The following is a 57,671-nucleotide window of genomic DNA, read 5'->3' on the forward strand; positions in this document are numbered from 1 at the left end:
TGATTTGGGCGCAGCAAGCGGCGCCCCTACATGAACGATCGCCTCCCCTCTCCGACTCCGGACCCTGATTACTCCCTCGGCCACCTGTCCCGCTATGACATCAATCTCCGGTCTTTCGAGAAGCTTATTGAGCAGGCGGTCTTTTCTGTTTTCGATTTCATCCCACAGCATCCGCCCCTTCCAACCGTCAGTTCCTTTAAGATAGAGATGGGACATCCCGTTGCCAGAGACCATACTGGCCGCCTTGAACCGATAACGGAAGACCACCTTTGGGTAGTAAAAGGTCGAAATTCCCAATCCTTCGAGAAACTGGTTTAAGCCAAGATGGGTCTTGGTTTCCGAGAGTCCATGATCGCTGACAATAAAAATGGCCGCCTCTTCCCACTGGTTCAGGCTTTTGAGTTTCTTATGGAGGGTGCCGATCGCTTCATCAATCAGCTCGTACGATTTCAGGGCGTCTGGATGAAAGGGGCTGGCAAGGTGTGAATGTTCATCGATGCCGGGAAAAACGACGAAAAGGAATTCAGGACTTTTCTCCATTTCATGGACCATTTTTCTTGCGGCGACCCGGTCCACGAGCGACCAGTGATCGGTCAGATGGGCATAGTACCAGTACCAGATTCGTGAGAACCAGGTTCGGTTAAACCGGCGTTTGACCCCCCGTGAGACGGAGTTAAAAATATTAAAGGAACGAGGGATTAATTCAAACAGGGTATCGACCTCGTGTGACATGTCTCGCGGAATAAAAAAAGTCTCGGCCCCCACATAACTCCGGAATTTGTGAGTGGCGAACGGACGGCGGGAATAGGCCTCTTTGTCAAACCAGCGGATGCCAGGAACATTGCAGGTTCCCGGGAAACAGCCGGTGAGATACGGCATATAAGCCGGCCCGGTCGTGGAGGGAAAGGCGGAGACCCCTGTCCGAAAATGCGGGAGGTGCTCCGCGATATTTGGAAGGCGGCCTTTTTTCAAGAGGTCCTGAAAGACGTCAGCACGCGCTCCATCCGCCAGGATCATGAGGCAACGACGGAAGCTCATTTTTCTAAAGTGCATCCTCCCTTTTTCTCAGGCTTTGCCGGTTTGGGGGGAGGAGGAGAGGTTTCAGTGACCAGGCCTGGAGGTCCCCCTTCCTTCTGCTCCAGTTCCCTGAGTTTGGACTCCATGCGGTGGACAAGATCGTCATACCCGTGTTGACTGATGATGCGATCGAACTGATACCGATAGTTGTCGACCAGACTGGCGTCATCAACGATGACATCAAAAATTCGCCATGAAGAATCTGCGCGGGTCAATTTATAATGAACGGTGATTGTTAACTGTTCGGAGGGGATCTGGATAGCCGTCCGAACGCGGGCGATCGATTTTGGTTCGTTAAGAAATAACTCTCCTTCGTAAGAGACGCTGTAAGGGGCCTTGGAGGAGCCCTTGCCGTTGGCATGTTCCTTTGAAAAGATAGCTTTTTTCTCGAGGAGGCGTGTCATTAAATCGATAAACTTATCCCTCTCCTTCCGATTTAAGTCGTCCCAGTGCTGGCTTAAGGCGAGCTGACAGAGATGGGCGATGTCGAAGGTTCCGTGGAGGATTTTTTTCTTCATTTCAGCATTGAACTTTTTCTCCTCTTCATCCTTTGGATGAAGGATGTAGGCATCGAGCATGTTGTCCAGCTCCTGGATGGCACGGGTGGGGGTTCCTTCCGGGGCCTGTTGGGAAGGAGGAACAGCCGTATGAACCAACGGGGCGGCAAAAACTCCGATCCAGAGGAGAAGAGAGCTGAGCCTAAAAACTGATTTTTCCCTCATGAGGCATCCTTTCCGGTTTTTTGAGAGAGACGGGCTACGGCGACGTTGTAATTAAAAACTGCCTCGAAATACTTCCCCCGGGTCTCCAGAAAAGACTGGATCGCATCGACAAAATCTTTTGGTTCTGCGAGGCCGATGTCATAGTTGCTCTGGGTCAGAAAGAGCAGTTGACGTGAAAGCTTTCCCGCCTCCTCGGTCCGTTCGATCTCCTGCGAGGCGTTCCGAACATTCAGGTAGGCCTCTTTCAGTTCGAGAACGATTCCATCTCGGGCCAGATCTCTTTGAATTTCTGTTTTTTTCAGTTCGCTCTTTGCCTGGCGGATTTTCGCGGCGGTTCCGTGAAAGTCAAACTGTCCTGAGAGACGGAGGCCGACGCCGGCGCGGGTGAAGTTGAGGGGATCACTGAAGTCATCCGTTGTTGTGATCCCGGTGACATTGGGAGTCCTCCCCATCTCAAAAAAGGCACCAAGACCCAGGTTGGGAGTGGTGAGTCTTCTTTCGAGGAACAGTTTTTTTTCACGTGCCTGATAGGCGATATCCAGTTGTTGCAGGTCATCGCGTTGATCCAGCGCCTCCCCCTGATATTTTTCAAAAGAGGCGAGCGTTGCCTCCGTCCTATAAAGGCGGTCGCTTCTGATGTCGAAACCGATGGTTGGATCGACATCGACGAGGATTCGAAGTGCCTCCTTCGCCATGATCTCCTTTTTGTCCACCTCCTCAAGCCGTCGCTCCAGTTCTGCATGGAACAGTTTTAGTTTGAGCAGGGCGGAAGGGTCTCCTCCTCCCTTCTCCTCCCGCTTCTCGATCTCTTTGCCCAACTCCCTGGCGGCCGTATCAAGGAGACGCCGGATCTCACGGGCTAGAAGGATTCCGTTATAGAGCTCATGGACGCGGAGGGCGATCTCTTTTTTCTTCGCCTCCTTTTTTTCCTTCTCCACCCGTATTCCCAGGTCTGCCAACTGTTTTCCAGTCCCCACCTTGCCGAAGGTTTGAAGCGGGATGCCAAGCCCCACCTTTAATTTATTGAAGACGGTCAGATCACCTGAAAAAAAGCTGTCAATCGCGTGGGAGACATCCTTCGGGGCCGGCCCGACGTTGTATTCGTATTCCAGGACAGGAAATCCGATCTTTCGTACCTCATTCTCCTTCTCCTCCGCGGTCTTGATGTCGTAATCGGCAACCTCCAGTTGGCGGTTCAGGGTTGTTGCCCTTCCAAGGCACTCCTTGAGACTTAAAGAGACGGTCTTGTGATGGCCGTTCCCCCAGAGCCTCTCCGCCTTCTCGCGGGCTGTCTCTTTCCTCTCCTCCTTGCTGAATGCTGGCGTGGCAAGGAAAAGTATCAGAAGCAATGCAACGATCCTTGGTGAAGTTGAATGCATGAGAGGGTGGAAACTAGACTAGGGAGAGTCCCTTAGGCAAGCCTAAACAGCTTTAAAAACCTCTTGCCCTGGTGAGCAACCGGTCTTTTTCTATCTGTTCTCTCGCCAGAAGGTCTTTGAGGATATAGGCGACTTGCGTGCCTCCAGCCTGTTGCAGTTGGTACCACCCGAGGCTTGAATTGAGAGGGTCCTGAAGCAGCCTGGCCGTCCGATTCGCCTCTCTTTGCCAGTCTTTTTGATGTTTTGATTCTTCTGTTTGTCGCCTTTTTAGGAGGGCCGCTTCAGCAATCTTTAGACTTCTTTCAAACTGCTCTACTTTTTGTTCCAGCGGGACGAATCGTGGATTTTTTCTAAAGAGATGTTCGACGAGATCGGAGGGGCCAACGGGAAAATTGGGGTACCGTCTCCGGGACTTTTCAAATTCTTTCCGGGCCTCCTCCAGTTCATCCAACGCCTCCTGATGTTTGCGGAGCGCCTCCATGTAATGCTTCCCCTCGATATCCGGATGATCACCGGCGACCAACTCCATGGTCAACGACCGATCCTCGATCTTTCGGGCAAACGTCTTGTAGCGATCCTGAAGCATTTTCTGCTGCTCATCAGAAACCTCTTCACCCGCCTCCAGTCGATCTTCGATCGCTTCGTACATCTGTCTGTATTCCAGGTAATCCTTTGAAACCCACTCCACCAGATCCGACTTTGTCTGGGAGTAGGCCCCAAGCCGGGAGCGTCTTCCAAACCACTCCATTCCGGTCAGGAGAGCGGTCGTGGCGGTAAAGCGGGTCAAATAGGTGAGTCCCCTCAAACCCCTTTGCCAGCGGATCCCCTGGGCGATATTTCCGGCCTCAAACGCGCAAAGGGCCCGGTATCCCATCTTTTGAATGATCAATGGTTCGATCAGGAATCGTCCCAATGCCAGATGAAACCCTGAAAAAAGGGTGCCGACTATGAGGTTTGAGAAAGGGGTCCATTCCCGGTCGTGATACCATTGAACGACCGACATCGAACACCAGGGGGTGAAAATGTTTTGGATCACTCCCCGAAGATAGGGAGATTTTCCAAAGAGGCTACTGCAAAGACCGCCTGCAAGACCGAAGAGGGTAAAAATCAGAACCTCCGGAATCGTTTCACCCCAGTCCACTTTTTCTCCAACCAGGGTTTTGGAAAGGAACACGGCGCCTCCTATCTCGAGGGCTGAAAAGCTGCCCCGCAGCCCAACCTGTTTGGCGCGTTGGCCGACGGTTTCTGGTGGAGGTCCGTTCAGATGGGCATCAATCATGATCCTTCTTGCGGTGATAAACTGGGGTTCCGTTTTCTGGGTGTGAAATTTAACCGATGGTGTTTCAAGCGGGATGTAATCCCCATCATTCGGAGCGGTTTCAGGGAGGCCTTGTGGTTCAGCAAGACGAACGACGCTTGCCTCTCCTTGGCCTCGAGGTGAGGCAGCCATTGTTGCAACGGCGTCGGTCAGCAGTCGACATTGATTGACTCCTGTCTGCCCGGCCAATTCCATCTGGATCTCGGCTCCCGATGTGGCGGTGGTGAGGTTTCTTGCGCCCGGTGGGAGATGAAGATGCATCCCCTTGCCTCTCATGGCAGGACCGGCAACCATCTCGACCGCTCGTGCCTTGTCATCGATATGACCGATTTGCTCCATCGCTTCGGCCACGAGCGGTTTGCCGCCAAGTCGTGCATAAGGGGCCCCTTTGTTGGTGTCATATCCTGGGGTGAGGGTCTCTTGCTTGGTGACGGCAAAATCATCGGCAGTCATCCGGGTTGGATCTCGCCGGTATTGGTCGAATGCATTTTGAATTGCGCGGATCTGATCCTGAAACGTGAAAATGTTCGGGGCCTGACGGACGATCCCCTCCAGATGCTGGATCGCCTCCCTGGGGTCGCGAGGCAGTGGCTCTTCCGGCTCAATTCCGAGAAAGGCCTTTGCAAAGGCCGGGGATTCATACGCGATCGCGGCGACCCGATGATCATACCCTAAGGTATAAAGAACAACTGATTTGCCCGAGCCCTCTGCCAAGCCTAACAGGTAAGCCTGTGCCCCCAGGTAAAAGTGCGTATGGATCGGGAATGAGGCGGCATCGGGACGGACCCGCAGGAGGGGGATATGCGCCTCTGTTAAAAGATAATCGAGACCTCCCGGCACATGCCGTCTGATAAGCTGACCGAGACGAATCGGTTCTGACCAGCGGGCGATCGTGTCATCAAGGTCGTGAGAGGGGGAGCCGTAGGTTCGTCCTGCTTTGTGTGCCCTGTTATAGATTTCCTGATCATAAGGATTTGGTTCGATCCCAAAGCGTCTTAGATGGCCATCCAGGGAGGGGGGGTCCGCCATAGGTCATTTAGTTCTTTATATTCCTTCTTGTGATGAGGAGACGGATTCCCATTTCATCGACATGAGTGCCAGGCAGGAGTCCACAGGAGTCCCCTGTACAGAACGGGATATCGGCCGATCTAAACGACTCCCCCTCACTCAGGCAGGGGATATTGGGGACGACCCCCGTAAACGCCTCACTTCTCTTGGCGATTGGTCGTCCATCGGAAAAATCAGGGATTGAAACGGCAACCTCTTCACCTGTCTCTTGATCCGTCGCGGTTCTTTCTCTCCCCGCCGTCGGTTTGCAGTCATTGGTGGCATCAAACATCTCAGCCCAGAAACCTTCGGAAAGCGTTCCGTCATCCCCTCGATTTATCTCCCGATCGTTAGTCGACCAGAAGGTCAGGGTGAGATTTGCAGTGAGCGGCTGATCCGGATTGGTGCGATCGTAGGGGTTGTCAGAAAATTCCCAGTCGGTTTGAACAAACATCCCTGAGCCCATGAGCAGGGCGGTCTCTCTCGGCAGGAGCGGTTCCGTCTCTCCCGTAACCGTGAGGAGTCCCAGAATGTTTCCCCAACAGCCTTGATGGAAGCATTGGGCAAACAGGTCTTCGTGCATCTGGCGCGCGACTGTATTGCGGAGCGCCGTTTGACACTCCTCCAGCTGTTCGTCGCTGACCGCCCCTTCCTCGCGACAGAGCTGACGGTGATAATCAAGAAATTTGGGGAGACTATTCCATTGGGCAAACTTATAGTCCGTGGCATGGATGGCGTCCATAAAGCTGGAGGCAACGTCGACGCGATCGATCTGGTAATCAACACAGACCTGACTGAGCGGTTCGTATGGAGTTGTCGCGTTATTAACCCACGGGTGCTCGTAGCGGAGCCCCTTCGCATAGAAGGTTACTACGATGTCATAATTAGCCGGCTCGCAGGCCTCGTCAGCCTGATCGGTTCCGGTCGGTCTTGTTTCGGGAGGGAGGGTGGGATTATCATCCCCTCCACAGGCCTCAAGCAGAATGGCCCCTCCTACCAGTAGGGCTAGCGGCGATGCCCTATTAATCGGCAAATGGATCATTGTTTAAATCCCCTTTTTAGTCCGAGGGTATTATCGGCAGCCATTTTAAGATGTTTCTTCATTATTCCACACATCTCCCGTTTGTATCTTTCAAACAGATCCCGAGTCCCATCAGAAGATGCCGCGGTGCACCATGGGCCGTGCCGAAGCTCTCCTCCGGTGTTGACTTGAATTGCAGACTCCCGGCCAGTGCCAGGTTCAAACGGTCGAGCAGAAATCCCCGGATACCAAAATCAATGAGTGGACGTTCGGAGAAGTTCTCACATTCATCACGATGCTGGATCCGATAGACCTTCTCGGCGCAGGGGCAGAGGTCGGGGATCGCATATTCAGTACAAAAATCCTCCAGAGGAGCGATCGCCGCCATCTCTTTTTTAATGGAACGGGTACTGGTGGCCAAATAATTGGAGAGCAGGGCGTTAATGCGTGTCTGGAAGACGGTCCCGATGCCGACCTGTTCACCGTCCGGATCGTCGGTGTCGCGCGTTAGCGTGTTGTTCTCGATCACCGTGTAGTTAATGAACGTCTTGTCGGTATCCAAAACAGCGGTCGGTTCCTGACCATAGGTGCCGTTTTCATAATCGATCTCAACCGGTGCATCCATTTTGGTGGCAAGCCCCGCATCAATCGCAATGAGGCCTTCCTCGGCCAGGAGAAGTGTGAGACGGAGTGTCAGTTTGCCGCTTGTCTTGAATCGCGCAAGCGGGACCGGTTGGACACCGCAGTTGGGGTGGGTAACGAGCTGGTGCCCTGAACGGCTCGACGGGAGATCGCAGATATCTTTGAGCACAATCTCTGGATCGTAGGAGGGATGTCCCGCGGTGATCGCCTCTCCTTTATAGAGACTCATGACAGCATCTCTCAGCCCCAATTCGAGATCGACATTGATAAGGGGTGAATCGGTTGTTTCGTCTCCTTCACGGATGGCCCCGCCTGAGATATTAAGGATGCGTGCGGTAATCGCCGTATGGGGATCGAGGGAGGTGCGAATAATAACAGGGGCATTGGGGGGTACGCCCGGCAGAAAGGTTGCTCCGCCCATCGCTGTCTGAACATCGAGCGAGAAGGGGAAACATTCCCAGTCATTCAACGGTGAATCGGTCGGTTCTTTTTGATTGGTTTCGCCGTTCCGTACCTTCGGTCCGCGTTCATCCACCTCAATGTTTTCACCATCCTTGTTAAAACATTCCGTACGAATACCACCAATATTCGGTGAGGCGAGCCCCATCTCACGCAATCGGGAGATGCTCATATCGAGGAGATCCGCCTTCTCCTGTGCGAGGTGGTAAAGCAGCATGTTGGAGGTGTGAAGGAGTGAATTCAGAAACTCTTCGGAGAGGCCAAGATTGATCTCATTCCCCATGAAGAGGGCGGCATCGGCCGGATCGACAGGCTCACCCGCCTCCTTTTCGCGAATGGGGCCAAAGCTGTTGGCAATGGTGGCCCCATCGACCCCTTCCGGTATCGTTTCTTCAAGAAGACGTGTGACAAAGTGGTCTGCCTCCGGATCGTTTGTACCGACGTCGGCCGCCGGTGCCATCAATCCGGGAACGCTCAGAAAGATCCCCAAACGGCTCACCTCGATGGAGGCGTGGTTGATGTCGGCGTAAAGATCGATACCGACTGGCAGATCGAGGAGATCGAATTCAAGACGTTCCAGAGGTGTCTCTTCGTACTTTTTTAAAGCAGTTTCGATCTGGTGCGGAATGGCGTGACGGAGTGTCTGTTCCAGGGTGACCTTGAGCTGTCCGTCCAGGTTCTGGTTGTAGCAGTCGGGATCGACGTCGGTAAGGGGCCCCAAGGCAAGATCCTGGCCTCTCAGGAATTGGCACATTGCCATATCCTCGTCGGTATCATCGGTATCCGAGAGGCCTGCTTGAGGGGCGACGAACTCGCCCGGCGATCCATTGAAATGGGTCCGTGCCTCTGTCCGTTCATCGGTGCAGTCAATCACCACACCCCGTTTGACCCCATGCTCGAACTCCATTCCTCCGACCCAGGTCAGCAGACTTTCATTGGGAACCCTTTTGATCTCGAGTTTCAGTTTTCCATTTTCTTCCTTGACCCGGAGTTCCACGGCAATCTTGATCGAGGCGAAATTCATCTTGAACGGGAGGATGTGGGTGCCTAAGACCGGTTCCGTCCGCAACTCCCCAGGGAAATCGACTGTATCCAGGTGGCCGTCCCCGTCATCATCCAAGTCTTCATCCTCGTCATCTTTGTCAGGAGAGGGACAGTTGTTGGTCGGATTCCAACGGGTTGGATCGGTGTCATGGCAGTCATCGTCCTTGTCCTCAATATCCATGATCCCGTCGTCATCCGAGTCGATGTAATTTACGACAAAGAATTCAACATCACTCTGTAAGTCCTTGATCTCGAGTGTGAGACGGGCCTTGTTTCCATCCATGAGATCGAGACGGGGGATGTCAACTTCCCGTACGGTGGTGTCGTACAGCTTGAAGACACGGGTATAATCCTCGGAGAAGACCGAGTCACATCCCATCTTGTCCTGAAAGTGTCTTAAGACGGATGAGGGGAGCGGGGTTGGAATAAACAGATCGGGCAGCATCTCCTGTTTGAATTTGGCTGAGTTCAGGATTTTGAGAAGCGTTGCCTTGAGCTCTCCCTGGATAGTGTCGGCGGGCAGATAGGCGGAGATTGCCTCCGGAACCATCCCGCGGATCGGATCAAATTTTCCCGTTGAATCAACGACCGGCCGAACCTTTCCAAAGGAGAAGGAGTGGGAGTCGATCGTTTCGTTGCCATTCAGGTCCTTGGCCTTGATGGTATAGGTATTGATCGGGAACTGAAGTGGGGAGACGGCAGCGACAAAATGATCTCTTCCGTTTACGACCCTCTTTGACATTTCGTCGAAGACCGACTGGCCCGCGGCATCGGTCTCATGCTGTGCCTGAACGAGGAGGGGCTCTTGCAACGGCTCCTGCCCTCCATCGATCTCACAGCTAGTAACGTCAACGAAGACCTGCGAGAGCGAATTTCTTTGATCGGCGATAAGGACTCGTCCATCGACCCCCGGGATTTCAGACCCCAGATTTTGATCGCGGTAATATTTTACGCAGAGTTTCGGGCCCCGCATATCATTCCGAAAAGGTTCCAGGGCGATCCGTTGGCCGACAGTCCCTTCCGTCGTGACGTTGTTTACCTCGACCTCAAGGCGATTGAGGCCATGACCGAGGGGGAAGGTCACAATATGTCCGTGGCAAAAATCAGAATCAGAAGAGACGACCTCGGTTGGTTGCAAGGTGGTTCGCGTGACCTTGGTGACACCGTTTGTATCGTCGGTTACTTCATCAACGGCTGAAAAGAGAAGAGCGTTCCCTTCTACCGGAGATAGGCCGGGCGTGGTGGCGATACACAGGTCGATTTTACTCGCACTGATCTCTTCCTCCTCAAGACGGGATTCTCGTGTGGCGATAGGATCGAGTTCGGTCCCTGATTCCGTGACCCTCACGTCCAAGATACCATCGTTATCATCATCGGGATCGTCGGCATTGAGGATTCCATCTCCATCCACATCGGGATCGATGCTATTGGGGATCCCGTCATCGTCCCGGTCATCATTTTGAGAGACGGTATAAGGGGATTGGGAGGCAGCTCCTGATTCCCGTGCTGCGAGGATGCTCATATCCGGTCGTCCGACCCGGAAGAGTTGACGTGTCTCCGAAACACGTTGGATCTGACTTTCACTAATGAAGTCAGCATGAACGATCGCCTGAAACTCTCCTTGTGTTAATCCTTCTCCCGGCAGTCCAACGGTCAAGGCAAAGCTGCCGTCCTCGGTCTGGATCTCCCCCATCGCCGGAACACGGACAACGTCATTCACATTATTGATGTCTGATGGGTAGGAGATCGCGAAGATCAAGTCGACGACATCTTTGTAGTCTTCATAGGTCATGAACTTGCCTCGGAAACAGATCGAGTCCTGATTCGTGTTGAGGCCATCCTGTGGATCAAGAAGACAGATTCGGTTTCCCATATAGAGGGCCGAGCAGGCATCTTCGAGGCTGATAAAGCCTTCTTCACAGGCGAGCAGCGGACGAGCCAATAGGCCGATCAACAGGAAGGCAGCTAAAGAGATTGTTTTTGTCAGTTTCTTCATCGAATCTCCGCCTTAATGATGACATACATCGTGACACCTGCGGCACTGTCAAACGAGCTCGATAACTTCCCAAGCCCGACCAGATCAAAATTGAAGGGCCCGGGCGCCGAACCGGTGCCATAATCAAAACTGTTGGGACCGGCAGGTTCGGGAGCTGCGATACGTCGTCCGTGGAGCTCGTTGGCCGCCTCGCAACCGTCCCCCGTGAAGAGTGAGTCGATCAGGTTCCGGTTCTCCGGATCCATCAAACTTTCCGGGATATCCTGGTCAAACAGTTGGTCCTGGAGGACGGTATTGGGGACAAGACGCACACCGAGATTATCTTCATCAGGGATCAAGGCGGGCGTGATGCACTCCGTAGAGAAGGCGATCCTCATGTGGGAGTCGATATCGCTGCTCAAGACGGGGACATCTGGCGCGAACAATCGGACTGCCAGATCATAAAAATTTAATTCGCCAGTAGCCGGATCATAGGAGCCCGGGATCCGGAAACGGTAATTTCCTTCATCCGTTCGCTGTCTTAGAAATTCCTCAAGGCATCCCCTCTCAAAGGCATCGGTTGGAACGAGGACATTCGTGAGGCTACCGGTATTCACGTCGGCGGAGGGTGAAGACTGGATCGCTGGGTGGCCACCACAATCCGCCTCAACATCAATGGCTGAGGAATCGGCGAGGAACAGATAGAAGTACGAGCATTGGTTTGTTCCTATCTCCTCGCATTGGACACGGTGTTCTGTCAGATAGGACTGCCCCGTAATAGAACCAAGACCATTATATAGTCGAAGCCCTGCCATTTCTGATGCGGGACGGAGGTTTCCTGATGGATCAATCGGTGTTACGATTGGATTGATGTAAGCCTGACCGGTGACGGGGTTAAGTTCAATACCGTCGGTTAATGTAAAGACCTCGACATAGTCGTTGATTTGGGAGGCTGTCAGGGTGCGTGTTCGATACCGCTCCAGAAGACCGCGGGTTGTTGTGCTCAAGAGACGGGATTGCTGTGAAGAGGGATTGATCATCGGGTTGGTGCCGGCCATCAACCGGTGGATGACGAGGTCCCTTGTATCTGTCGGTGCGGCGTGGGTCCCCTTGAGGGCAAAATGGATCTCCGTTGATGTGTTTTCAAAATTTTCGTTTGCACCAAGTCGTGGTGGGTTATTGTCGACGTTGCCGGAGGTCGCTTTGATTACGAGATCGGCGGTATGAATTTCAAACGATCCGCTTGATTCGGCATTGAAGGTGATCCGACCGAGCCGGACCTCCTGATTGGAGGTCAGTGTGATCGGATAGTCCGGTACGACCACCGGCTCTTCTCCGGGCGTACAGAGGCCATCTCCCACCACTCCATCGACAACGAGCGTGAACTGGTCCTGACTGGGACCGCTGAGGCAGGGAGGTTGCAGGATGCGGAGTGGTTCGAGCCCCCCACGATTTTTGATGAAGATTTCGCGGGTCGCACCATCCTGACGGAAGCTGTAGACAAGGGCCTTATCCGGTTCATAGGCGTCATAGGTGGAGGTCTCTCCGGCACCTTCGACGGTAAAGGTATTACAATGGGATTCCTCGCGACAACTCCCCTCGCGTGTTCGTCGGTTGTCATCCTGGATATAGGCGGAAAGGGTCGCCCGTCGGTCATTTTTGGCACGCCCTTGAAGCGTGATTGTCTCTTCTGTTTCCAGGTCGGGACGGACGCTTCTACCGTGCAGATATAAACTTCCTTGATCTTCCCGGATTAGTGTCTCTGTACTGGGATCGACCGTGTTGACCGCCTCGGTGGCGAATGGCCCATAGTTTAAGAAAAAGAAGAGATTCTGAGGTGTCTCTTCACTGCTGGGCGGAATCGTCCAGGAGGATTGATCGGATCTCCAGGCCCGATTTTCGAAGTCAGGTCCTTGATAAACGGAGCCGAGACGGAAATTTTTGTGTCCGTCCTGGGCTTGTAAGGCATCGATCGTAATGGCACGCACCCCATCGTTTTTTAGACGGAACAGTTTATGATCGGTTCCGACGTTTACGATCTTTTCGGCAAACTGGACCGGCGTGGAGGAATCAACAGAAGAGCCGGTTTCAAAAGTGCCGATACGAACCTCTTCCAGTTTGAGCAGAGGAGCTGGTTTTCGGGCCGTTCCATGGAGGAAGAGTTTGATCTCCGGATTCTCCGAGATCGTCTTCGTTTCGTTACAGAGGATCAGTTCTCCACTGTTTGTACAGGAGGCGAGACCGGACAACTGGGGCGTGAAGGTGATCGGGAGCGAGATGTCGGTCTCCTGATCCGCCAGGATGTTGATCCCTTCCAGGAGTTCATCGAGTAAATCGCTTCCGATCTGGAACGCCCCGCCGGCGGGGGGCAGATCGAACTGGATCCCTCCATCCCCACCCTGAAGCGTCAGTGTAACTGTTCCGTTCTGTGCAAATTGATCGGTCGTTGAGGGGTAGAGGGGGTCACCTTCCGCCTTGGCATACGGGAGCTCTCCTTGCGATACCGGGACACAATCTCCATCGTCGTTGTGCAGACCCGGGAGGCAGAGATCAATCTCAAAACCGGTTTCGACATCCCCCTCCACCGTTAGTGTCTCTTGCTGAAGGGGGGCTGAATCGTCGGTTTGAAAACGGAGGCGTGCCGAGAGGGAGAGGGCATTATTTTCTCCATCGCCACCACCACCGGTTGGTTGTCCGCAATTATCGCGCAGATGTTGAAGACCACGGATGGTTCCATCGGATGCGTTGGGATTGGTAACAACTCCGCCGATCCGCGCGGTCAGAAGGGCATTGCCCAACTCCGCTTGTAACTGACCCGTACCGGCATTGAGGTCCGGGTTTCCATCATTCGGGACAAAGACAGCGGTGACAAATTCAACACGGCTCTTGTTTTCGCTCTCGACAAACCGGAGAGGTCCCCCATTGATCGAAACGGTGCTGACTCCATTGATAGAGGGGTCCGGTGGGCTCATGCTGGCGGTGCCGGTCGTGAGTGTTAGGGGGGGATTGGCAAGTCCCGGCAGGGCCTGGATAACACGATCGATCGGCGGCTGGTCGGCGGAGATATCGGTAGACCAGTACTCGCTGAACGGTTCGGGTCCCGGATAGCCGGTTGTTCCTGGGGCACAACTTGTGGAGACGCCGAGTTGGCAGCGCGTGAAGTTGTCGTACAGCGTGACCAGGAACTGCATCGTGATTCCTTCAATCTGGATACCGCCTCCTGGCAATTCCCGGCAGGTTCCGCGGCCGACGTGGGCCGCCATGCTTGGGGCGGCGGCAAGATTGGCACCCGAGTCGATCGCAAGCGATCCCGGCAACGCCGAATGTTCGAGGAGGTAGCGCGGGAAATCGGTTGCCCGGAGGAAGACGTTGCAGTGATCGTCGCCAATATCAAAAAGCAACTTCATCGGCCGATTTCCACCCCACTGGGTGATTGAGAAGGTGTTGGGGAGGTCGCACATCTGACTGTTACCAAACAGCGGTTCCGGACTCGGGCTACTCCTATTGGCTTCTGTACAACAGAAGAGGTCGGTGTGCGGCGGGTTCGGATAAAAGGCGGAGGGGCAGGGGTTGGGGATGTCGTTTCGATCACGCACGGCATCGATACGGAGCTCCAGATAAGAATCGACACGCACCTCACAAACTGTCTCCGGATTGATCGCAAATTCGCATTGGGGTACTGCAAGGGTAGTGTTGCAGGTCTCTCCTTCGGAGCAATCGGCGTCTGCCCGGCAGCCTATGATGCATTCCTCCTCATTGCAGATCCTCTTCTTCCCATTTTCGGCGGCACTGCACTCCGAATCAGCAGTACATCGTTGTTCCGTGACGAGCGTACAGGTAGCGTCGATACAGACCTTTCCGTCATCGCATTCGTCATCAGCGGCACATTCCTCAATGCCACACTGGCCGTTCAGACATTTTTCCCCCGGGGCGCAATCGGTATCTCCCACGCAGCTGACGGGAGAGGGAGAAGGGGAAGGGGAGGGGGAGGGAGGGGGCGGAGTGGTTGAACCACCGCCCGAGACACCACTGTCACGTGGGAAGACATACGGCTCATCGGCGCCACCGCCACCACAGGCGGAAAGAAGTCCGATGCTAACAAGCAGGAGCAGAAGGAACCAATTTTTCAAAAACGGTTTCGTCATAATGTTATGGCCCAAAGGTAAACATGAAGAGCCCCATGCTGGCATGGGCGACGGCGCCACCCATCATCCCGAGTCCCCATGGGGATTGGGAGTCGTCCTTCACGAGAATCGCCCCGCCTGCCAGTGCCATGAGGGTGGCCGCTGCAAGGCTCAGCCTCAGACGGAGATCATTTCCCTTCGCTCGCCGCGGGTCTTCCGGTGAGGCGAGAAGGCTTTCCAAAGAAAGGAGGAGGGAGGTGTCGAGCATCAGGCCGCTGTGGAACATCCCCGGTTTCTTGCCGACGGCACCGTAGATCATCGCGGCTGATCCTAGCGCCCCACCAACGACGGAGTAACCAACGGCGATTGGTTTTGGGGCATCCTCATTAACCGCCTGAACGGCCCGGATCAACATCATGTCATTCCATGTCTGAATTCCTAAGGTGAGTTGATTGACCTTCGCCTTCAGACCCGGTGTTGCGGCCGTCGGATCGGCGGCCTCATAAAGACGGAGATTGGTCAGTCCGAGGATGGGGGTATTTGACATCTGATAATAAGCCATCGCCTCACGGCGGTGCCTTTCTGCTGTAACCAGTTCCGCCCGCTTAAATTGGATTCTTTCATCAAGGCCGTTGAAGGTGGAGTCATAAAGGGAATTGAAGTCATCGACCTGCTTTTTCAAGACCGGGTTCAATTCGGTTCTGTTAACGGCGAGGAGAATTTTTTCGAGTCTGAGTGAGAGCGCCCCCCCCTCGCTTAAGATCTGTCCCATCGGGAGTGACTCGAGGGCGCGATTCAATTCATCGATCTCATCCTCAGAGAGCTGACCGGCAGCAAGCCTCTTTACATCTGTTGCCCTGAGAAACCGGCGTCGGACCAGTTGTCCCAGTTCATCCCATCGGTCACCCCCGGCATCAGCGATACTGTCACGCCAGAGCTCCATGACGACATTTGGGAGGGGTTTTTCGGTCTGGAGCTGATCCCGTGCCCTTTCCCACATCGTTTTTTTGATCCATTCAATGCGTTGGGTCGTTTTAAGCCCCTCAAGCTGTTCCAATTCTCTTTGAAGCGTCTTGATGTCATCTTCCGCACCAAGGGAGTCGTCCAGATGGTATCTCACATTGAGTACTGCCTCCGCCGCGAAGGGGGGCATGGAATCATCATCTTTCAAGATCGGGACCTTCAGTCTGAGTTGCATCAGGTCAATGCCGACAGGACCGAGCGAGATTGCGGCCGGTGTATAGGTCGTCCGTGCATACAGTCCACCAGCGACGTCCCCCTGTCCAGGAGACCATGAAGTCACTGCTTCGAGACCGACCTGTTCTCCGAGTCGGAGTTTGGCCCGTCCTGCCTGCAAGGCGGTCCATTCATGGACGAGATCGGCGGCTACCTTGAAATCAACAACGGATACGGTCGGGCTTGTGTCTGTTGTGGCAAGTTTTCGGTTTGATGCCCCAAGGGAGAGGTGCAGGACATGATCTCCGAGGCGCAGTTTTCCACCGATCTCTCCGCCGGTTGATGTAGGGAGAGAACCGGCCCCCTGCTTGACATCGGCGGGGGTGTAGGTCGCCCCGGCTGATACCTCCTGGAGCCTTATCTCTTTCTTTGCTGGCGCTGTTTCACTTACGGCACCCATTCTTTCGATCTCCTTTAGTTGCTAGTATCGCCACTCCAAAACGGCGGTTGGGGCGAGGAGTTGCAGATAATTCTGCTTCCCCTCTCCTCCGCCACTCACGGCTGCCAGTTCACGCACGTAGGTGTTGTCAACCGATAGATGAAGTAAGGCGGGACCGACACCGATCGAGGCGAGTCTCACCTGAAGACCGGCCGCGAGTCCGATACTTGTCCGGTTCACCGGATTTTCCTGCTCCTCCTCCAAATAGTGTGTCATTCGAGTCAAAAAAGTTGCGGGTCCCACAAAGATCTGTCCGCTAAGAAAGCCCAAGTAGAATTTGTTACCTGGCAAACCGACCGCATGGAAAAGGCTTGTCATTTCGGCGGTGCCACCGAATGAGATGATCTTGCTTGATGTCTCCAGGCGATCCTCCCCCTGATGCTGTACCCTTCGATAATGGTGCAGCCCCAGAAAGAAGCCACCGCGCGGGCTTAGATGTTGTTTGGTCGGGTGCCAGACGAGTCGTGCCCCCGCAATTTTTCCCTCGGATTCTGCCTCCCCTCGTCCCCGATAGCCATCTGTGAAATCTGGTTCCGGGGTCTTGGCTCGTTGTTCGAGGATAAAGTTGCCTGTGAGATGCAACTGAAGTCCGGCGGTCTTCCCGGTAGCACCCTCCTCGGTCGAGGACGAAGGGGCAAGTGGCAGACCAACCGCCGTTGCCTCCCCCGCCAATAATGAACCGATTGCTACCATTCGTTGTCCCTCGTTATTTCAGTCCCAGTTTTCCACCGGCCCCGGCACCATGGCTTGCGGCCCGTAAAAAGCCGGGCACATTTCTCCTCGCCAGTTTGTAGATATTGAAGAGGGCGGTGTTAAACTCCGCCCCTGATATATCGATCTGGGCATCGAGCATCCATTCGATTGCTGTAAAGACTTTTCCGTCCGGCGTAACGATCGGATAGAGTTTGTAGTGCCCCTCTTCCTCACGAATCTGCGAATAGCCGGATTTGACGGGATGGGCGAGTGCCCCCGTTTGCATCGGGGTGAGTTGAAAGTGCATCTCCCAGCTCCCGTCCCCGTTGTCCTTGATGTAGTCAAAAAATACCTTCGCCTGTGAGAGGATCGTCATCCCCCCCTCTTCGAGTTTGAGCTCAAAATATTGAGTAGCCGTTGCGCCGCCGGCCTGTTTTGCCTCCCTTACCAACTCGTCGGCCGTCTTGGTGCAGTCTGAGAAGGTCATTCCGGGTGCCCAGGCGCCTTTCATGGAGAGGAGTCGACGCGCGACCGCCTTCGGCTCTGCCGGGATGATCGCCCAGGCGGTCTGTCGTGGGAGGGTATTCGGCGCGAGTTTTTCCTGTGCCGTGAGGTGATAGGAGTAACCCGATCCACCCTGCTTAAGTCTTGCAAGGAGCTCCTTGCCAAAGAGTGACTCGACTGTTTTTTGGTCCATGAGGCCGGATGGGGCAGGGGCCTTAGGCCCCGGTGAAGAAGGTGGTGGTGCCGGTGGGGCGGGTCTAGGCAAATTCTGAGGTGTACCGGTTCCTGGTGGAGGAGTTTGTGTTGGGGGTTCTGGTGTCGAGACCACGCTGCTCGCCCCTGCAAAAAAGACGGCTGGGTCGGTGAGCGGGATATCATCCGCAGCAGATGTCGGGAGGGTTGGGCCTGAGGTCCTGCCTGTAGAGCAGAGAGTGATTGCCCTCTCTCGGACTACCTCGTAGAGTGCCGCATCAATCTGGCCCGATTCCGTTGCCGGTCTCAAGAATTTTTCGACAAAATCGAAGTCGACGCAGACAGGGGCGGTACTTGGCTTCTCTGCAATGAATGTGCGTAGTGCGAGCCAGAACGGTGGCTGCCAGACACATTGGTTTGAATTTTTTCCATCCGGCTTGCAGATCCCGGTTCGGTTAAAATTGACCCTCTCAAAATCCCCCAGTGAGAGACTTGGGCCGTTCTCGACTGTCACAGACTGCGTGAGGAGCTCGAGGGAGAGATCGTAGGCCTGCCGCTCTGGTAACGGCATCTCTTTTGGGGCAGGAACCGCCTTGGGCCTGCCGCCGGGTGTGACCCCTCCAGTGGTGCCGGCTGTGGCGCAGGCAGCAACGCCTGGGAGGAGGGCCAATGCCGAACGGATTGCATAACGGCTCCATGGGATCTGCATCAGCTTTTACCTCCCTCTGGAACCGGTTGCCCTTTTTTAAACAGCCCGATGAACTGTCTCACGAGACGGACCGGTGGGGCGACAATATGATCAAGGACAAAGACGTAGATGTGGGGGATAAAGCCAACCCCGCACTTGGGGTCCTTGACCCTGGCATAAATCCAATCGATTCCCATCAAAAGAAGTCCACCACCGACAATCGGGATGACGAGACGGGTGGCAAACCAAAACCCAAGAAGTCGGAGGGGATATCCTGTCTGGCGGAGGACGTACCCCAGACCCCTGACAGGCAACGGCCAGGGCCTGATGGCCGCCTCAGCAATTGTTCTGGCGGGTATTGTACGAACAGGTGCGAGTCTCCATGGTCTACGAATGATTGTTTCGCCGATCGTCCAGATCGTTTCGACGAGGATCGTCCCGATGCCGGCCCAGATAAAACTCCCGACATAACGTTTCTCGTCCCACTGCAGATCCTCGCATTCCTTTACCTCACCCGGGTTGGGTTTCCCCTTATTCGTCTCTTCCTGGGCATAATAGGAGCCCAGGACGGCGGCGCGGGCCTGTTGGCAGGCGAGCGGAAAATTGGCCGCTGTGGCAAGCCCTCTCTGAATGGCCGCCTTTCGGATGTCGGTCTCGCAACAGATCTCATTTGAATTTTTGGAATCGGAACCTTTTACCCCCTGTGCGAATTGCGACCAGAAGAGGAGATCATCAACAACAGAGCTTGTCCCTTCTCCCAGGCTATTTTTCTTCCTCCTAAAGAAGCTATCAACCTCACGACTTTTCATGGGGTCTCTGAGTGGCTCAACCGAGAAACAGCCCTTCCAGGGGATGTTGGGGCCATAGGCAAATGTCATCAGAGAGTAGGCGCTTGAGGCGCTCCTAAAATCATCGTCGGTGAGCGTGTTGATAGTCTGCGGTGCCGGATCGCCTGTTTTGAGTTCCAGCGATTGGTTACGAACGGGCTTGGTTGTCACGACCGGTTGAGACATTTTTAGTTATTTCCTCCCAAACAGGGCGTCGAGATTTCCTGTCGAATTTCCCCGGTTGCGGTTTTCCGAATGTTGTCTGGCGACTGGTTTTGGTTTCGAAACTTTGGCGGATCGATAACTGGTGACAAGATCTGTGTTGACTCCCCATCCCGAAAGATGCGCCGGGGTCTGATTCGGTTGTGCCGCAAATAAATTTAAAACCCCCTCTTCCAACCACTTTCTCTCTTCTCGCCAGGTGGCGACGAGCAGATTGATACCACCCGTGATTACGGTATGATCAAAACCTCTTCGCGTCTGAAGATAGTGGAGCCCTGTATAGGCCTGTGTGATCTCTGCCGGGTTCAGCCCGTTCCGGTCTGAATCGGCTGAGGCGACATGATTTTTTATAAACTCCTGGTCCCCGGCGATTTGAGAAATTTGATCGATGAGGCCTTGAAAATCGGCAGTGGCAGATGACGTGATATCGGCCAAGACAGTCGGCATAACGACGCGTCTCTTGTCTTGGACAAGCAGACCCAATCCGCCTTGAATTTCGGCTGTTTCGCTATTACGGATCGCCTCTTCCCATTTCACCTTGAGGTCGGTATTCCACTCCGACGGAAAGACGACGGAATCGGCAAGTGCCTTCTCCAAAGCGGCTCTAAATCCCGGCATTTATCCCCTCCTCAAATAAGTTTTCGGCTTCAAAAATCATTTGTTGCCCCCCTTCCATGCCGCGGCATGTCATCAATTTGCGCTGATGGGACTGTTGAAAAATGCAATTTTTCAACACGCCCCTGATTTGGGGCAGGAATTTGCTGCATGCGGGCTCTATCGAGGGGGGACAGGGGTGGTTTCGGGGAAAGTGGGGGGTTGGCTTAAAATAAATGAAGAATCATTCAACTCCAGTACCCTTCCTCATCTCTCGACTCGCTATATTTGGTATTGGTGATCTCGGCCCCCTCGGAAAAATGATTAGCCGGGCCATTTTTTTGATCCCGTTAAAATCCTTCCATCGTTTGCGCTGCTTATAAGTATCACTCCCCATGACCCAGAAGAAACGGCAGGAGGGGAATTTTTGGGTGAGGTATTTCAGGAGATCAATAGTACGGCCAGTCGCGCCGGCATGTTTTTCATGGCTCTTAATCTTGATCTTTTCATAACACCCCCCTGTCCCTACTCCCTGGCCTATCCAGCAGGGCAGGCTTACCTTAAGAGGGGGGAGGAAAAAATGACGACAAGCCCTTAGTCTCTTACTAAACCCCGGCAACTTTTTCCGAAACGGATGCCTCCAGACCGGGAGTATCCAAACCTCATCAATGCTTTTCCGCTTGGCGACCCTTTTTACAATCTCCAAATGCCCAATATGTGGGGGATTAAAGGAGCCCCCAAAGAGGGCGACATTTTTTTTCTTCGCCACACCTTCCTCTTAGTGTAAGAGGGGGGACGTTTCCAGTTCTTTTCCCCTTTGCAGGGGGGAGTTGTTATCCGCCTCCGCCAGAAAACCCTGCCGTCTTGCGGCGGGGATGAAGGGTCCAGAGATCCGAAGCATTGGCAGAGGAGGGTCGGTGGCTACGGGGATTCCGCCAAGAAACCCCGCGGTCTTGCCGCGGGGAGCTTCATTTATGAGGATACGTAAGGCACTGATCGTTTACAAAAAAAGTTCCTACGAGGCGCATGTTTTTGGGGAGAAAGACCCCGTCTATTTGCAACTCCTTCGGGTGGGGAGTGCAGCGACCCGGACCTCCCGCGGTGTTCATCAGGAGCATCGAAGCACCCTTGAGGCCGTTCAGGAGGAGCTGCGTGCCCTAGGCGTATCGTTTGACTTGAGACAACGGTATTACTTGAAGCCGATTCGTGGTTATGACCTGGTCATTACGATTGGTGGTGATGGCACCTTTTTGGAGACGGCCCATTTTCTCGAAGAAGGGGTGATGATGGGGGTCAACTCCGCCCCTTCCGAGTCTGTCGGATTTTTCTGCCGCGCCAATCGTTCCAACTTTCGACGCAAAATCATCTCTATCTTAAAAGATCAACACCCGCTTTTAGTGCTCTCTCGATTGAAATTGAGTATTCCGGGTCAAAAAAAGATACCACTCGTCTTAAATGACATTCTGTTTGCCAATCAGAATCCTGCGAGTACGGCACGATACCTGCTGAGTGCCCGGAGAATTCGGGAGGAGCAGAAATCTTCCGGGGTCTGGATCTCTCCGGCGGCGGGTTCCACCGCAGCGATTCGTTCGGCGGGTGGAAGGTCGTTGCCGATCCGTTCGGCCCGTTTTCAATATAGGGTGAGGGAACCGTACCAACCCCGTGGAAAAAGATATCGTCTGCGAGGCGGGATTCTTTCGCCACGAGAGAAAGTCACCATCTTTTCCATGATCGATGATGCCGCTGTCTATATTGACGGTCCGCATCTTGTTTATCCGGTCAAGCGGGGATGGACGATCACAATCAAACGGTCTCATTCTCCACTTAAGATGGTGGGATAAGAAAAAGGATCTCGCTGGCGACCTCTTCAATCGCCTTGTTGGTGACATCAATCACCGGGATATTACCCAGTTTCTCAAAAATCTGTTTGGAACAGGCAATCTCTTCGCGAATCGCCTCGAGATCGGCGTATTTTTTTGTAAACCGCCGCCCGATTTTATCGAGACGGTTTTTCCTGAGTTCCACCAATTTAAATGGCGAGATCGTCAGTCCCATGATTTTTGTACGGGGAATCTCCATCACTTCCGGTGGAAGAGGGATGTCGATGACGATCGGAATATTCGCCACTTTGTAGCCCCTGAAGGCGAGATAGATAGAGATTGGGGTCTTTGAGGTCCGGGAAATACCCAACAGAACCAGGTCGGCCTCGTGGATTGTTCCCGCCCCTAGGCCGTCGTCGTGTTTGATCGTAAAACTGACCGCTTCATTACGGCGAAAATAATCAGTAGTCAGCTGATATTGTCTCCCGGGCTGGCTTGAAGGGGCTTTATGAAAAAAATGGGTGAAGGTCTCCAGAAGGGGCCCCATGACGTCGATCGTCATGATTCCAGCCTCTGCGGATCTTTGCAGGAGATGTTTTCGGTTGCCCTCGGAGACGAGTGTAAAAAGAATCAGACCTTTGGTTTTTTTTGCCTCACGGATGATCTGATCGATCTTTTCAGGAGTGGTTACTTTAGGCCTTCTCATGATGATCACCTGTTCCGAGCCGAACTGTTTCAGGACGACATCGGCCAAATCCTCCGCCAGATCTCCTGTCGCGTCCGAAACGGCGTAAATGATATTTGTTGAGGGTTCAGTGGGCACTCGGAAGAACCTTCAGGCGCTCCTGTTCAGCGGGAGCCTCCAGATCGGCCATCTTATCTCCAAACTTTTCCAGGCGCTTTTCGGCCGATTCATACTTTTGACGCAAGTTTTTGAGATGGAGGCCGATCTGCGCAAACTCCTCCACAAATCTCTTCAGATCCTCCTTGAGGCGTTGAAGATGGGTGTCCAGCGAGTGGGCCCACTCCTCAATCTTCATTCCCCTGAGACCGATCGCGATCGTCTGCAGATAACCGTAGAAGCTGTTGGGAGAAACCGGAAAGACCCTTTTTTTCTGGGCATAGGAGAGCAGGTCGGCCTCCAGGGTTTCGTCCTTGATAATCGCCTCATAATAGATGTTCTCTGCCGGGATATACATTAGCGCAAAGGGGAGGGTTGCTTCCTCCGGGCGAATATATTTTGAGATATCGTCAATATGTTTTTTGACGTCGCTGATGAAATCTTTTCGAGCTATTTTTTTCTCCTCTTCAGAGCTCGCCTCAACCAGTTTCCGGAAGTTTGGGAGGGGGAACTTTGAGTCGACTGGGATCAATCCCTCTTTTGTCCGAATCACCGCATCGACCCTCTCGCCGCTTTTGAAAAGGTATTGAATCTCAAAAGACTCCGGAGGGAGGACCTGTTTCAACAGGTTTTCGAGCAAGAGTTCACCAAAGCCCCCACGAAATTTTGGGGAGCGGAGTGACTCCTGAAGCATCGCGATATCTTTCCCGACATTATGGACTTGTTGTGTTGCCGCTTCGAGCTGGCTTAAGCGACTTTTGACCTCACCAACGACTCGGGCGGCGTTATCGAGTCGGTCGCCAACATGACGATTGGTATCGTTCATCTGACGGAAATTCTCCTCCAGTCTTTTGCCGATTTCTCCTGTCAGCTTGCCGAGCTGATCGTGAACCTGGCGGATATTCTCATCATGGCTCTTTTGAAGCCGGTCCAATTCCTGCTTGAGAAGGAGGTCGACTGAATCACGAGGACGGGTTAAGAGATAAGCCAGCAGTCCAAAACCACCTAATGTGACGAGCAGAACGGTAAATGTCAGGAGGGTCATGCCCAAAATCTAATTCCGCAGGCTTGTGAAAGCAATTAGAAAGTCATATTAGCCCGTCAACAACGAGGGGTCCTCTCCCCTTGGCCTGCCCTGAGCCATGCCGAAGGGCGCGAGAGGGAAGGGGTTTGATTAAATTTTGATGAGGGTGAGGGAAGATTGAATATCAAAATCTATACCACAAATAATTGCCCCTATTGCCACGCGGCGAAGGATCTTTTTCGTTCAAAGGGGTTGGCCTTTGAGGAGATCGATGTCAGTGGCGATGAGGCGTTTGACAATCTCATTAAAGAGACCGGCTGGCGAACAGTCCCTCAGATATTTATTGATGGAAAACTGATTGGTGGTTTTCAGGAGTTGGTGGAGCTCGATCGTAAGGGAGAAATCGAGTACTGAGTGAATAAATCCCAGTAGGGATTTATGAGTCGAAGTGCTAGGCCGGGCTGTTCCGGTTGTAATCCCCCCGCCGTCGCACGGCATACTCACAGGCAAGCCCCTCTGTTTTCTTTCCTTCGTCACCACCCCTTGGGTCTGAAAATTTTTGGAGGGCGGTTCGATGAAGGTCGCCGGCCTCATAGGTGCCTTGAGGTGTAGGGGCTACAACAACTGCGGAGCGCGCCTGGACATCGGCGGCCATAAATTTTCGGGCCCGATCGATCGTCTCACAAAACTCCGCCATCTTGTGTGGATCGGTGTTGGCATCGCAGGCTATCAGTCCACCCGTTCTTTCCGGGGTGGAGCGTGCCATGCCGGTGGTGCTACGGGGCGTCGCTGTCTGTAAATTTCCAGGGGGTTTGGAGGTTGTGCCTGTTGGCCTCTGATGGGCAATGGCAGTACCTTTGTGTGGAGCTAACGATTGCTTTGTCTGGGGGAGAGTTCCTTTAGGATCCGTTTTGGTTGCCGTTTTTGAGCTAGGGGTTGCTGGTCGAAGATGGGCCGGAGGGGTTGCCGTTTTTCCACGTTGGAACTGTTGCCAACGAGCCGCCTCGGTCGCTGCATTATTGGCGAGCGTTCTTCCCTCTGTTTGACTGCCGTTTCTAACAGCCAGGTTCAGTTGGGCCTGCCGCGCCCGGTCGGCCATCTGGGCCGATTCAAAGTTTTTTCCGACATCTGTCTTTCGAACGGCATCCGCCAGCCTGGAGGTTTGGTCCGGGTCCAGCTTCACAAACTGGTCCGGGTTCACATTCCTCATCTGATCCTGAAGAGATGAGGTCGTCTCAGGTGGCAACATTTGTCGCGCCATCTGGTTTGTTTCACTATTTTTGAAGTTTAAAAGCCGCGTCAATTCGGCACGGGTGAGAATCGCATCCCCACTGATCTTAAATCCTTGGGAGATTTGTTTCGCGGCGGTAAAGAGCCTTGAGAGGGAGTCGTTATTCTGCTGACTCAGCTCGGCCAGGTTCTGCTGGGCCTGTGCCTCGCGACTTGCCTGAATCCCTTCTGATCGATCAAGTGGCATACACCATTCCTCTGGAGGGAGACCTCCAACCCCTCTAATCTGCAATATGGGTGCCCACCCACCTTCTTTTTTGTGTGTTTAACGATTTGAAATTAATACGTTTTTAGGCGCGCTTTGTACTATGTGCCTGGGTTTATGACATAAGCTGGGGAGGGGGGACCTCAATTAGGAACTATTCCCTTCAACCGTTGGATGCGCATCAGGCTTTCATGAAGACGCCTTTTGAGGAGCGGACTCTTGCCGATTTCGGCAGAAAAAGGGAGGAGGGTCTCAAGCTCCTTTTCCATCCCGTCACAGATCATGAGCAGGTCACAGCCGGCCTCAAACGCCAGAAGACTCGATTCCAAAAGCGACCAGCGGTCTGCGATTCCTCTCATCTGGAGGTCGTCCGAAAACAACACCCCTTTGAATCCAAGTTGCTGTCGCAACAGTTTTTGCAGGATAATTTTTGAGAGTGTTGCCGGATAATTTGGATCCAGTTTTTGATAAAGGACATGGGCGGTCATCAGTGCCGGAATTTTTGCCAAGGCAGCGATCTGAAACGGTGGAAGTTCTCTCTTCCAGAGACTTTTTGGGGGAAGAGAGACCTGCGGCAGGTTTTTATGGGAATCGGTGGAGGTATCTCCATGTCCTGGAAAATGTTTGCCACAGGGGATCACGCCGGCCTCCAACAGCCCTTTGGCAAACGGGATTGCGGTTTGGATCACAACCTTTGGATCACTGGAGAACGCACGGTCCCCGATAATCGGATTTTTTGGATTGGAGTGGACATCAAGGACAGGGGCAAAGTCGAGATTAATCCCCACGGTTCGGAGCTCGCGCCCCATAAAACGGCCGATCGATCGGAAGAACTCCTCTCTCCATTTTGCCCTCTGGTAGAGCTCTCCCCAGAAAGAAGCGGGGGGGTACTGTGTGAATCCGCTCCTCAATCGGGCGACCCGTCCCCCCTCCTGATCAATCCCAATCAGAAGGTTTGGAACGACGGCCCTCAAGGCGCCCGTCAGTTGACGCAACTGCTTTGCATGAACGATATTTCTGCGGAACAGGATTACACCTGCCGGAGGATACCTCCGTAGAAGGCTTTTCAGACGGGGCGAAACAGCGGTTCCGTTGAATCCCCAGAAAAAGAGCCGGCTCGTTTTCCTCAGCATCGTGGTTTAAAAAAAACTTTCTTAAGATGTCTCTTTCAGGTAGTTTTCCTAACATAGTGGGGGGATTTAAACGAGTTTATTTTCCGGCGCTTTTTTTGTTGGGGCTGCCTTTAACGGCACTGGCGACACCTCTTTCAGGGCGGATCGATGAGATTCTCAAAAAACATCATCTGGATCGCGGAAAAATCGCCTTAAAGATTGTTCATCTCGCGGATGGGGCCATCTGGTACGATAAAAATTCGGAGCTGCTTCTTTCCCCTGCCTCTGTAGCAAAACTGACCACCGCTCAGGCGGCCATGAAGATACTGCGGCCGGATTTCTCATTTAAAACGGAATTTTATTCCCAAGGGGAGCCTGCAGCGGGTGTCATCCAAAATCTCTGGATCAAGGGGTATGGAGACCCGTTCTTTGTAACCGAGTCCTTGGATGTGGTCGTGAAAGGTTTTCAAAATCTTGGCATTCGTGAGATTCAGGGAAATATTTATGCCGACGAGACATTTTATGATCATGAGCATCCTTTCACCTACCTCTCGGACGATCGTGGCAAAAATTATCTGATTGAAACGGGCCCCCTCGTTTTTAACTTTAATACGGTTGAGATGATTGTTCAGCCAGGAGGGCAGGTTGGAAAACCGGCTCTTCTTTCACTAAAACATCCAACTCGGTATGTTTCTCTGCAGAACCGGGTCAAGACAAAGGGTCGGAGACAGCCGGTTATCTCGACAGAACGTCGTGGAGATGTTGTCGTCGTGCGTGGCACGATACCGATCAAGATTCGGGAAACGAGTATTCGGGAAATGGTGTCGGAACCGGCCCTGTTTTTGGCCACGTCTGTATGGGAGGCGCTTCAGTTGACCGGGATCACCTTTCAGGGAAAGATTGTACGGGAGGCAATCCCTCCTGAGGCAAAGCTCATCTGGACTTATCACTCGCCCCCTCTGAAGGAACTGATCTCCAGTCTCGGCAAGTTCTCCAATAACTTCTCGGCCGAACAGATTTTTAAAAGCCTGGGGGCTTTTCAGTTGGGGCCACCTGCCACAATGAAAAAGGGTCAGGAGGTTCTTCAACGCTATCTGGCCAGTTTGGGGATTACAGAGCCCGGTGTTTATCTTGAAAATGGTTCCGGTCTCTCAAAAAGTTCACGTCTCTCCGCCAATCATCTCATGAAGGTCTTGTCGGATATTTACGACTCTCCTTGGAGGGACGATTTTATCTCTTCCTTGAGTGTGGCGGGTGTTGATGGTACTATTGAGCGGAAGTTAGGGGGGGCTCTCCGTGGAAGAGTCTTTGCTAAAACGGGGAGCTTAAGAAAGGTGAGTACACTGGCAGGCTACATTAATCATACGCAGGGTCCCGTCGCCTTTGTGTTCCTTTTCAATGACTACCCTGGTTCCAAAGAGAAAATTAACCGCGTGATGCAACGGATTCTTGAGGAGGTATTGAAAGAGACAGTGGAGATGAAAGGATAGAATATTTTTTATGAACGGTCGATCGTGGGGAGTTATTGCGTTGGTTGTGATGTTGGGATTGGGGCTTCATCAGGGGGTTACTTTTCTTTCACATCGACTCATGGGCCGATTTTCTCAATCTACGGCGCTTCAATCTGAACAAAAATTGACAGAGATAACTTCCTTCTCCAAAGAGGTAACGACGGAAGCAAACAGGCCGATACCACAAGATGATCCGCACCTCTTTTCTCCCTCTTTGTCGGTCCCTGAGTCGGGTAGGAGCCTTTTTTTGACACCCCCTCCTTCTCTACGATCGGCGGTCGATTTCTGGAGGCAAATCTATGCCGTCTACGATTTTAATCAGACCGTTTTGCATGACAGTGGAGACCTGTCTGTTATTTACGGTGTTCTTGATTTTTCTTCTTGGGATCAACAGGGGCTCTCCGAGTTCGAAAAGGAAAAAGCTCGTGAAAAGTTGATTCAGGCAGAGATCAAACGGATTGGAGAAGATCTTCCATTAGAGGCCGCGGAAAGGGTTCGCGCCCAAAGGGGGCTTAAAGACAAGTTTGGCAATGCGGTCAAGGTTTCTGGGAAATACCTCCCCCTCTTCGAAGAGATTTTCGAATATTATGATATTCCCATGGAGTTGACACGGCTCGTTTTTGTGGAATCCCTTTTTCAGGAGAGGGCCCAATCAAAGGTTGGAGCGGTTGGTCTCTGGCAGTTCATGCCGGGGACGGCCCGCCGATATCTTCAGGTCGGTCATCTGATTGATGAGCGGTATGATCCAATCCTCGCGACGCATGCCGCTGCACGCCTTTTGAAGTCAAATTATGAGGTCCTTGGGGAATGGCCCCTCGCGGTGACTGCTTACAATGCCGGTGTTGGTACAATGCAGAAGGCAGTCAGTGCAACCGGCACGACAGATCTTGGAACAATTATTCGTGAATATCGGGGCGGCGTGTTCGGTTTTGCCTCCCGCAATTTTTATCCCTCTTTTCTGGCGGCTGTTGAGGTATTCCATCATGCCGATCAATACCTGGGATTCATTCAGCGTGAGGAGCCTCTTTTGTTTGACTTTGTTGCCTTGCCGGCACGGGCCTCTTTTCCACAGATCGCCTTCTGGAGTGGCAGCAACCTGAAAGAGCTTTCCCGTTTAAATCCTTCCTATGTTCGTGAGGTGGCGAGAGGCGTCTATCTTCTCCCCTCGGGAGCGAAGATACGCCTCCCTTATGGAAGGTCGGACGTTTTTAAGACACGATTTATGCAGTACCCTTCCGTCCCGGCCGATCTTGCCTTAGATTATGCCTCGATCCAAACGGAGATCCCCTAAATAGGGATCTCCAGCCCCCTTATTTTTAACCCAATTGTTTAATTTAATGAATAAAATCAATTGGTTGATTGTATAACGCTTGGGGCACATCGATTGCAGACTAATAGGAGCGGGAGGGTTAGAGAATGATTGTAGGCATTATCAAAACAGGCGATATGATCCGTCATCCCCTGGATGTCTTCCGGATTTATGGATTGAGGGGGTGTTTCAGGCTGGCCCTTCGTGCCTTGAGCCGAAAGAGATACCAATTTATCGACTTTCTCGATCTGACATCCAGCGGTCTCAAATATCGTGGGAATCGTTGAGGCGGTAGCGGATCAACTTTCCTCCGGGAATGTCCGCCGGAAGAAAGTAAATAAAGCGTTCCTCTCTGTCGATCGCCATTCCTTCAAAAGTAAGTGTTTCCGGTGTTTGATAATCCCCATACCGATTCGGGGAGGCGAGGGGATTTTTAAGGAGAATCGTCCCCAAATTTCTGTTGCCCCATCGCACCCCACGTCCCATCGGGCCTTTTGCGTAGAGAAGATTTTTTAGCCGAAATTCAAAGCTGTTCAGATCATCACCGGACACCTCAATGAAATGACCTCGCCCAAAATAATACTCGGGGCTTATGGATGGCATCCTGGTGTTGCCCGTGCAAAGAAGCGTCCTGTCATTAACTGCCTCACACTCTTGGTAATCAACATGCTCCGCCAGATCGTTTGGATATTTTTTCCAGGACCCTGTCTTTGAGTCGACCACAAGAAATGCCTCACTATTCCAGGTGAGTCCTACCAAATAACGACCCAACAGCGGAGCGACGGCGCCGAGATGTTCGGGGATCGGAGTTAAGAGCTGACGCAAGGACATCGTCTGAGGGTCAAAGAGTCGAAATTGGCTGTATCCTTCAGGTCCGTAGGTGCTGTTTGCAAAAACAAGGTTCCGGAATGGGAGAAAGGGAGCCAAACCGGAGGGATGCCCCAATGGAGCCGGCTTCTTTGATCCAATCATGGTCGGGGGCTGATCGGTTGTTTCGATTAATTTCCAGTGAGGATCTTTCGGATTGGGAGAGAGGACCTCCTTGCGGGAACCTGTTAAAAGGTAACTCTGGGCCGTTTCTGCCTTTCTGTCCTTGTTGAAGAGTGTACAGCTGATCACAACATGATCCCGTGTGAGCGCAAGCCCTTGAGTATGACACACGGTCTCTTCCGGATTCGTCCGGTGTTTTCTCGCAAAAAAATGGTGTGGTATTTTGAGATCAAAGCTCTCTGCCCCATCGATCCTCCAGGGACTGCTGGGATCGGTCGTTTGAGGTGTGGTGGGTGGTGTCGTCGGTCCCGTTGCCAATCGGGCACAGGCTGTTACGCCGCCCAGAGCAGCGCCTGCCAGAAGATGAAATGATGATATTTTCATAGGCCCCTGTTCGGTTGGCCTCATCATTCGTTGCTTGCTTTCTTTTCGCTGCTTTGGCTAAAAGAACGGCCTTGTCTGTTCATTTCAATTTTTAAGGAGGTGTTTCGTGAAAAGATTTCTTTTGCTCATGATGGTTGTTTTGTTGTTTGGAATCCGGCCGGCCGGTTCGGAGGTTAAGCAGATTAAACTTGCGCATGTTGCCCCTCCCGGTTCCTCTTGGGACAAGATTTTGAATGAAATGAATGCCGAGCTAAAACAGCGGAGCCAAGGGCAAATGGAGTTTCGTATTTACCCCGGAGGTGTTCAGGGGGACGAAAAAGATGTGGTTCGTAAGATGCGGATCAATCAGATCCAGGTAGGTGGATTTACAGGAAACGGTTTGGGGCAGATTGCCACGTCATTCCGAGTGATGGAGCTCCCCTTTCTTTTTCAGAATACGGAAGAGGTTGATCGGGTCACCGAAAAATTGACCCCCCAGTTGGAGGAGCAGTTCCTCAATGCGAACCCTTCTGTTGTTCTGCTGGGTTGGGGAGAGGTCGGGTTTGTCCAGATCTTTTCAACGCGGCCGGTTCGTGGCCTCTCCGATCTGAAGGGACTCAAGATGTGGCAGTGGGAAGGGGATACGATTGCGGCAGAGACATTCGGGAAGTTGGGTGTTTCGCCTGTGCCGCTCGCGATTACGGACGTCATGACCGGGCTCTCCACCAATATGATCGAGGCGGTTTATGCCCCTCCTCTTGGAACCCTTGCACTGCAGTGGGCCTCCAAGGTGAAGTACATGACAGATCTCCCTTTTTATAATTCCATGGCAGCGCTCGTGATGCTACGATCGGAATTTGAAAAGCTCTCTCCGTCGGACAAAAAACTGTTGAAAGAGGTCACTGGCAAACATATGCGGCGTATTGTGGTGGAGACACGTAAGGATAACAAGGTTGCGTTTGAGGAGATCAAGCGGCTGGGCGTTCAGGTTGTTTCCGTTGATTCAAAAGATGAGAAGGAGATGATCGATCTAACCCAAGCGATCTGGAAGGAGCAGGTTGATCATCTTTATAGTCAGGACCAACTGGTTAAGGTACAAGAGTTGCTGACGGACCTTCGGGCCCACGCCAGCGCAAATTAAGGATCAAGGGTCAATTTTCAAATTCAGGCGGTAAATCCGGAAGGACGAAGTGGGGAATTCCCTCTTCCGTCATCTTTTCCCTCTCCTCGGGCGAGGCCTTGCCGTAAATACTTTTAGGGGCGGCCTCTCCCTTGGTAATCTGTCGCGCTACATCGGGAAAGCGGTCTCCCACATCCTCAAAATTGCTTTTTACATAGTGGCGTAGTGCCTTGACCAGGGTGATCGGATCGGCCTCTCCCGTGACGACCGTGCTTTTTTCGGTTCTCTTTGGTTGGGTAGCCTTTACGGATGAGGAATCACCGGTTTTCTTGATGAGATGGCCTCCCGAGAGAAGCGTAGTCACTTCTGTGTCGCCACAAATTTGGCACTGGACAAGTCCATGTTTTTTTTGCTCCTCAAACGCCTCAAGGTTCGGGAACCACCCCTCGAAGCTGTGTCCCCATCGGCAGGTGAGATCAAAAATAATCATTGTGAAAGGAAGATAAGCACTCTTCCTTAAAATGTCCAGAGGGGATGAGAAAGAGTTCACTTCTTCTTCACACCGGGTTGCGTTGGTGTTTTTTGGACTGGGGTTTTTGTAGTAGGAGCTATTTTGGTTGGATTGGCAGGTTGTGTCTGGGCCGGTTTTGGAGCGGCGGGCTTGCCGGGAGCAGGTGTTGGTGGTGGTGCCTTGGGAACCGGCGGTCCAATAAATGTCAGTGTTGTTTCTGGAACCCATTCCCCATCTTTGAACTGATGACTCTCTAATATGACTCGCCAGTCTCCTTTCATCCCAAATGCCCTTCGGTAGAGAGATCCTTCCATCCGATCGATCGGTTCTTGATAATTTTCCTTATCCACTTGATGATTCTTTGATCCCCTCTGTTCTTTAAGGCGCCTCTTTGTCTCAAACGATTGTTTCTTGTCCCACTCGGTCACCTCGAATCCTTTTTCAGTGAAAAAACCGATCATCGCCTGAAAATCATCAGAAACAGTATAAACATAGATGTTCGGTACATAAGAACTCTCAGCTCTTCCTCCTGCCCTCTTCTTAATCGTTAACTCCTCTTGAAACTCGGAACCAGGCGGCAGGAGTTTTCTTAAATGAGGATCTCCCCCCTTCTCAGCAGCACTGAGAGAACATGAAATAAGAGTCAGCCATGTTAAGAACAATTTAGTCATTATAATATTCACACCAACCCCCAATGCCGTTACCTAAGATCCAACAATCACAATGACAAACACCTGGCTCGTACATACCAAATTGACAAGCGTGGTAACCCTCTTGAATCTCATAGTCGTCTCCCGGACCATATCTTAAGTCATTGTACCAATCATAAGGCCAGCGAGAGTACTCGTAGTATTCACGTCCATCCGTCCAGCATCCGGCCCAACCGTCCCTGCCGCATGCCTTATTAGTTGAGCCCGGTTCCGGCTCACAATGCGTTCGGCCCCCTTCTCGACAACACCGAGTTGGTCCAATATAAGGCCAACAACCATCTTCCGCTTGGTCCAAGTATCGCAGAGTATAATGCGACCCCTCGCCCGAGCACCATGCCGCCTCTCGGGCTGCCTCAGCCGCCTCCTCTTCTCTGCGTCTCTCTTCTTCCGCTTCCCTCCGCCGCCTTTCCTCTGCCTCTCGCCTTCTTGCTGCCTCCGCTTGGCGTCGTGCTTCCTCACGAGCCTCCTCCGCTCTCCGCCTCTCTAGTTCAGCCTCACACCTCCCGTTGTCCGAGTAGCGGCAACCATTCGATAAATCCTCCTTCTGGACCAGCCCGCACAACCAATGATCTGTCGGCGCCCCGCGAGGAAATGCATTCCAACACCAGTTGACACACTCTGCACTCGATTCGGTCGTGATCCCCATCACAATATCCAACACGCAAATCGTTAAGTCCGGTTCGCTCTCCCCCTCTCCTTCACTTGATGCTTGCCGGTCCGCCCGCTCCGGGGCGTCCCAAGCCTCTGCATCCTCGTCAGGCGGATCGCCTTCGGGCTCGTGCTCATCGGAAGTCTCTGGGCTTTCAATCTCGTTTTCGTGTTGATTTGGATAAAAGGCTTCTAGCATCGCCTCCGAGCATCTTGCGACTCTTTGATTGAGGTCAACATATTCCAGACAGGGGGGCCAGAGTCGAAATATCCCCCCGGTTACCTCAAACTGTAGCTCCCATTGAGCTCTCCACATACTAGCGATGCCTGACTCATCAAGATATCTCTGATAGCAATTCAAGTCTCCAGCATCACACCCCGATCTTGTTATGTCGCTTAGATTTCGTAAGGGGTCTGTGCTAGACAAAATTCTTGCAATATAGGGTGTGCCTGCGTCGCGCGCCAAAGTACCTTGTCCTGCTCTCAATAGTTCAGCGAACCCACGCAGACGCGGGTAATAGTAATATTGAATATAATAGTTGCTGAGCCCCCAAAAAGACCAGCCATCATCGATATCCTGGAAAGACATAAAAATTGCTCCGGCTAGTTGTGCGGTTGTTTCGTTGTGATAAGGCAGCCAGGCGTTTCCATAGCCGGGGACATGTCGCCCGCTATCATCCCCGGGCTCTGGTTCAATCTGGTTTTGATAATGGAGGTCTGTCGGCAAAAAACCATATGCCAAACGGCCAGTATAAAAGTTTAGCTGGTGAGTTGTCTCGTGTACGATCACTTCGGTAACCAATTTTAAATTTCTGGAGTCACTGAGGTCTTGAAAACGGGATGAGACACCGATCTCACGAACTGAGGTCGTATACCCCAAAGTTGCTGTCTCTTCGATATTCGGATCCCAGGCAAAAATGGCATCTGACCTTGCTGCTGGGCTCAAATCGTTTGTTGATAGGGGACACCGGCCAGGTGTGCGATATCCGGCGTCCAACTGGGCCCTGGCAAAACAGGCAGCCTGGAGTGCAAGGTAAAAATAAGAGCGTAGTTCGGTTTCTGGGGAACCTAACATGGCCAGGTATCGGTCCCGATCGGGCATCTCAGGTGTCTCCTCGGCAAGAATCGCCAAGCCCATCTCCGTAATCGTACGGGTCAGCTCTGCTACGACAAGCAGCCTTTGTCCCGCTGTCCAAGGGAAGACACCCGTCCGATCCAGGATAGTCGATTCTACATCTGCTGAGGCGTCCGGGATAAAGCTATCTGTTAGTGTGAAGAGGCTGTTCGTTTTGGGCAAGTGAGATGAACTCTCACCTGCCGTTGGTGGCGCCTCTTCTCTCGGCATTTCATGCCAAGCCTCTCCTGAGAGTGTTGTTGTCGGTGATCTCACATAACAGACTTCGTAACGAACGCCCTCTTCTCCTTCTCCGATGGTTCTCATGTCGCCATTGCAACAGACGTCCCTCGCCGACTTTCCCCAAAAACCTCCTCCACAGATAAATCGTTTGCATGTCTCTGGATTGATGATTGGATCCGGTCCAGCCGACCGGACCTCCTCTTCCCAGCAGTTTTCAGGAGTGGAGTCTGCACCTTCTGTGACGGCTCCTCGAATCGATTCTATCGCCCTCTCAACCGCTTCTCTGAGATCATCTGACCAGTCGGCCTGAGCGATCGCCGGAAAAAGGAACGAGGATAAAAGAAATAAGATGAAAACTTTTTTCACTTTCTGCTCCGGTTCACATTTGTTTGGATCCGCCCCCGATTCGGATTCGGATCATCACTCTCCATGCGGCGGCGTTCTTCGTTACGGGTTGGATTCAAAGTGTTCACTTCCACGGGTCTAGTTCCTTCAACCGGAGGTTCCACCAGCAACGGACCACCCGAAGAGACCACCGGTTGCACATACTCCCCGCAGATCCCGTTCAGACACATCCGTTCCGGCGGTTTCATCTTGGGGGCCATCGAATGAAACAGCGCCTGCATTCGGGCCAATTTAACATTTTGATCGAGGAGATTTCGGTAAATAGTCTCCATATTCATAAAAAGCGGGCCCAGAAAAAGCTCGTCGTAGCCACGCGGTTCATGGGGGTAGGAGTAACGACTCCCCGGAGTCGCTCCGGTCACGCGGGTGCGGCCGCCGACCACAGTCGCTGTGATGGAGCGGACAAATTCATTTTTCTTCATTTGAAAATTTTGATCGATAAAACCGCCATACACCTCTTTTTCCAGCATGTTGAGGACGAGCGCCTGGGCGATCACCGCTGTCCCTGACTGCCAGAGCGACTCCATGCTGTTCGGCCAGTCGGCCATTCGGTTCCGGCCCAGTTTTCTTTCGTAGAAGGCATGGACCATCTCACCCGCCATTATGGCGGCAATGTAGGGGGCGTAACCTCCTGCCGACGGATCTTCAGTCTGTCGAGACTCGATAAAACCATCCCCCGAATCACTTAGTTGATAGCCACGGGCCGTTCCATATCCTCTCTCAAACAGATAACTTCCGGCCCAATCCCCATAAGAGGCAAAACAATGCCCCGCCTCATAGTTTCCAGAGGTATTGTAGTCCCTATTGGATCCAGTCGACCGCTTGGCCAGACAATCCTTGGCAATATGGTTTTTAAAACAGAAACGACTCTCTTCGTGGTCGTAGCCCACCAGGACATCCCGCGGCATGGAGGAGCAGGTGTAGAGGTCGATCGGATCTCTTCCTAAAAAGAGATCGAGATAGCGTCGTGTAACACTCCTCTCTTCCCAGGCAATCTGCTCAGAGACCTCTTTCAAGATATTCAGGATCGTTACGACCACATCGCGCCGTTCCCGTTCTTCGACGGTAAACGCAGGTTCTGCACCGCTTGGCGCTTGAGGGTAGACATTCCCAAATCTTCCCGCGGCAATCTCTTTCGCCAACGCAGGAACCGCATGGTCTTTGATCAGCATTCTTAGATGCCGAGCAAACTGGGGATCGACGACGCTGGTATCCCCTGATCGGTGGTTTCCACAGTTGACGAGGCTATTCGGTCCGTATCCCTGATTCTTGCAGATCTGGTAGGAGGTAAAACCCCACGCGAGGTGATTGTTGCTAAAAGGGATATCGACAAATCGGGCCTTCACAAAGGTTGGATTGTGGAGGGAACCGTCGGGAGTCTGGTCCCGAACCTCGAGGCGATTCAATATTGTGGTGCTGACTGAACCATCCGGCTCAAGCGGATTTCCAAGGCTCGCCTGGTTGATCAAATAACGGCCATAAATAAAGCCGCGGCCGTCATCAATGCTGTTTCTCCCCTGCCAGCCGGAATGGGTGTGGGTCGTGGGGACCGTGTCTCCACTCGGAACGGATGAGGATCGATCATAAACCCCGGAATCACGGATGATCCCCCGACCGATCGGGTAAACATTCGTGGCGTGGGTTGGAAAACCAAAAATAAAGTATTTTCCATCCGCTCCAATGTTCCCACACCCCTCTTCCATGCGGCAGCGATCAACGAGTCGAAAGAGGGTATATTCCCCCTGATTCGCCAACCCCATGTCAGGGTTGTACATATCTTCGGGAAGGCTATTTCCATTCAGTAACCCGTACGCCACCGCCTCATCCTGCCCGCTTGCATAAAAGTTGGTCGGATCTCCATTGCCGATTTGATTCAAGATCCGGACATTCTCCCCCAATTTCTCGTACTTGAACTGCGGTGTCAGGAGTTGGTTGTATCTTTCGAGTGGAGCTTGGGTAAGTCCCGCTGCTCCCGGCATCTCTGAAGGAAGCCCTCCGCTTCCAGGAAAGCCTCCAAACCCCTGGGCAACGGCAATCCTGGAGGCGATGAGAAAGAGGAATATTATTTTCGAATGAACTGGCATAGCTGAGCCCCCTTAAGGAAGGCAACTCCTGCTCCTCATAAAATTACGGATCTGTGCTGTGGTCAGGGCCCGGTTGAAGATCATCACGTCATCAATAAGACCTTCAAAGCCATACCCAATTTTTAGCTCACCCGTCCCACCCGGAGTTGGTGACGGATTTGTAAAGGAGTTTAACAAATCACCGTTCCAGTAAAGCTTGATGGTCCCCCCCTCAATGACACCGGTAAGATGAAGCCAGTCGTTAATCGGCATTTGGTAGGTTCCATCAGGAATCGGCGTTCCATCCGGCGCGACCGAAGGAGGCATCACCGAACCGCTAGCCGTTGTGAACTGGACATGGTCCCTGTTGTTAAACAACCAGGCCCCTCCCTCGTGATCGATCCCTGGTGATCCAATCGTTTCCGCGGTCCGCTTAAACCAGGCCATGATCGTATAGTCCCCCACTGGGTTGAGTGGAGAACCTGGCCCCGGGTTGCGGACATTGACACCGATAAAATCGTCCCCCGGGAAGGAGAATGACTCTCCTGCCCCTTCCCGTCCTGTTTCAAAAGCTACGTCACCTTCAAGGCTACCGTGAAAAACGCCGATCGCATCGTTTGCATTCCCTTCGGCTGTGTACCAGGTGACAAGGCTTCCCTCAGGGGGACAGCTTCTTGTTGCCTCCCAGCGACGCGTGACCCATCCCTCACTTCTTGCTCCCCAACGAGATCCGCTGTCCCTTTCCTCAAACCTCCTCTCTCCTCCTTTCTCGGGATGAGAAAAATCTCCTTTTTTGGGAGAGGTAGTACGGCCAATCTTTTCTTTTGGAACGAGGCGTCTCCAAATCCTATCGATAAAACCGGTGTTATCAGACCCCAAAATTCCTCTGTCTGATGGGGCAGGAGGCGGGGCACCCACCTGTCTTCTTAAAATAGTCGCCTCATCCCCAACAATAAAACAGAGCGCCTCTGAAGAGCACTCGACAGCACGCAACGTGACACGTGGGCCAAACGGTTCCTCTTCATCCGATTCGTTCAATTGGACAAGGCTGGTATCAACCCTTGCCTCCTCTGTCTCGGCACCACTCCCGCCAAACCAGGTAGCGCCGCCGTTAACGGTTTTTCGGATGTAGTTTGAAGCTCCCCCAACCACCCAGCCGTCACTCGCATTGACAAACTCAATCCCGTAACGTCCCCCAACCGGATCGATTACAGACGTGCTCACCCAGGTAGTACCTCCATTACTACTTCGTAGCACAAAAGGAATGCCAGCCGTCCAAACCTGGTCTCCTTCAATTTCAATATCGTCGGCTGTTATCCCTCCCCCTGAAAAAGAAACCTCCCACGTGGCACCACCATCTGTACTTTTCCTGATAGTGCCATTACTGGCAACAACAAAGCCTGTCATTCCATGGAATTTGACCGCTTTAAAAAAACTGCCTCCGAATTGTGAAACCTGATTCCAACTCACCCCTCCATCTGCCGATCGAAAGATCGTCCCGCTGTCACCCACCATAACAATGATCCGATCGGAGACGGCAGCAACATCTTGAAACGAGGGGACCGTACCACGAAGTGGTCCAGTAAAGGTACGGGTCAAGGGAGCTGTGTTTACAGTCCATGTAGCCCCCCTATCCGTTGTCTTATAAAATAACCCGCGACCACCGGAGGCGTAGCAGGTATCTAGACCAACACAATCAATCCCTCTAATCAAAGGGCGACCTGAAGGATGGGATGGGACATCAAATTCCACCCAAGTGGCTCCATAGTCACTCGACTTTAAAATGACACCAGGTTCTCCTGTAGGAAACGCTCCCCCAACGGCATAGATCTCCTGAGCTGTTCCACCAAAGGAGAGATCAAAAAGTTGATAAGCAGGATCATGATGCATCTTGACCCACGGCTCGGCGGCTTGGACCGAAAACGAAACGAAGAGGCAGAGCAAAAGAGAGCCTAAAAGAATCCTTAGTTGTTGGTTGATCATTTGTATCCCCCTCCCTAGGGTACACGCAATAATAATGCCAGCGGCTACCCCCAATGAATTATTAAAATACATGCGATATCATGTAGTTGATTAATCATTGGGCCAACTGTCTTTTATCAGATTGATAATATTCTCAAAATGAGAAGGTTGTTATTGAATACTCTGTTTCTTGGAGTAAGGACAAACCATGAGTCGTCTGAAGCGGAAAGGGGCACGGGTGATCATTGCGATTCCCGTTGCCTCTTCATACATTTATTGGCGGACGGTTGCCGGGTTTCTTGAACTTGAGAGACCGGCTCAGACCGAGATCATGTTTTTTCAGGGGGCGTTGGTTGATCGGGCCAGAAATTATCTTGTTCAACAGATGCTCGATCATCCGATGAGGGCGACTCACCTCTTCTTTTTGGATAGTGATATTGTCCTGCCTTCAGATGCCTTGATGAGATTGTTGGCTCACAAGAAGCCGATTATCAGTGGTCTTTATCGAAAGCGGCTTCCTCCCTTTGAACCGATGGCGTTCACAGAGGGGAGGGGGACTTTTGAACCGATTTCTTTGAAAAAGCCAACTAGGAGATTGTTATCCGTTGATTATGTCGGCGGTGGTTGTTTGTTGATTGAGAGAAATGTTTTTAAGAAGCTGAGGCCCCCCTGGTTTGTGAGTACACTGGGTGCAAAACGGCACCTACCGGAGGATTTCTATTTTTGCGAGAAGGCGAGAAGGGTGGGTCTCAAGGTGTTTGTGGATCCCTCTGTCACGCCTCTTCATTTGGAACCGATGGGGGTGACAACGGATTTGGATGGAACGCCTGAGGTGCAGTCGCTTATTTAAGCTCCTTCCTCTTCCATGAATAATAAATCACCGGATAGATCAGCAATTCCAGAACAAACGAGGTCACCAATCCACCGATCATCGGGGCGGCGATCCGCTTCATCATGTCGGCCCCGGTCCCCATTGACCACATGATCGGCAACAGCCCGATCATAGCAGCACAGACCGTCATCATCTTGGGGCGCACCCGCTTCACTGCCCCGTGGATGATTGCCTCGGTCAGGTCGTCGCAATTTCTCATACGGCCTGCCTCAGTCGCCTCCTTATAAGAGAGGTCAAGAAAGAGCAGCATGAAGACGCCGGTCTCAGCATCGAGTCCCATGAGGGCGATCATTCCAACCCAGACCGCGATCGACATATTGTAGCCCAGAAGAAACAGGAACCAGACCGCGCCGATGAGCGAGAACGGGACGGCGAGCAGTACAATCCCGGCTTTCACTGCCGACTTCATGTTCATATAGAGGAGAAAGAAAATGATGAAGATCGTCAACGGGAGGATCAGCTTGAGTCGCTCGCGGACCCGGATCATGTTCTCGTACTGTCCGCTCCATTGCAGGGTGTAACCTTCCGGGAGTTTCAATTGGGCGTGTACAAATTTTTTGGCCTCGGTGACGTAACTACCGATATCTCGTCCCGCCATGTCGACATAGACATAACCGGAGAGCATCCCATTCTCGTCCCGGATCATCGCAGGGCCTGTTGTCATCCGGATCTCCGCGACCGCTGAAACCGGAATTTGTGCGCCGGAGGGGGTCGCAACAAAGACCTTCCCCAGTTCCGTGATCTCATCCCGAAGTTCGCGGCTATACCGGACGTTTACCGTGTAACGCTCGCGTCCCTCTACCGTGGTGGAGATCTCTTCTCCGCCAAGTGCGGTGCTGATCACCTCCTCCGCCTCGGCGACGGTCAATCCATACCGTGCGAGCTCATCCCGCTTGAGATCAAAGTCAACAAAGTAACCGCCGGCGACCCGTTCGGCATAGACACTGCGTGTACCGGGTACCTCCTTCAGCACCGCTTCAAGGCGCGTGCCGATCTCCTCAATCTTCTTTAGGTCTGCACCGAAGATTTTTAGCCCGATCGGTGTCCGGATCCCGGTGGCGAGCATATCGATCCGGTTCTTGATCGGCATTGTCCAGGCGTTGGTCCAGCCGGGGAGCTGCAGGGCGCGATCCATCTCGTTGATCAGCTCTTCCCAGGTAATCGTTCGGCTCCCGATCGGCCAACGTTTCACCTTTCGCCACTCTTTTCTAGGTTTGAGCAGAACCGTTGTCTCAACCATGGAAAAGGGTGCAGGGTCGGTCGGTGTCGTTGCTCGACCGATCTTTCCAAACACGGTCTCGACCTCTGGAAAATTTTTTAAGACCCGGTCTTGAATCTGCAGGGTTCGCTCAGCCTCCGTGACTGAAATTCCGGGGAGTGTCGTTGGCATATAGAGGATCGCCCCTTCGTTGAGCGGTGGCATGAACTCCGAGCCGAGCATGAAGAAAACCGGGATCGTGGTGAGCATGAGAATCCCGGCGGCGAGGATCGTCTTTTTTCGATTCTTCAGCACAAAGCGGCAGGCCGGTTCGTAGATTGAAAAGAGGACGCGGCTGATCGGATGATTCTCCTCCGGGTAATATTTTCCGACCAGCGTGGCATTGGCGAACCTCTCCAGCCACTTGGGTCGGAGCGAAAAAGGATCCATCCGGGCAAACAGCATCCGAAGTGCCGGATCGAGCGTCACGGCCAGAAGCGCGGCGATCACCATTGCGAGGTTTTTGGAATAGGCGAGCGGTTTGAAGAGCCGCCCTTCCTGATCGACGAGTGTGAAGACCGGCAGGAAGGCGACAGCGATCACGAGGAGCGAGAAGAAGACCGACGGCCCGACCTCCTTTAATGCGCTTAGCCGAATTTCATGAAAATCCCCCTTGCGTCCGCTGGTGATCCACAACTGGAGCTTCTTATAGGCGTTTTCCACCTCGACAATTGCCCCATCCACCAACACGCCGATTGAAATGGCAATGCCGGCCAAAGACATAATGTTGGCGGTGAGCCCCATGAGGTAAAACGGAATAAAGGCGAACAACACCGAGATCGGGATTGTCAGGATCGGGACGATCGCGGACGGGATGTGCCAGAGAAACAGGAGGATCACGAGGCTTACAATGATCATTTCGTCGACAAGCGTCCGCCTGAGTGTTTCGATCGCCCGTCGGATCAGGTCGGCCCGATCATAGGTGGTGACCATTCTGACCCCTTCCGGCAGGGAGGGGCGGATCTCCTCGATCTTCTTTTGCACGCGGTCAATTACATTGAGGGCATTCTCGCCGTAACGCATTACGACGACGCCACCTACGACGTCTCCCTTTCCGTCAAGATCGGCAACCCCACGCCGGATATTGGGGCCGAGTGAAACGCTGCCAATATGGCGGATCTGGATCGGAACGCCTGACTTGGGGTCGTTTCCGACCGCGATTTTTTCCAGATCTTCGATCGTCTTGATGTAGCCACGCCCTCGGATCATGTATTCACGGCCGGAGAACTCGACGAGTCGTCCGCCGACCTCGTTGTTCCCGTTCCGGATCGCCTCGATTACCCGGTTGACCGGGAGGTTGTAGGCGATCAATGCCGCTGGATTCAGAGAGACCTGATACTGCTTGATATGGCCACCAAAGGTGGCGACCTCCGCGACACCGGGGACTGACTGGAGCTGATAGCGCAGGTTCCAATCCTGATAACTTCTTAATTCCTGCAAATTGTGTTTTCCGGATTCATCGATGAGGGCATACTCGAAGACCCAGCCGACACTTGTGGCATCAGGCCCGAGCTCGGTTTTGACCCCCTCGGGCAGGGAGGGAATAATTTTGGAAAGATACTCGAGCGTCCGGCTCCTTGCCCAGTAGAGATCGGTTCCATCTTCATAGATGACGTAGACGTAAGAAAATCCGAAGTCGGAGAAGCCGCGTATTGCCTTGACCTTTGGTGCCCCCAAGAGCGCCGAGATGATCGGATAAGTGACCTGATCCTCCATGATGTCGGGGCTCCGGTCCCATCGTGAATAGACGATCACCTGTGTGTCTGAGAGATCGGGAATCGCGTCGAGCGGGACCCGCTTGAGACACCAGAGGGCGATCCCGACGAGAAAGAGGACAATGGTCAGGACGACGAATTTGTTTCGGCCGCTGTAGTCAATAATTCGTTCAATCATGGTGGTGATCTCCTCCGCCTCCTTCGACCGCCGCCCGGAGTTGACTTTCCGAATCGATCAAAAAGGCGGCGCTTGTTGCAACAACCTCTCCCTCTTTCAATCCCTCCAGGATCACGCGTGCATCGGCCGTCTCCGATCCCGTCATGACCTCCCGTGCTGAAAAATGGGATCCATGAACGGCAAAGACGAGGGAGCGCGTGCCGGTTTCAATCACCGCTGATTTCGGGACAAGAAGTTTCTCTCCCAGATCAAGATTCAGTGTTACATTGAGGAAACTCTCCGGAGAAATCTTGCCGCCGGCACCCGCAATCTCGATCCGGGCGCGGGTCGAACGGGTCATGGGATCCAGTACCGGGCTGATGCCGCGTACCACACCTTCATAAATGCTGCCTGTCTGTGGCAGGGTCATTGTTGCTCTCTGTCCCACCTTCACCTCCGTTGTATCCGTGCCGTAGAGTGGGGCGTAGATCCAGACCGGTCCCCCGTCGCGGGGAAGGGTCAATGCCGGGTCCGGCTCACCGCGGCGTTTCAGTTCTTGAATCTCTTCTTTCCCCATCCCCAAGAGATTCAGTCGGTTTCGTGCCGCCGATTCAAGGTCCGGTGAGCCGGCGGCGATCTCCAGAAATTCGGTCTGTGCGACTGCAAGATCGGCGTCAAAGGCGACCCGACCCGGTGCCCGGATCTCCTTGACTGCCGGTTTTCTCATCACTGTAGCGGTGGTGATGCCGATCATTTGTTGTCGTTCGGGGGAGATGGTGACCCCCCTCACCCGTCCTGCCTCCGGCGGTCCACCCTCTTCCGCCCTTCGGCATGGCTCAGGGCAGGCCAAGGGGAGAGGACTAACGGAAGAGGACTCTTTATAAACGGGCACCAGTTTCATATGGCAGATCGGGCACTCTCCCTCCTCTTCTTCATGGATCTGCGGGTGCATCGGGCAGGTATAATGACTGATTGCCTGCTCCTGTTTGGTTGTTTCTGTAGGGCGCAGGAGGTAATAGGTGGCAGCCCCTCCAAGGATAACCAACAATCCGACGATGATGATGGTTTGTTTATTCATCGCTTTCTCCTTTCTGATTTAGTGGGGAACCGACGAGCCTTTCAAGCTGTGTGTAGGCTATCCCAAGCCCCGCCTGATTTTCATAGAACGTCATCTTCAGATCACGCAGCGTTCGTGCGGCATCTACCAGGGTAAGGAACTGGACCTTGCCTGTCCGGTACGATGTCCGGGCGGTCTTGAGGGTGGCGCTCGCCGCCGGCAGAATCCCTCCTTCGTAATTTTGAACGATCTCCTCGGCGGCGCGAAAGGCGCTGTATGCCTGTTCAATCTCGTGCTGTGTGTGGATCTTCGCCGATTCATTTTCTGCACGCGTTGCGGCGAGCGAGGCGTTCGCCTCTTTGATCTCTCCACGGTTTTTCCAGAAGTAGAGTGGGATGTTGACCATTGCGGTTCCGGTCCAGGCATCTTGCCTCGTGGTTCGCTGGTTATATTCCAGCCCCAAACTCAAATCGGGGAGCAATCCCTGCCGTGCGGCGGTCAGTTTCGAACGGTCGCGTTCCTCAATCGCGGCTAGCCTGGTCAGTTCCGGTCGCGATTCAACGGCGCCCACCGTAACTTCATCTAATGTTGCTTCAAGGTGGGGGAATTCGATGTTTTTTGATAGAACGATCTCATCGTGCCCCGATCGGTTCAGGAGTGCCTTGAGGTGTACGAGATGGGTCAAACGCTCCTGTTTAAGCTTGATCTCCTCATTCTGGAGTATCGAGAGCTCTACCTGGGCCTTGAGTGGTGTATCGGCGGTCGTTTGTCCGGTAGCATAGGCGGTCTTGGTGGAGGCGAGCAGTTGTCGAAAAAGCTCGGCGGTTTCCTTCGTTGTCTCAAGCTGACGGTCGAGTCGGTAGATCTCATAATAGGTCATTTTAAGATCGAGAAGGACATCTGCGATTCGACCACGAGAGACCTCTTGCTCCGCCTGCGCATCGAACCGGGCCACTTTGCCTTTTACATGGCGTTTACCCGGGAAAGGGATTTTCTGTTCGAGCCGATAGTTGATCATCTCTCCCTGCTTGACGTCGAGTGTATCGACCGGAACCTCTTCAAACATGACGCCAACCATCGGATCGTCCAGCGCCTTCGCCTGCGAGATCCGAGCCCGTGCTGCCTCAACCTGATAGCCGGCAGCCCGGATATCAGGGTTGTTCTGGAATACCTCCTGAAGGAGTTCATCCAGGGTAACGGTCTCTGCGGCAGGTGCGACAGATTCCAGGACCCAAAAGAGCAGAAACACCAAGAATTTTAAATAACGGGACATACAACTCTCCTTGGGCGCACAAGAGAGAGCGCCCATCAACTCATTCGTGGAGAGTTGAGATTAAAGATTCAATGTGACTTTGTTTGCGACGGAGGTTGCAAGAAGGGGAGGGGCCCTCTCAGAAGAGAAGAGACCTCTCGATTCTTGATTGGATTGGCTGTCCAACCAATCGGAGAGTACAAAAAGAACTGTTGTTAGAGAAGGGGTGATCAGATCGAATTGTGTGTTGGGGAGATAGGAATTGAACTCTTCCCGGCAGCAATCGTGGGTCTCTCTCTCAGAAGGGGCTGCCGATTCTGCCTCCTTGTGGCAGGGTGGAACGACTTCTTTCGCCTGGACGGGTGGACAGAGATAGGGGCAGACCCCCAAAAACAGGACGACCATCCAGGTAGCGAACGCGACCCCGATCCACCTCTGCTTTAGCAGTCTCTTTCTCATAAAAACGACCCCATGGTATCATTTCAATACAAGATACGCAATTATTTGTTTTTGGGTGTGGAGATTCTCCGAATCACGTTTTCTCACTTGCCATGCAGCAACCCGCTGACCTAGTGCTGAGCGAGTAACTTCATTGATTTTTTTGGCTTTTCAGATACGTCATGGTAATTACGAGTCGAAGTACTTAATCAGGAGCGGTCCCGGGCGCTTAGCTCAGTGGTAGAGCGCTTCCTTCACACGGAAGAGGCCGCTGGTCCGATCCCAGCAGCGCCCACAAGTTTCACTATTTCTTCAACCCGCGGAGTTCAAACATCTTTAAAATAGGTAAGGCGGCGGTCTCGGCGGCGTACTCTTCACCGCCGAGATCAAATCCTTTCTGAAGGCTTTCCTGGGAAGAGATCACCGGTTTTCCATTGGGACCCGGCGGAGGTTGATCATAGTTGCTGGCTCCACGAACGTTGACGAACGGGATCGCTGTTTTCTCCAGTTGATTCCATTCTTCGACTACGTTCATCCAGGAGACCGCCTCCATTGCCGTAAAGGCGATGACCTGATCGGCCTCTTTGGAGAGATTCAATGCCTTCTGAATCAACGTCGCCACATAGCTTCGTGCGAGCTGATCTTCAGGCGCCCCATGCCAGAAGTTGTTGCTCGAGACCTCCGCGCATTCTTCATAGCGGTAGATCTTCGGGGCGCGTACGGCCTCTTTGGGATGATACATCCTGATTTTTTGCAGGATCGCCTCGGGCATTTCAGGCCAGGTGAGAGAGGAGGTGACCTTTAATAACTCATCAGCAAGGACGGATTGCCCTGCCGCAAAAAGATTCCGGTTCTTCCAAGGCATCTTCCACCAGCCGTCTGCCGAGGTCCACCACTTTTCTGTTTTTTGCCAGTCATTAACGCTCGATCGATGGAGATCGTAGCTATAGGCCAGGGGGCTCACGCAGAGGTCACCGAGCATCACCGGTTCGCGGTCAAGGCGCCGGAGACCCTTTTCATCATAGAGCTCCCCTTTTTGAGGGGAGACACCGGCGATTCCCGACCAGAGGACCTCCTGAACCTTCTTCGCGTTGCGAAACAGGATCTCCTCCATGCAGGTTCCTGAGGCATCCATGCCGATGCCGGTAACGGCCAACAGGATTGGAGTCTCATAAAGTTTTCCGGTAAAAACCTGGTCACAAAAGGTAAAATCGGAGGTCCGGTCTTTTCTGGATTTCATCAGGTCGAGAAAAGGTTTTGGTTCTCCCCAGGTTTCTCCCTTTTCATTGATGCCGCCGAATGCGGTCAGAATCACAGAACTCTTTTTTTGGCTCTTTCCGAAGAGGAGGGCCGGAAGGGTGAGAAGAGAGAACAAAAAAATGATGAAGAGTTTTTGCATAAGTAATCAAGGCTCTTTTTTGTGTTGAACGATACCCTGCACCACCCGATAGGCGGACTGGACGGCGCCGTCGGAGTGTGTGTTTTCGGTAAAATCGCCGGCAAAGTAGAGGCGTCCCTGGGGTTTTCGAACCTCTTCGGACAACTCATCAAAACGGGAGCGGCCGACCGGCCAGCCGGCAATCGCCCGAGGGTGATAACGGAAGAACTCCCACTTCTTTACGTATTGACTGATACCGGGCCAAAACTTCTCGAGCGCCGTTTCCAATTCCTGGCGAACCGCCGGGAGGGGCTGTAAATTAAATCCTTCGGCATAGGCCCCGGTACAAAGAAAATTTAGCACGCGGTAGGGGGGACTTTTCTCTTCGGCATTTCCATCATAAATGACCCCCAACGGCCCATCGGAGAGGATCGCCAGCGTGTTGACACCATCGATCATCCAGTATTTCTCAGCGGCCGGGTCGAGAAAGAGATGGGCGGTGAAATAGGCCCCCCAGTTCTGTGCCGCTATCGCCTCCTGCACCTTGGAAGAAAGCGGTGGATCAAACTGGACTTCAAAAGGGAGTCTGAAGAGCGGGGCTGTCACAACGACAAAGTCGGCCTCATAATCTTTGTGAACCAGTGTTGAGGTCTCCATGACGGTGATATGGACGCCGTCGGTAGTGTTCCGAATGCTTTTGACCTGGGTATTCACAAGAATATTTCGACTCCCGATCGACTGAACCAGTGCATCAACGAGCCTCTGGTTTCCTCCTTCAACCTCGTAACCCGTTTGTCCCTTGCCAATAAATTTTTCCCACTCATCGATGCCGTCAAGCGCGCTGAGGCTATCCCATCCGGTGGCGATCTCTACCTCCAGTGTTACACGAATCCATTCCTGGACCTTTTGAGGAAGCCCCGACCGGCGGACCCATTCACCGAAAGAGATCTCCTTCAAGTGCCAGAGTGCTTCAAGCTGCCGTCCTCTGATCTTGTCGACTATTTTGAGTGTCTCCTTCTCCCAGTTCTTCAGTTTTTCGATCTCGCCCTTTTGAAAGAGCGCCTCAAGGTACTCATCGACGCTCTCCTGAATATAAGGATACAATTTTCCGCCAACAACGACACTCGAGTGGGGGGCGACTGATGTCAGTGGGATCTTAAATTCATGGAGAAGCTCAATCGCGCGGTTCCCCTCCCAAAACTCCTCCAAACCGGCCTCCACAGAGATGTTGCCGGGGTAACGGGCGGTCTGGATCCTCCCACCGACGCGAGGCCGGAGCTCCAGAATTTTATAAGTGAGACCTTCTTTTTTGAGAAGATGAGCCGTGACGAGACCGGAGATCCCCCCACCAACAATCAGGACATCGGTCTTTCCCGCATTTTTTGGAATGCCACACCGGGAGCAACCTGTCACAAGAAGAGAGGGGATCAGGAGAAGAAAGAGGGAGAACTTTCCGAATCCAGAACCCTTTTTCAAGAGATCCCTCCGGATTTCAAACAATCGTGAACGACGTCGAGCGCCTCGTCGATTTGGGACTCTGTAATAGAGAGGGGTGGGAGAAATCGGAGAACATTCCCCCACAACCCTGCGGCAAGCAGTAAAACCCCGCGGCGTGCCGCTGTTGAGATAACGTGATCAACTGCCTCCTTGTTTGGTTTTTTGGTCTGGCGATCCTTGACCAGTTCGACGGCGATCATTGCCCCTAAACCGCGGATCTCGCCGATGGTTGGGATCTCCTTTTCCAACCGCTTCATTCGACCCCAGATCCTTTCTCCGAGTGTCTGGGCCTTTTTGCAGAGACCGTTTTTTTCAATTGTTTCAATTGCTGCCAGGGCGGCGGCACAGCTGACCGGATTTCCGCCGAATGTCCCACCGATCCCACCCGTTTGCGGGGAATCCATAATCTCTTTGCGTCCGGTGACGGCCCCCAGTGGAAATCCATTGGAAAGTGATTTGGCCATGGTGATCAGATCCGGTTCTATCCCGAATTGCTCTGAGACGAACATCGTCCCGGTCCGGCCAAAACCGCTCTGCACCTCATCGGCAATGACAACAATCCCGTTTTCGCGACAGAAGTTCACGATCGCTTGAACGAATCTCTTGGGCAGGACGATAAAGCCTCCCTCGCCTTGAAGCGGCTCAAAGATTACCGCGGCCACCTGATTGGGAGCGACCGTTGCTTTAAAAAAGGTGTGCCAGCGCTCGATCGTCTCATCGACAGATGCCTCTTCGGACATTCCTCCAGGGCGTCGGTAGGGATAAGGGCTGGCAAAATTGTAAATTTCCGGTGCGAACGGGCCGAATCCCTGTTTGTACGGGACGTATTTGGAGGTGAGGCTCATCGTCAGGAGGGTTCGGCCATGAAAGCCGTTCTGGAGTGAAATGATGGCGGGCCGTTTGGTATAGGCACGTGCAAACTTTATCGCGTTTTCGACGGCCTCGGCCCCGCTATTGAAAAGGGCCGATTTTTTCTCAAATCGCCCCGGCGTCAACTCCGCCAGTTTTTTGGCAAGGGCGACGTACGGTTCGTACATCCCCGTCATGAAACAGGTGTGTTGAAGTTTTTCTGCCTGCCGTTTCACGGCCTCTACAATATGATGATCCGTATGACCCACATTCATGCTGCCGATCCCGCCGACGAGATCGATCAACACGTTTCCATCGACATCGGTGATGAGGGCGCCATCGGCACGCTCTACAAAGATCTGACTCGTGTGAATCGAGACGGCCGAGGAGACGTAGCGCCTTCGTTCCTCCAATAAAGCCAGGCTCTTAGGGCCGGGGATTTCGGTTTTTAAAATAATACAGCTCATATTCCCTCTCCAGGGAACCGATCACATCTGAGGGGGGGATGCCCATATTCAATACCATCCAATCGGTGCCTCATTTAAGTTAACATACACCTGTTTCGACTCCAGAAAATTCTCGACACCATACTTTCCTAATTCCCGTCCAATTCCACTCATCTTGTAACCGCCCCATGGGGCCTCGACATAACAAGGTTGCATGTGATTAACCCAGACAACCCCGGCCCGAATCTTTTTGACCAGACGAAATGCCTTGAAGATATCTTTTGTCCAGACCGCCGCTGCCAGGCCGTAGTCGCTCTTGTTGGCGATCTCGACCGCCTCCTCTTCCTTGTCGAACGGGATGACCGCGGCGACCGGTCCAAAAATCTCCTCACGTGCGATCGTCATCGCTCCGGTGACATCATCGAAAATAGTTGGCTGAATAAAATAGCCTTGACGGAGTTTTCCGTTCGGCCGCTTTCCGCCCGTCACCAGCTTGGCCCCTTCTTTAATCCCTTTCTGGATGTACGATTCAACACGATCCCGATGCTCTGCCGTGATGAGTGGTCCCATCTTGACCCCCGTTTCTGTCCCGGCACCCAGAACAATCTGTTCCGCCTTCTTTTTCATCGCCTGTACGAACTCCTTATGGATCGACCGTTGAACGAGGATTCGTGACCCGGCCGAGCAGACCTCTCCCTGATTGATGAAGACGCCAAAGAGCGCCCCGTCAACGGCTGACTGGAAATCGGCGTCGGCAAAGAAGATATTGGGAGACTTTCCACCAAGCTCCAAGGTTACCTTCTTAAGATTGGTGTCGGCGGCGGCCCGCAGGATAGAACGGCCGACCTCGGTTGAGCCGGTGAAGGCGACTTTATCGACTGACGGACTTTGTGCGAGTCGTGCCCCGGCCACCTCGCCGTAACCGGTCACAACATTGACCACCCCTTTCGGGAGATCCGGGATCTGATCCAGCAGTTTTGCCAGTTCAAGGACGGTGATCGGTGTCGCCTCGGCCGGTTTGAGGATCATCGTGCAACCGGCTGCGAGTGCGGGGGCCAGCTTCCAGGCCGCCATGAGTAGCGGATAGTTCCATGGGATGATGAGGCCGCAGACGCCGACCGGTTCCTTCACAGTAAAACAGAGGGCGTTATCCGGCACCGGATTGACCTCCCCCATGATCTTTGTTGCCCAACCACCAAAATACTCAAAGCAGGTCGCGGCATCGGCTAAGTCGAATTCAGATTCGGTGAGTGGCTTCCCCATATTCTCGGTCTCGAGCAGGGCGAGGCGTTTTGATTCACGCCGGAGTGCCTCGGCGATCTGAAAGAGGACTCGTCCACGCTGTTGGCCCGTTGAATCGCGCCACGGGCCTTCATCAAACGCCCTGCGCGCTGATTGGATTGCGGCATCCACATCTTCAACACCTGCCTCCGGGACCTGATAGGCGATCTCACCCGTGGCCGGATTGAGGAGGTCCATCCTCTTTCCACGCTTCGCCTCTACAAATTCGCCACCGATGTACATTTTGTAGGTTTGCATGAGCTATCCCTCCTAATGTCTCGTAACTCCCCCCGCCCTTCGACGATGCTCAGGACAGGTTCGCGCAGGGCTTCCCCCTCTTACCCTAAGAGGGGGAGATTAATGAATAGGTCTATCTTTATATGGGAACCAGTAATCCTTCTTTTCCATCATGTAATCTAGGTGCACATGCTTCGTCTCCCGGAACGCATCGAGCCCTTCTGTACCGAGCTCCCGGCCAAGACCGCTCTGTCGCATCCCGCCAAAAGGACCGGCATCGTTGTCCGAGAGCGGATCGTTGATCCAGAAACTCCCCGCCTTGATCTCCTCCATCGCCTTCATCGCCGTCTCCAGGCTCTTCGTGTAAATACTCGCCCCCAATCCGTACGGGGAATCATTCGCCAGACGGATTGCCTCCTCTGCATCTTTGACGCGTGCGATTGCGGCAACCGGACCAAAGACCTCCTCCGTGAAGAGAAGGTTGTCTGGTTGCACGTCAGTAATAACGGTTGGCAGATAAAACCATCCGTTCTGACCCGGAACTCGTTTTCCACCGTAAAGGAGTTTTCCCCCCTGTTTGATCCCTTCAGCCACCTGCCTCTCCACCCTTTTAAGTTGCTCCTCGGAGATCATCGGGCCGATATCTGTCTCCGGATCGATCGGATTGCCGACGCGCAGTGTTTTTGTATGTTCGACAAGGCGGTGGATAAATTCATCGGCCACTTTTTCAACGACATAAATCCTCTTGGAAGAGGTACAGACCTGCCCGGCATTGAGAAAGCGTGCCCAGGCCGTCCCCGGTACGGCAACATCGAGATCGGCATCTTCAAAAACGATGAGAGGATCGATTCCCCCCAGTTCGAGATTGATTTTCTTTATATGGTCGGCCGCCAGTCGCATGATTCTCTTCCCAATGTTATTGGAGCCGGTGAAGGCGATCATGTTGACATCGGGGTGACGAACGAGCGCCTCACCGGCCTCTTCACCGCTTCCGGTTACAATATTGATGACACCCGGAGGGAGATCCTCGAACGATTTGGCGAGACGGAGGGTGGAGAGCGGGGCGACTTCCGGTGGTTTGATAACAACGCAATTCCCGGCTGCGATTGCGGGTGCCACCTTCCAGCTCATGAGGAGAAGCGGAAAATTGAACGGAACAATGCAGGCGACGACGCCATACGGCTCCTTGATCGTAAAATTGACCTGATGTCGTCCTACGGGGGGAAGCGAAGAGCCACGCTCGTGACGTCCGATCTCAGCGTAATAATCAAAGCAGGCGGCGACCCACTCGACGCAATCGAGACTTTCAATCAGAGGCTTTCCGGCCTCCAGGGTAAGGAGCTTGGCGATCTCCCTCCTGTCCTCCCGGATTTTTCGGGCGACATGGTGGAGAAGGTCAGCCTTCTCCAGACCGGTCACCATTTTCCAGTTGATTTGGGCCTCCCGGGCAGCGCGAACGGCATGATCGACATCCTCGGCATTCCCCTCCGGAACCTCGTCGATCTTCTCCAGTGTTGAGGGATTAGTAACGGGGCGGCTTCTTCTGGAGAGACTCTCCTGCCATTCATTTCGGATCAGGATCTTCGCCATGAAACCCTCCTAGCAGGATATTGACAAAGGCCCATCTACTTCGTTGGCTGCTTCGGTCGCTCCTCGACGTACCGGCAAGTACGCCTGCGTCGCGCCTCAGCAGCCTGCCTCGTATCTGGGATGCCGCCGACGCTTGCAGCGATGTTTTTTTGGGGATTGGGGCAGGGGCTTGTCAAAAAGTATATTGAGGATGTCTCACCTGCCAAGTTCTGCCTCTATTATATAATTGCCCGGTCGATCGTGATGGGTTGCTTCTATCTTTATTCCCTTGCGAAGGGAGAGGTGCCTCCTCTTTTTATTCCGGAGGCACGTGGCTTTATCATCTATGGGCTCGTGACCTATCTTCTCGACGGAATCGCCTGGGTCTTGTATTACGAGTCGATTATTTCAGGACCGATCACCATCGTCGGGACCCTTTCAGCCGCCTATCCCGCCTTGACCGTTGTGATGGCGAGGATTTTTTTAAACGAGCAGGTGACGACGTACCAACTGATCGGTGTGATTATGGTGATCGTGAGTTGCATCGGTCTTTCAGTCCCTCACAAGGAGGCGATTACGGAGAAGGTGAAGCATGGTCGTTGGATCCCACTCGCCGTTTCAGCACTACTGGTCTGGGGCATCTCAGCAACAATCAGCAAGTATGCCTATCTCCAGGCTGGATCGGATGAGGCTAATATGTGTTTGCTAAGCATCACCGGTGGCATGTTGACACTAGGTCTCTACGGCATCCTTCGAGGGAAAAAGGAGGTAAAGGATCTTTCAATCGCCTTGACCCCTGGGCAATGGAAACGGGCCGCCGTTCCAATGGCGGTGATGGGAACCGGTGATCTCGGGGTCTTGATCGCAACAAAAACTGGCCCGATCTCGATCGTCACACCGATTAGCGCCTCGTATCCGGTCGTCACACTTGGATTTGCGTGGCTCGCCCTCAAAGAGAGAATCACTGGACTACAGTGGATTTTTGTCGTTACCATTATCATTGGAGTTTTTCTAACCTCAGTCATATGAAATATATCGTTTTAGGTGGTGCAGGTGCGATGGGTCGGATCACCGTGAGGGATCTCTTCGAGACCGATCCAAAGGCGGAGATCCTGATTGCCGATTACAATCAGGAGGCGGCGGAACAACTGGCCTCTTCCTTCCGGTCGCCTCGCATCAAGGCCTGTTTTGCCAACGTAAAAGATCATGATTCCCTTATACAGCTCCTTAAAGGTTCTTTTGTTGTGATCAATTCAACCCAATACCAATTCAATCTCAATGTGATGGAGGCGGCGCTTTCTGCGGGTGTTCATTATGTCGATCTTGGGGGTCTCTTTCATATGACCCGAAAACAGCTTGAGCTGCATGACCGTTTCAAGAACGCCAACCTGTTGGCACTGCTCGGCATGGGGGCGGCCCCCGGTGTCACCAATATCATGGCGGCCCATGCCGCCTCCCAGATGGAGGAGGTGCGTGAGATTCATTGCCGGCTAGGGGCAGTCGACCTGACACGGTATACACAGACCTCACCACTCTCCGTCTCCTATTCGTTGAAGACGATCCTTGACGAGTTTTCGTTTAAGCCGGCGTTTTTTAGTAAGGGGCGATTCTGTTTTGTAGAACCGATGTCCGGGGCGAACTCCCATCGTTTTCCGCCGCCTGTTGGGATTCAAAGGCCGATGCATACGATTCATTCGGAGGTGGCGACACTGCCGCTGACCTATAAAAAGAAGGGGGTGCGTGAGGTCAGCTTCAAGATTGCGTTTGACGACGATTTCACAAACAAGGTCCGTTTCTTGCGGGATCTTGGTATCGCCTCGGAACAGCCAGTGGAGATCGGTGGTGGAAAGGTGGTGCCGCGAGACCTGCTCCTTCAACTGGTTTCCGTCTTGCCGAAAGAGAAGACGAATGGCTCCCTGAAACAGTACGAGGTGGTCCGGTCGGTTGTGAAGGGACGGAAGAAAGGGAAGAAGGTGACAATGGTTGTTGATTGTCATGCGGTCGGAATGCCGGAGTGGGGGATTGGGTTGGATATTGATACAGGGGCTCCTCCATCGATTGCTGCGCAGATGTTGGTAAGGGGAGAAATCAATGGTTGTGGTGTACTGCCACCCGAAACGGTTGTTCCGTCCGATATTTTCTTCAAGGCGCTCAAGCGTCGAAAAATGATGGTGAAGAGCCGGCAGATTTCGGGCTGGGATTTTGCCGTCTGATCAGATTAAAACCCCCTTTTTGTTGACAAAGAGACTGTTTCCCTCTACTGAACCTGGACTCATGTCGCGTGAATCTTGGGGATCACGAATCGGAGTTATTCTTGCTGTCGCCGGCAGCGCAATCGGTCTTGGCAATTTTTTAAGATTTCCCGTTCAATGTGCACAAAACGGTGGTGGGGCGTTTATGATCCCCTACTTCATTGCCTTCTTCTTTCTGGGGATTCCTCTCTGTTGGGCCGAATGGGCGATGGGGCGGATGGGCGGGGCCCATGGACACGGTTCAACCCCAGGGATGTTTCATGTCCTTTGGAAAAATCCACTCTCCAAACATTTTGGATCACTGGGGCTTATCATCACCTTTGGGGTCTGCGTCTACTACATCTATCTGGAGGCCTGGACACTCGGATATGCCTGGTTTGAAATGACGGGCCGCTTTTCCGGCATTGCCACTCGTGAAGAGATGGGTACCTTTCTCACCAGTTTTCAGGGGCTCAAATCTTCCTCCTATTTTGATGGGATGGGGACCGTCTATTCCTTCTTCCTCCTCTCTTTTGCCGTCAATGTTTATGTCCTGTGGTATGGAATTCGAGGCGGGATTGAGAAGCTCTGCAACATAGGCCTTCCACTTCTCTTTATCATGGCCTTGGTCCTCGTCATCCGGGTCTTCACGCTCGATTCGCCTGATCCGATGCATCCGGAAAACTCGGTGGTCAGCGGTCTCGGTTTTGTTTGGAACCCTGATTTTTCCCAGCTCAGGAATGCCAAGATCTGGCTCGCTGCTGCTGGTCAGATCTTTTTTACCCTTTCTGTCGGGTTCGGTTGTATCCAGACGTATGCGAGCTATCTGGATCGTAAAAAGGATGTTACATTGAATGGATTGACGGCGGCGATCTCTAATGAGGTCGCTGAAGTTGTTTGTGGAGGATCGATTGCGATCCCGATTGCCGTTGCCTTCTTTGGTATTGTCGCAGCAACAGAAATCGCCCATGGAGGCTCTTTCAATCTTGGGTTCCAGGCCATGCCTCTTATCTTTGAAAAAATTCCGCTCGGCCGTTTCTTTGGCACCCTCTGGTTTTTTCTCCTCTTCATTGCGGCGATCACCTCTTCTGTCTCGATGGTCCAGCCCGTGGTCGCTTTCTTTCAGGATGAGTTTGGATGGAGCCGAAAAAAAGCCGTTGTCGTGATGAGCACCGCCTGGTTTCTTTGCGCCCAACCGGTGATCTTCTTTCTAGGGCATGGTTATCTCGACGAGATGGATTTCTGGCTGGGGACGCTCGGGGTGGTCGTCTTTGCCTTGATCGAGACGATTGTCTTTATATGGATCTACGGACCGAACAAGGCCTGGGAGGAGATCAATGCGGGGGGGGATCTCAAACTGCCCCGTTTCTTTCTCTTTGTCCTTAAGTATGTGACACCGCTTTATCTTATCTTCATCCTGATCTCTTGGGGCAAACAGGATGGAATTCGTATCCTCTTTATGGAGGGGGTTTCGGGGGAAGATATCCCCTACATCATGACTTCACGGATCATGATGTTTATGATGTTCGTCGTTATTAATGCACTAATCTCCGTCGCCTTCCGTCGGAGGGCACGACGAGAGAGGGAGAAGGTCGCATGAAATTCTCCGGTTGGATCTTTATGATTATTTCTTGGATCGCCTTGTTGGGGACGGCTGTTTCCTGTTATTCAAAGGTTCTGAAGAAGAGGAATTCGTAAGAAAACTGGATTCTTTCTCCTCAACTTCTTCTGGGGGCGATTCCCTGGAGATAGATTTGTCCGGGATGAAGTAGTCGCCACGAATCCATTTCCCCAGATCAATCAACCTGCAGCGAGAGGAACAAAAAGGGCGCCAGAGGTTTCCTGTCCAGACTATTTCGACATTGCAGATGGGGCAGGTGCGCTTCATGAATTTTTTAATGTGCGGTATTTGTACACAAAAGCGGGCGACGGGGTTCGTTTCTCCCCCTTTGCCTGTCGGCTCATCCTCC

At 53.0% G+C, this 57,671-nt stretch carries 43 protein-coding genes and 1 tRNA gene (1 of these 44 only partly in view); 11 read left to right on the forward strand and 33 right to left on the reverse strand.

Annotated features, from left to right (window positions below):
- The 13 genes from HYT77_02525 to HYT77_02585 form a co-directional block, all read right to left on the reverse strand.
- Positions 1 to 1,038, reverse strand: the 5' portion of a protein-coding gene (locus HYT77_02525; protein ID MBI2066871.1) for an alkaline phosphatase family protein. 408 nt of this gene lie to the left of the window's left edge; only the first 1,038 of its 1,446 coding nucleotides appear in the window; its start codon is at positions 1,036 to 1,038; its stop codon lies off the left edge, out of view.
- Positions 1,035 to 1,799, reverse strand: a complete 765-nt coding sequence (locus HYT77_02530) for an ABC transporter substrate-binding protein (GenBank protein MBI2066872.1) — start codon at positions 1,797 to 1,799, stop codon at positions 1,035 to 1,037. Before HYT77_02530 ends, HYT77_02525 begins: the two co-directional genes overlap by 4 nt.
- The gene (locus HYT77_02535) at positions 1,796 to 3,178 is read right to left on the reverse strand and encodes a TolC family protein (protein MBI2066873.1); all 1,383 of its coding nucleotides are present in this window, start codon (positions 3,176 to 3,178) and stop codon (positions 1,796 to 1,798) included. Before HYT77_02535 ends, HYT77_02530 begins: the two co-directional genes overlap by 4 nt.
- A 52-nt stretch (positions 3,179 to 3,230) precedes the next feature.
- Positions 3,231 to 5,525, reverse strand: coding sequence for a hypothetical protein (locus HYT77_02540; GenBank protein MBI2066874.1), 2,295 nt, complete (start codon positions 5,523 to 5,525; stop codon positions 3,231 to 3,233).
- Between the two features lie 7 nt (positions 5,526 to 5,532).
- Complete coding sequence (locus HYT77_02545; protein MBI2066875.1) at positions 5,533 to 6,585, reverse strand: hypothetical protein; 1,053 nt, start codon at positions 6,583 to 6,585, stop codon at positions 5,533 to 5,535.
- A 61-nt stretch (positions 6,586 to 6,646) separates the two neighbouring features.
- Positions 6,647 to 10,705, reverse strand: a complete 4,059-nt coding sequence (locus tag HYT77_02550) for a hypothetical protein (GenBank protein MBI2066876.1) — start codon at positions 10,703 to 10,705, stop codon at positions 6,647 to 6,649.
- A complete protein-coding gene (locus tag HYT77_02555; GenBank protein ID MBI2066877.1) occupies positions 10,702 to 14,814 on the reverse strand; it encodes a hypothetical protein in 4,113 nt (1,370 codons plus the stop codon). The genes HYT77_02550 and HYT77_02555 overlap by 4 nt, the downstream gene beginning before the upstream one ends.
- Positions 14,815 to 14,833: 19 nt before the next feature.
- On the reverse strand, positions 14,834 to 16,444 hold the full coding sequence (locus HYT77_02560) for a hypothetical protein (protein ID MBI2066878.1): 1,611 nt from the start codon (positions 16,442 to 16,444) through the stop codon (positions 14,834 to 14,836).
- Between the two features lie 21 nt (positions 16,445 to 16,465).
- On the reverse strand, positions 16,466 to 17,176 hold the full coding sequence (locus HYT77_02565; protein ID MBI2066879.1) for a hypothetical protein: 711 nt from the start codon (positions 17,174 to 17,176) through the stop codon (positions 16,466 to 16,468).
- A gap of 13 nt (positions 17,177 to 17,189) precedes the next feature.
- Positions 17,190 to 18,581, reverse strand: coding sequence for a hypothetical protein (locus tag HYT77_02570; GenBank protein ID MBI2066880.1), 1,392 nt, complete (start codon positions 18,579 to 18,581; stop codon positions 17,190 to 17,192).
- The gene (locus HYT77_02575) at positions 18,581 to 19,573 is read right to left on the reverse strand and encodes a hypothetical protein (protein MBI2066881.1); all 993 of its coding nucleotides are present in this window, start codon (positions 19,571 to 19,573) and stop codon (positions 18,581 to 18,583) included. The genes HYT77_02570 and HYT77_02575 overlap by 1 nt, the downstream gene beginning before the upstream one ends.
- Before the next feature lie 6 nt (positions 19,574 to 19,579).
- Positions 19,580 to 20,227, reverse strand: a complete 648-nt coding sequence (locus HYT77_02580) for a hypothetical protein (GenBank protein ID MBI2066882.1) — start codon at positions 20,225 to 20,227, stop codon at positions 19,580 to 19,582.
- A 220-nt stretch (positions 20,228 to 20,447) separates the two neighbouring features.
- Complete coding sequence (locus HYT77_02585; protein ID MBI2066883.1) at positions 20,448 to 20,972, reverse strand: nicotinate-nicotinamide nucleotide adenylyltransferase; 525 nt, start codon at positions 20,970 to 20,972, stop codon at positions 20,448 to 20,450.
- Between the two features lie 205 nt (positions 20,973 to 21,177).
- Here HYT77_02585 and HYT77_02590 point away from each other — a divergent pair, with 205 nt between their 5' ends.
- Complete coding sequence (locus tag HYT77_02590) at positions 21,178 to 22,044, forward strand: NAD(+)/NADH kinase (GenBank protein ID MBI2066884.1); 867 nt, start codon at positions 21,178 to 21,180, stop codon at positions 22,042 to 22,044.
- Here HYT77_02590 and HYT77_02595 read toward each other — a convergent pair.
- Positions 22,028 to 22,846 carry a kinase/pyrophosphorylase gene (locus HYT77_02595; GenBank protein MBI2066885.1) on the reverse strand — a complete coding sequence of 273 codons (819 nt, stop codon included), beginning with the start codon at positions 22,844 to 22,846 and terminating at the stop codon, positions 22,028 to 22,030. The two genes, HYT77_02590 and HYT77_02595, sit on opposite strands and share 17 nt — an antisense overlap.
- Complete coding sequence (gene rmuC / locus HYT77_02600) at positions 22,836 to 23,909, reverse strand: DNA recombination protein RmuC (GenBank protein ID MBI2066886.1); 1,074 nt, start codon at positions 23,907 to 23,909, stop codon at positions 22,836 to 22,838. Before rmuC ends, HYT77_02595 begins: the two co-directional genes overlap by 11 nt.
- Positions 23,910 to 24,065: 156 nt before the next feature.
- On the opposite strand from rmuC, the gene HYT77_02605 reads away from it, so the two are divergent.
- Positions 24,066 to 24,302 carry a glutaredoxin gene (locus tag HYT77_02605; GenBank protein MBI2066887.1) on the forward strand — a complete coding sequence of 79 codons (237 nt, stop codon included), beginning with the start codon at positions 24,066 to 24,068 and terminating at the stop codon, positions 24,300 to 24,302.
- 37 nt (positions 24,303 to 24,339) lie between these two features.
- On the opposite strand, the gene HYT77_02610 is transcribed toward HYT77_02605, so the two are convergent.
- Positions 24,340 to 25,365: a hypothetical protein gene (locus HYT77_02610; protein MBI2066888.1), complete on the reverse strand. Its 1,026-nt coding sequence runs from the start codon at positions 25,363 to 25,365 to the stop codon at positions 24,340 to 24,342.
- 161 nt (positions 25,366 to 25,526) lie between these two features.
- Positions 25,527 to 26,516, reverse strand: coding sequence for a beta-N-acetylhexosaminidase (nagZ, locus tag HYT77_02615; GenBank protein ID MBI2066889.1), 990 nt, complete (start codon positions 26,514 to 26,516; stop codon positions 25,527 to 25,529).
- A gap of 56 nt (positions 26,517 to 26,572) precedes the next feature.
- Here nagZ and dacB point away from each other — a divergent pair, with 56 nt between their 5' ends.
- The 3 genes from dacB to HYT77_02630 all read left to right on the forward strand — a co-directional run bounded on the left by dacB (position 26,573) and on the right by HYT77_02630 (position 29,602).
- A complete protein-coding gene (gene dacB, locus HYT77_02620) occupies positions 26,573 to 27,985 on the forward strand; it encodes a D-alanyl-D-alanine carboxypeptidase/D-alanyl-D-alanine-endopeptidase (GenBank protein ID MBI2066890.1) in 1,413 nt (470 codons plus the stop codon).
- A 10-nt stretch (positions 27,986 to 27,995) separates the two neighbouring features.
- Positions 27,996 to 29,297, forward strand: a complete 1,302-nt coding sequence (locus HYT77_02625) for a lytic transglycosylase domain-containing protein (protein MBI2066891.1) — start codon at positions 27,996 to 27,998, stop codon at positions 29,295 to 29,297.
- Between the two features lie 125 nt (positions 29,298 to 29,422).
- A complete protein-coding gene (locus tag HYT77_02630; protein ID MBI2066892.1) occupies positions 29,423 to 29,602 on the forward strand; it encodes a hypothetical protein in 180 nt (59 codons plus the stop codon).
- Here HYT77_02630 and HYT77_02635 read toward each other — a convergent pair.
- The gene (locus tag HYT77_02635; protein ID MBI2066893.1) at positions 29,580 to 30,689 is read right to left on the reverse strand and encodes a hypothetical protein; all 1,110 of its coding nucleotides are present in this window, start codon (positions 30,687 to 30,689) and stop codon (positions 29,580 to 29,582) included. The two genes, HYT77_02630 and HYT77_02635, sit on opposite strands and share 23 nt — an antisense overlap.
- Positions 30,690 to 30,795: 106 nt before the next feature.
- Between HYT77_02635 and dctP the strand changes: the two genes are divergently transcribed.
- Positions 30,796 to 31,809 (forward strand): TRAP transporter substrate-binding protein DctP, encoded by a 1,014-nt coding sequence (dctP, locus tag HYT77_02640; protein MBI2066894.1) that lies wholly within the window; start codon positions 30,796 to 30,798, stop codon positions 31,807 to 31,809.
- A 10-nt stretch (positions 31,810 to 31,819) separates the two neighbouring features.
- Here dctP and HYT77_02645 read toward each other — a convergent pair whose 3' ends face one another.
- Genes HYT77_02645 through HYT77_02665 form a run of 5 tightly spaced genes read right to left on the reverse strand, consistent with a single transcriptional unit; the run spans position 31,820 to position 39,465 of the window.
- On the reverse strand, positions 31,820 to 32,278 hold the full coding sequence (locus HYT77_02645) for a DUF1178 family protein (GenBank protein MBI2066895.1): 459 nt from the start codon (positions 32,276 to 32,278) through the stop codon (positions 31,820 to 31,822).
- Between the two features lie 56 nt (positions 32,279 to 32,334).
- On the reverse strand, positions 32,335 to 32,970 hold the full coding sequence (locus HYT77_02650) for a hypothetical protein (protein MBI2066896.1): 636 nt from the start codon (positions 32,968 to 32,970) through the stop codon (positions 32,335 to 32,337).
- Complete coding sequence (locus HYT77_02655; protein MBI2066897.1) at positions 32,963 to 35,380, reverse strand: hypothetical protein; 2,418 nt, start codon at positions 35,378 to 35,380, stop codon at positions 32,963 to 32,965. Before HYT77_02655 ends, HYT77_02650 begins: the two co-directional genes overlap by 8 nt.
- A complete protein-coding gene (locus tag HYT77_02660; GenBank protein ID MBI2066898.1) occupies positions 35,377 to 37,503 on the reverse strand; it encodes a hypothetical protein in 2,127 nt (708 codons plus the stop codon). Before HYT77_02660 ends, HYT77_02655 begins: the two co-directional genes overlap by 4 nt.
- 12 nt (positions 37,504 to 37,515) lie before the next feature.
- Complete coding sequence (locus HYT77_02665) at positions 37,516 to 39,465, reverse strand: hypothetical protein (GenBank protein ID MBI2066899.1); 1,950 nt, start codon at positions 39,463 to 39,465, stop codon at positions 37,516 to 37,518.
- 187 nt (positions 39,466 to 39,652) lie between these two features.
- Between HYT77_02665 and HYT77_02670 the strand changes: the two genes are divergently transcribed.
- Positions 39,653 to 40,294, forward strand: a complete 642-nt coding sequence (locus HYT77_02670) for a hypothetical protein (protein MBI2066900.1) — start codon at positions 39,653 to 39,655, stop codon at positions 40,292 to 40,294.
- On the opposite strand, the gene HYT77_02675 is transcribed toward HYT77_02670, so the two are convergent.
- The 4 genes from HYT77_02675 to HYT77_02690 are packed head-to-tail and all read right to left on the reverse strand — an operon-like array spanning position 40,287 to position 46,234.
- Positions 40,287 to 43,487 carry an efflux RND transporter permease subunit gene (locus tag HYT77_02675; protein ID MBI2066901.1) on the reverse strand — a complete coding sequence of 1,067 codons (3,201 nt, stop codon included), beginning with the start codon at positions 43,485 to 43,487 and terminating at the stop codon, positions 40,287 to 40,289. The genes HYT77_02670 and HYT77_02675 overlap by 8 nt on opposite strands.
- Positions 43,480 to 44,544, reverse strand: coding sequence for an efflux RND transporter periplasmic adaptor subunit (locus tag HYT77_02680; GenBank protein ID MBI2066902.1), 1,065 nt, complete (start codon positions 44,542 to 44,544; stop codon positions 43,480 to 43,482). The genes HYT77_02675 and HYT77_02680 overlap by 8 nt, the downstream gene beginning before the upstream one ends.
- Entirely contained in the window at positions 44,537 to 45,796 is a 1,260-nt protein-coding gene (locus tag HYT77_02685; GenBank protein ID MBI2066903.1) for a TolC family protein, read from the reverse strand. Before HYT77_02685 ends, HYT77_02680 begins: the two co-directional genes overlap by 8 nt.
- A 60-nt stretch (positions 45,797 to 45,856) precedes the next feature.
- A complete protein-coding gene (locus HYT77_02690; GenBank protein MBI2066904.1) occupies positions 45,857 to 46,234 on the reverse strand; it encodes a hypothetical protein in 378 nt (125 codons plus the stop codon).
- A 202-nt stretch (positions 46,235 to 46,436) separates the two neighbouring features.
- On the opposite strand from HYT77_02690, the gene HYT77_02695 reads away from it, so the two are divergent.
- A tRNA-Val gene (locus HYT77_02695) sits at positions 46,437 to 46,508 on the forward strand.
- Between the two features lie 9 nt (positions 46,509 to 46,517).
- Here HYT77_02695 and HYT77_02700 read toward each other — a convergent pair.
- From HYT77_02700 to HYT77_02720, 5 genes are all read right to left on the reverse strand, one after another.
- Complete coding sequence (locus tag HYT77_02700; protein ID MBI2066905.1) at positions 46,518 to 47,612, reverse strand: hypothetical protein; 1,095 nt, start codon at positions 47,610 to 47,612, stop codon at positions 46,518 to 46,520.
- Positions 47,613 to 47,618: 6 nt separating this feature from the next.
- Positions 47,619 to 49,067 carry an FAD-dependent oxidoreductase gene (locus HYT77_02705; GenBank protein ID MBI2066906.1) on the reverse strand — a complete coding sequence of 483 codons (1,449 nt, stop codon included), beginning with the start codon at positions 49,065 to 49,067 and terminating at the stop codon, positions 47,619 to 47,621.
- Complete coding sequence (gabT, locus tag HYT77_02710; protein ID MBI2066907.1) at positions 49,064 to 50,404, reverse strand: 4-aminobutyrate--2-oxoglutarate transaminase; 1,341 nt, start codon at positions 50,402 to 50,404, stop codon at positions 49,064 to 49,066. Before gabT ends, HYT77_02705 begins: the two co-directional genes overlap by 4 nt.
- Positions 50,405 to 50,452: 48 nt before the next feature.
- Entirely contained in the window at positions 50,453 to 51,922 is a 1,470-nt protein-coding gene (locus HYT77_02715) for an aldehyde dehydrogenase family protein (protein MBI2066908.1), read from the reverse strand.
- 99 nt (positions 51,923 to 52,021) lie between these two features.
- The gene (locus HYT77_02720) at positions 52,022 to 53,491 is read right to left on the reverse strand and encodes an aldehyde dehydrogenase (protein MBI2066909.1); all 1,470 of its coding nucleotides are present in this window, start codon (positions 53,489 to 53,491) and stop codon (positions 52,022 to 52,024) included.
- Between the two features lie 120 nt (positions 53,492 to 53,611).
- On the opposite strand from HYT77_02720, the gene HYT77_02725 reads away from it, so the two are divergent.
- The 3 genes from HYT77_02725 to HYT77_02735 all read left to right on the forward strand — a co-directional run bounded on the left by HYT77_02725 (position 53,612) and on the right by HYT77_02735 (position 57,301).
- Positions 53,612 to 54,499 carry a DMT family transporter gene (locus tag HYT77_02725; protein ID MBI2066910.1) on the forward strand — a complete coding sequence of 296 codons (888 nt, stop codon included), beginning with the start codon at positions 53,612 to 53,614 and terminating at the stop codon, positions 54,497 to 54,499.
- Complete coding sequence (locus HYT77_02730) at positions 54,496 to 55,683, forward strand: saccharopine dehydrogenase NADP-binding domain-containing protein (protein MBI2066911.1); 1,188 nt, start codon at positions 54,496 to 54,498, stop codon at positions 55,681 to 55,683. Before HYT77_02725 ends, HYT77_02730 begins: the two co-directional genes overlap by 4 nt.
- A gap of 61 nt (positions 55,684 to 55,744) precedes the next feature.
- A complete protein-coding gene (locus tag HYT77_02735) occupies positions 55,745 to 57,301 on the forward strand; it encodes a sodium-dependent transporter (GenBank protein ID MBI2066912.1) in 1,557 nt (518 codons plus the stop codon).
- A 24-nt stretch (positions 57,302 to 57,325) separates the two neighbouring features.
- Here the strand turns inward: HYT77_02735 and yacG are convergent, their stop codons facing one another.
- The gene (yacG, locus tag HYT77_02740) at positions 57,326 to 57,589 is read right to left on the reverse strand and encodes a DNA gyrase inhibitor YacG (protein MBI2066913.1); all 264 of its coding nucleotides are present in this window, start codon (positions 57,587 to 57,589) and stop codon (positions 57,326 to 57,328) included.
- Between the last annotated feature and the right edge of the window lie 82 nt (positions 57,590 to 57,671).

The organism is Deltaproteobacteria bacterium, from assembly GCA_016180855.1.
GTDB lineage: Bacteria > UBA10199 > UBA10199 > JACPAL01 > JACPAL01 > JACPAL01.

Excerpts from the sequence above, each read along its gene's own strand:
- HYT77_02530 (MBI2066872.1), bottom strand. The coding sequence starts at position 1,799 with ATGAGGGAAAAATCAGTTTTTAGGCTCAGCTCTCTTCTCCTCTGGATC.
- HYT77_02535 (MBI2066873.1), bottom strand. The coding sequence starts at position 3,178 with ATGCATTCAACTTCACCAAGGATCGTTGCATTGCTTCTGATACTTTTC.
- HYT77_02540 (MBI2066874.1), bottom strand. The coding sequence starts at position 5,525 with ATGGCGGACCCCCCCTCCCTGGATGGCCATCTAAGACGCTTTGGGATC.
- HYT77_02545 (MBI2066875.1), bottom strand. The coding sequence starts at position 6,585 with ATGATCCATTTGCCGATTAATAGGGCATCGCCGCTAGCCCTACTGGTA.
- HYT77_02550 (MBI2066876.1), bottom strand. The coding sequence starts at position 10,705 with ATGAAGAAACTGACAAAAACAATCTCTTTAGCTGCCTTCCTGTTGATC.
- HYT77_02560 (MBI2066878.1), bottom strand. The coding sequence starts at position 16,444 with ATGGGTGCCGTAAGTGAAACAGCGCCAGCAAAGAAAGAGATAAGGCTC.
- HYT77_02565 (MBI2066879.1), bottom strand. The coding sequence starts at position 17,176 with ATGGTAGCAATCGGTTCATTATTGGCGGGGGAGGCAACGGCGGTTGGT.
- HYT77_02570 (MBI2066880.1), bottom strand. The coding sequence starts at position 18,581 with ATGCAGATCCCATGGAGCCGTTATGCAATCCGTTCGGCATTGGCCCTC.
- HYT77_02575 (MBI2066881.1), bottom strand. The coding sequence starts at position 19,573 with ATGTCTCAACCGGTCGTGACAACCAAGCCCGTTCGTAACCAATCGCTG.
- HYT77_02580 (MBI2066882.1), bottom strand. The coding sequence starts at position 20,227 with ATGCCGGGATTTAGAGCCGCTTTGGAGAAGGCACTTGCCGATTCCGTC.
- HYT77_02590 (MBI2066884.1), top strand. The coding sequence starts at position 21,178 with ATGAGGATACGTAAGGCACTGATCGTTTACAAAAAAAGTTCCTACGAG.
- rmuC (MBI2066886.1), bottom strand. The coding sequence starts at position 23,909 with ATGACCCTCCTGACATTTACCGTTCTGCTCGTCACATTAGGTGGTTTT.
- HYT77_02610 (MBI2066888.1), bottom strand. The coding sequence starts at position 25,365 with ATGCCACTTGATCGATCAGAAGGGATTCAGGCAAGTCGCGAGGCACAG.
- nagZ (MBI2066889.1), bottom strand. The coding sequence starts at position 26,516 with ATGCTGAGGAAAACGAGCCGGCTCTTTTTCTGGGGATTCAACGGAACC.
- HYT77_02625 (MBI2066891.1), top strand. The coding sequence starts at position 27,996 with ATGAACGGTCGATCGTGGGGAGTTATTGCGTTGGTTGTGATGTTGGGA.
- HYT77_02630 (MBI2066892.1), top strand. The coding sequence starts at position 29,423 with ATGATTGTAGGCATTATCAAAACAGGCGATATGATCCGTCATCCCCTG.
- HYT77_02635 (MBI2066893.1), bottom strand. The coding sequence starts at position 30,689 with ATGAAAATATCATCATTTCATCTTCTGGCAGGCGCTGCTCTGGGCGGC.
- HYT77_02645 (MBI2066895.1), bottom strand. The coding sequence starts at position 32,278 with ATGATTATTTTTGATCTCACCTGCCGATGGGGACACAGCTTCGAGGGG.
- HYT77_02650 (MBI2066896.1), bottom strand. The coding sequence starts at position 32,970 with ATGACTAAATTGTTCTTAACATGGCTGACTCTTATTTCATGTTCTCTC.
- HYT77_02660 (MBI2066898.1), bottom strand. The coding sequence starts at position 37,503 with ATGCCAGTTCATTCGAAAATAATATTCCTCTTTCTCATCGCCTCCAGG.
- HYT77_02665 (MBI2066899.1), bottom strand. The coding sequence starts at position 39,465 with ATGATCAACCAACAACTAAGGATTCTTTTAGGCTCTCTTTTGCTCTGC.
- HYT77_02670 (MBI2066900.1), top strand. The coding sequence starts at position 39,653 with ATGAGTCGTCTGAAGCGGAAAGGGGCACGGGTGATCATTGCGATTCCC.
- HYT77_02675 (MBI2066901.1), bottom strand. The coding sequence starts at position 43,487 with ATGATTGAACGAATTATTGACTACAGCGGCCGAAACAAATTCGTCGTC.
- HYT77_02680 (MBI2066902.1), bottom strand. The coding sequence starts at position 44,544 with ATGAATAAACAAACCATCATCATCGTCGGATTGTTGGTTATCCTTGGA.
- HYT77_02685 (MBI2066903.1), bottom strand. The coding sequence starts at position 45,796 with ATGTCCCGTTATTTAAAATTCTTGGTGTTTCTGCTCTTTTGGGTCCTG.
- HYT77_02690 (MBI2066904.1), bottom strand. The coding sequence starts at position 46,234 with ATGAGAAAGAGACTGCTAAAGCAGAGGTGGATCGGGGTCGCGTTCGCT.
- HYT77_02700 (MBI2066905.1), bottom strand. The coding sequence starts at position 47,612 with ATGCAAAAACTCTTCATCATTTTTTTGTTCTCTCTTCTCACCCTTCCG.
- gabT (MBI2066907.1), bottom strand. The coding sequence starts at position 50,404 with ATGAGCTGTATTATTTTAAAAACCGAAATCCCCGGCCCTAAGAGCCTG.
- HYT77_02715 (MBI2066908.1), bottom strand. The coding sequence starts at position 51,922 with ATGCAAACCTACAAAATGTACATCGGTGGCGAATTTGTAGAGGCGAAG.
- HYT77_02720 (MBI2066909.1), bottom strand. The coding sequence starts at position 53,491 with ATGGCGAAGATCCTGATCCGAAATGAATGGCAGGAGAGTCTCTCCAGA.
- HYT77_02725 (MBI2066910.1), top strand. The coding sequence starts at position 53,612 with ATGCCGCCGACGCTTGCAGCGATGTTTTTTTGGGGATTGGGGCAGGGG.
- HYT77_02730 (MBI2066911.1), top strand. The coding sequence starts at position 54,496 with ATGAAATATATCGTTTTAGGTGGTGCAGGTGCGATGGGTCGGATCACC.
- HYT77_02735 (MBI2066912.1), top strand. The coding sequence starts at position 55,745 with ATGTCGCGTGAATCTTGGGGATCACGAATCGGAGTTATTCTTGCTGTC.
- yacG (MBI2066913.1), bottom strand. The coding sequence starts at position 57,589 with ATGAAGCGCACCTGCCCCATCTGCAATGTCGAAATAGTCTGGACAGGA.